Annotated in this window: 54 protein-coding genes, 1 other RNA gene and 1 pseudogene (1 of these 56 only partly in view); 49 read left to right on the forward strand and 7 right to left on the reverse strand. The window is 38.1% G+C overall.

Features of this window, described 5'->3' with window-relative positions; all coding sequences use genetic code 11:
- Positions 1-859: 859 nt before the first annotated feature.
- Positions 860-1,348: pseudogene (locus BLV53_RS17785) on the forward strand (methyl-accepting chemotaxis protein); the annotation flags it as partial.
- A gap of 464 nt (positions 1,349-1,812) precedes the next feature.
- The gene (locus tag BLV53_RS00270; protein ID WP_090295464.1) at positions 1,813-2,787 is read left to right on the forward strand and encodes an aldolase catalytic domain-containing protein; all 975 of its coding nucleotides are present in this window, start codon (positions 1,813-1,815) and stop codon (positions 2,785-2,787) included.
- On the opposite strand, the gene BLV53_RS00275 is transcribed toward BLV53_RS00270, so the two are convergent.
- Positions 2,784-3,944: a glycosyltransferase gene (locus tag BLV53_RS00275; RefSeq protein ID WP_090295466.1), complete on the reverse strand. Its 1,161-nt coding sequence runs from the start codon at positions 3,942-3,944 to the stop codon at positions 2,784-2,786. The two genes, BLV53_RS00270 and BLV53_RS00275, sit on opposite strands and share 4 nt — an antisense overlap.
- Positions 3,945-4,038: 94 nt before the next feature.
- Here BLV53_RS00275 and BLV53_RS00280 point away from each other — a divergent pair, with 94 nt between their 5' ends.
- The 3 genes from BLV53_RS00280 to ilvC all read left to right on the forward strand — a co-directional run bounded on the left by BLV53_RS00280 (position 4,039) and on the right by ilvC (position 6,462).
- The gene (locus BLV53_RS00280; protein WP_090295469.1) at positions 4,039-4,695 is read left to right on the forward strand and encodes a 4'-phosphopantetheinyl transferase family protein; all 657 of its coding nucleotides are present in this window, start codon (positions 4,039-4,041) and stop codon (positions 4,693-4,695) included.
- Between the two features lie 159 nt (positions 4,696-4,854).
- A complete protein-coding gene (gene ilvN / locus BLV53_RS00285; RefSeq protein ID WP_090295471.1) occupies positions 4,855-5,355 on the forward strand; it encodes an acetolactate synthase small subunit in 501 nt (166 codons plus the stop codon).
- Between the two features lie 78 nt (positions 5,356-5,433).
- Positions 5,434-6,462 (forward strand): ketol-acid reductoisomerase, encoded by a 1,029-nt coding sequence (ilvC, locus tag BLV53_RS00290; RefSeq protein ID WP_090295474.1) that lies wholly within the window; start codon positions 5,434-5,436, stop codon positions 6,460-6,462.
- Positions 6,463-6,493: 31 nt separating this feature from the next.
- Here ilvC and BLV53_RS00295 read toward each other — a convergent pair whose 3' ends face one another.
- Complete coding sequence (locus BLV53_RS00295) at positions 6,494-7,303, reverse strand: hypothetical protein (protein ID WP_090295476.1); 810 nt, start codon at positions 7,301-7,303, stop codon at positions 6,494-6,496.
- A 104-nt stretch (positions 7,304-7,407) separates the two neighbouring features.
- Between BLV53_RS00295 and BLV53_RS00300 the strand changes: the two genes are divergently transcribed.
- The 17 genes from BLV53_RS00300 (at position 7,408) to thiI (ending at position 25,815) form a co-directional block, all read left to right on the forward strand.
- Complete coding sequence (locus BLV53_RS00300) at positions 7,408-8,136, forward strand: AzlC family ABC transporter permease (RefSeq protein ID WP_090295479.1); 729 nt, start codon at positions 7,408-7,410, stop codon at positions 8,134-8,136.
- Positions 8,129-8,431 carry an AzlD domain-containing protein gene (locus BLV53_RS00305; RefSeq protein WP_090295481.1) on the forward strand — a complete coding sequence of 101 codons (303 nt, stop codon included), beginning with the start codon at positions 8,129-8,131 and terminating at the stop codon, positions 8,429-8,431. Before BLV53_RS00300 ends, BLV53_RS00305 begins: the two co-directional genes overlap by 8 nt.
- A 134-nt stretch (positions 8,432-8,565) precedes the next feature.
- Complete coding sequence (locus tag BLV53_RS00310; protein ID WP_090295483.1) at positions 8,566-9,252, forward strand: DUF975 family protein; 687 nt, start codon at positions 8,566-8,568, stop codon at positions 9,250-9,252.
- A 208-nt stretch (positions 9,253-9,460) separates the two neighbouring features.
- On the forward strand, positions 9,461-10,606 hold the full coding sequence (gene chvE, locus BLV53_RS00315) for a multiple monosaccharide ABC transporter substrate-binding protein (RefSeq protein WP_090295486.1): 1,146 nt from the start codon (positions 9,461-9,463) through the stop codon (positions 10,604-10,606).
- A gap of 65 nt (positions 10,607-10,671) precedes the next feature.
- The gene (gene mmsA / locus BLV53_RS00320; RefSeq protein ID WP_090295489.1) at positions 10,672-12,234 is read left to right on the forward strand and encodes a multiple monosaccharide ABC transporter ATP-binding protein; all 1,563 of its coding nucleotides are present in this window, start codon (positions 10,672-10,674) and stop codon (positions 12,232-12,234) included.
- Positions 12,224-13,390 carry a multiple monosaccharide ABC transporter permease gene (gene mmsB, locus BLV53_RS00325; protein WP_090295492.1) on the forward strand — a complete coding sequence of 389 codons (1,167 nt, stop codon included), beginning with the start codon at positions 12,224-12,226 and terminating at the stop codon, positions 13,388-13,390. Before mmsA ends, mmsB begins: the two co-directional genes overlap by 11 nt.
- Before the next feature lie 157 nt (positions 13,391-13,547).
- Entirely contained in the window at positions 13,548-14,339 is a 792-nt protein-coding gene (locus BLV53_RS00330; protein WP_090295495.1) for a response regulator transcription factor, read from the forward strand.
- Entirely contained in the window at positions 14,339-16,156 is a 1,818-nt protein-coding gene (locus tag BLV53_RS00335) for a sensor histidine kinase (RefSeq protein WP_090295497.1), read from the forward strand. Before BLV53_RS00330 ends, BLV53_RS00335 begins: the two co-directional genes overlap by 1 nt.
- The gene (locus BLV53_RS00340) at positions 16,146-16,985 is read left to right on the forward strand and encodes a type 1 periplasmic-binding domain-containing protein (protein ID WP_090295499.1); all 840 of its coding nucleotides are present in this window, start codon (positions 16,146-16,148) and stop codon (positions 16,983-16,985) included. Before BLV53_RS00335 ends, BLV53_RS00340 begins: the two co-directional genes overlap by 11 nt.
- Positions 16,986-16,992: 7 nt before the next feature.
- The gene (locus tag BLV53_RS00345; RefSeq protein WP_090295502.1) at positions 16,993-18,003 is read left to right on the forward strand and encodes a galactose ABC transporter substrate-binding protein; all 1,011 of its coding nucleotides are present in this window, start codon (positions 16,993-16,995) and stop codon (positions 18,001-18,003) included.
- Positions 18,004-18,191: 188 nt separating this feature from the next.
- Positions 18,192-19,052 carry a hypothetical protein gene (locus tag BLV53_RS00350; RefSeq protein WP_090296713.1) on the forward strand — a complete coding sequence of 287 codons (861 nt, stop codon included), beginning with the start codon at positions 18,192-18,194 and terminating at the stop codon, positions 19,050-19,052.
- A 99-nt stretch (positions 19,053-19,151) separates the two neighbouring features.
- Positions 19,152-20,825 carry a glutamine--tRNA ligase/YqeY domain fusion protein gene (locus BLV53_RS00355; RefSeq protein WP_090295504.1) on the forward strand — a complete coding sequence of 558 codons (1,674 nt, stop codon included), beginning with the start codon at positions 19,152-19,154 and terminating at the stop codon, positions 20,823-20,825.
- 18 nt (positions 20,826-20,843) lie between these two features.
- Positions 20,844-21,707 carry a DUF2225 domain-containing protein gene (locus BLV53_RS00360; RefSeq protein ID WP_090295507.1) on the forward strand — a complete coding sequence of 288 codons (864 nt, stop codon included), beginning with the start codon at positions 20,844-20,846 and terminating at the stop codon, positions 21,705-21,707.
- Between the two features lie 63 nt (positions 21,708-21,770).
- Complete coding sequence (gene prmA, locus BLV53_RS00365) at positions 21,771-22,730, forward strand: 50S ribosomal protein L11 methyltransferase (RefSeq protein ID WP_090295509.1); 960 nt, start codon at positions 21,771-21,773, stop codon at positions 22,728-22,730.
- Between the two features lies 1 nt (position 22,731).
- A complete protein-coding gene (locus BLV53_RS00370; protein ID WP_090295511.1) occupies positions 22,732-23,463 on the forward strand; it encodes an RsmE family RNA methyltransferase in 732 nt (243 codons plus the stop codon).
- Between the two features lies 1 nt (position 23,464).
- A complete protein-coding gene (locus BLV53_RS00375) occupies positions 23,465-24,619 on the forward strand; it encodes a cysteine desulfurase family protein (RefSeq protein ID WP_090295513.1) in 1,155 nt (384 codons plus the stop codon).
- Positions 24,620-24,633: 14 nt separating this feature from the next.
- The gene (thiI, locus tag BLV53_RS00380) at positions 24,634-25,815 is read left to right on the forward strand and encodes a tRNA uracil 4-sulfurtransferase ThiI (RefSeq protein WP_090295515.1); all 1,182 of its coding nucleotides are present in this window, start codon (positions 24,634-24,636) and stop codon (positions 25,813-25,815) included.
- A gap of 63 nt (positions 25,816-25,878) precedes the next feature.
- Here the strand turns inward: thiI and BLV53_RS00385 are convergent, their stop codons facing one another.
- Complete coding sequence (locus BLV53_RS00385) at positions 25,879-26,109, reverse strand: HPr family phosphocarrier protein (protein WP_090295519.1); 231 nt, start codon at positions 26,107-26,109, stop codon at positions 25,879-25,881.
- Between the two features lie 120 nt (positions 26,110-26,229).
- Between BLV53_RS00385 and mtaB the strand changes: the two genes are divergently transcribed.
- From mtaB to yajC, 11 genes are all read left to right on the forward strand, one after another.
- Entirely contained in the window at positions 26,230-27,555 is a 1,326-nt protein-coding gene (gene mtaB / locus BLV53_RS00390; protein ID WP_090295521.1) for a tRNA (N(6)-L-threonylcarbamoyladenosine(37)-C(2))-methylthiotransferase MtaB, read from the forward strand.
- An 88-nt stretch (positions 27,556-27,643) separates the two neighbouring features.
- Positions 27,644-27,910 (forward strand): IreB family regulatory phosphoprotein, encoded by a 267-nt coding sequence (locus BLV53_RS00395; protein ID WP_090295525.1) that lies wholly within the window; start codon positions 27,644-27,646, stop codon positions 27,908-27,910.
- Positions 27,910-28,332, forward strand: a complete 423-nt coding sequence (gene ruvX, locus BLV53_RS00400; protein ID WP_090295529.1) for a Holliday junction resolvase RuvX — start codon at positions 27,910-27,912, stop codon at positions 28,330-28,332. Before BLV53_RS00395 ends, ruvX begins: the two co-directional genes overlap by 1 nt.
- A gap of 1 nt (position 28,333) precedes the next feature.
- A complete protein-coding gene (locus BLV53_RS00405) occupies positions 28,334-28,594 on the forward strand; it encodes a DUF1292 domain-containing protein (RefSeq protein ID WP_090295532.1) in 261 nt (86 codons plus the stop codon).
- 32 nt (positions 28,595-28,626) lie between these two features.
- Complete coding sequence (locus BLV53_RS00410) at positions 28,627-30,303, forward strand: ribonuclease J (RefSeq protein WP_090295535.1); 1,677 nt, start codon at positions 28,627-28,629, stop codon at positions 30,301-30,303.
- A gap of 1 nt (position 30,304) precedes the next feature.
- Positions 30,305-30,952, forward strand: coding sequence for an O-methyltransferase (locus tag BLV53_RS00415; RefSeq protein WP_090295539.1), 648 nt, complete (start codon positions 30,305-30,307; stop codon positions 30,950-30,952).
- Positions 30,949-32,175, forward strand: coding sequence for a peptidase U32 family protein (locus tag BLV53_RS00420; protein ID WP_090295542.1), 1,227 nt, complete (start codon positions 30,949-30,951; stop codon positions 32,173-32,175). Before BLV53_RS00415 ends, BLV53_RS00420 begins: the two co-directional genes overlap by 4 nt.
- A gap of 21 nt (positions 32,176-32,196) precedes the next feature.
- On the forward strand, positions 32,197-33,249 hold the full coding sequence (locus BLV53_RS00425; RefSeq protein WP_090295545.1) for a lactonase family protein: 1,053 nt from the start codon (positions 32,197-32,199) through the stop codon (positions 33,247-33,249).
- Positions 33,250-33,325: 76 nt separating this feature from the next.
- The gene (aroC, locus tag BLV53_RS00430) at positions 33,326-34,423 is read left to right on the forward strand and encodes a chorismate synthase (protein ID WP_090295549.1); all 1,098 of its coding nucleotides are present in this window, start codon (positions 33,326-33,328) and stop codon (positions 34,421-34,423) included.
- Positions 34,420-35,553: a tRNA guanosine(34) transglycosylase Tgt gene (gene tgt, locus BLV53_RS00435; protein ID WP_090295553.1), complete on the forward strand. Its 1,134-nt coding sequence runs from the start codon at positions 34,420-34,422 to the stop codon at positions 35,551-35,553. Before aroC ends, tgt begins: the two co-directional genes overlap by 4 nt.
- Before the next feature lie 110 nt (positions 35,554-35,663).
- Positions 35,664-35,966: a preprotein translocase subunit YajC gene (gene yajC, locus BLV53_RS00440; RefSeq protein ID WP_090295556.1), complete on the forward strand. Its 303-nt coding sequence runs from the start codon at positions 35,664-35,666 to the stop codon at positions 35,964-35,966.
- 87 nt (positions 35,967-36,053) lie between these two features.
- Here the strand turns inward: yajC and BLV53_RS00445 are convergent, their stop codons facing one another.
- The gene (locus BLV53_RS00445) at positions 36,054-36,908 is read right to left on the reverse strand and encodes a putative ABC transporter permease (protein WP_090295559.1); all 855 of its coding nucleotides are present in this window, start codon (positions 36,906-36,908) and stop codon (positions 36,054-36,056) included.
- Positions 36,909-37,230: 322 nt separating this feature from the next.
- Between BLV53_RS00445 and secG the strand changes: the two genes are divergently transcribed.
- The 6 genes from secG to BLV53_RS00475 all read left to right on the forward strand — a co-directional run bounded on the left by secG (position 37,231) and on the right by BLV53_RS00475 (position 42,674).
- Positions 37,231-37,473 (forward strand): preprotein translocase subunit SecG, encoded by a 243-nt coding sequence (secG, locus tag BLV53_RS00450; protein WP_090295561.1) that lies wholly within the window; start codon positions 37,231-37,233, stop codon positions 37,471-37,473.
- 68 nt (positions 37,474-37,541) lie between these two features.
- Entirely contained in the window at positions 37,542-39,800 is a 2,259-nt protein-coding gene (rnr, locus tag BLV53_RS00455; protein WP_090295564.1) for a ribonuclease R, read from the forward strand.
- A gap of 194 nt (positions 39,801-39,994) precedes the next feature.
- Complete coding sequence (smpB, locus tag BLV53_RS00460; RefSeq protein ID WP_090295569.1) at positions 39,995-40,462, forward strand: SsrA-binding protein SmpB; 468 nt, start codon at positions 39,995-39,997, stop codon at positions 40,460-40,462.
- Positions 40,462-41,013, forward strand: coding sequence for a Maf family protein (locus BLV53_RS00465; RefSeq protein WP_330388250.1), 552 nt, complete (start codon positions 40,462-40,464; stop codon positions 41,011-41,013). The genes smpB and BLV53_RS00465 overlap by 1 nt, the downstream gene beginning before the upstream one ends.
- A gap of 7 nt (positions 41,014-41,020) precedes the next feature.
- Positions 41,021-41,362, forward strand: a transfer-messenger RNA (tmRNA) gene (gene ssrA / locus BLV53_RS00470).
- Between the two features lie 163 nt (positions 41,363-41,525).
- Positions 41,526-42,674, forward strand: coding sequence for a D-alanyl-D-alanine carboxypeptidase family protein (locus BLV53_RS00475; protein WP_170830715.1), 1,149 nt, complete (start codon positions 41,526-41,528; stop codon positions 42,672-42,674).
- Here the strand turns inward: BLV53_RS00475 and BLV53_RS00480 are convergent.
- Positions 42,667-43,314 (reverse strand): HAD family hydrolase, encoded by a 648-nt coding sequence (locus tag BLV53_RS00480; RefSeq protein ID WP_170830716.1) that lies wholly within the window; start codon positions 43,312-43,314, stop codon positions 42,667-42,669. The two genes, BLV53_RS00475 and BLV53_RS00480, sit on opposite strands and share 8 nt — an antisense overlap.
- A gap of 82 nt (positions 43,315-43,396) precedes the next feature.
- On the opposite strand from BLV53_RS00480, the gene BLV53_RS00485 reads away from it, so the two are divergent.
- Together BLV53_RS00485 and BLV53_RS00490 are read left to right on the forward strand one after the other, a co-directional pair.
- Positions 43,397-43,924, forward strand: coding sequence for a GNAT family N-acetyltransferase (locus BLV53_RS00485; RefSeq protein ID WP_090295583.1), 528 nt, complete (start codon positions 43,397-43,399; stop codon positions 43,922-43,924).
- Between the two features lie 2 nt (positions 43,925-43,926).
- Positions 43,927-44,934: a glycoside hydrolase family 25 protein gene (locus BLV53_RS00490; RefSeq protein ID WP_090295586.1), complete on the forward strand. Its 1,008-nt coding sequence runs from the start codon at positions 43,927-43,929 to the stop codon at positions 44,932-44,934.
- Between the two features lie 178 nt (positions 44,935-45,112).
- On the opposite strand, the gene BLV53_RS00495 is transcribed toward BLV53_RS00490, so the two are convergent.
- Positions 45,113-46,201 carry a pyridoxal phosphate-dependent aminotransferase gene (locus BLV53_RS00495; protein WP_090295589.1) on the reverse strand — a complete coding sequence of 363 codons (1,089 nt, stop codon included), beginning with the start codon at positions 46,199-46,201 and terminating at the stop codon, positions 45,113-45,115.
- A gap of 211 nt (positions 46,202-46,412) precedes the next feature.
- On the opposite strand from BLV53_RS00495, the gene BLV53_RS00500 reads away from it, so the two are divergent.
- Genes BLV53_RS00500 through BLV53_RS00515 form a run of 4 tightly spaced genes read left to right on the forward strand, consistent with a single transcriptional unit; the run spans position 46,413 to position 53,341 of the window.
- Positions 46,413-49,946, forward strand: coding sequence for a DUF5717 family protein (locus BLV53_RS00500; RefSeq protein ID WP_090295592.1), 3,534 nt, complete (start codon positions 46,413-46,415; stop codon positions 49,944-49,946).
- A gap of 47 nt (positions 49,947-49,993) precedes the next feature.
- The gene (locus BLV53_RS00505) at positions 49,994-51,223 is read left to right on the forward strand and encodes a DUF5716 family protein (RefSeq protein WP_090295595.1); all 1,230 of its coding nucleotides are present in this window, start codon (positions 49,994-49,996) and stop codon (positions 51,221-51,223) included.
- A gap of 14 nt (positions 51,224-51,237) precedes the next feature.
- A complete protein-coding gene (locus BLV53_RS00510) occupies positions 51,238-52,071 on the forward strand; it encodes a hypothetical protein (RefSeq protein ID WP_139298910.1) in 834 nt (277 codons plus the stop codon).
- Between the two features lie 49 nt (positions 52,072-52,120).
- Positions 52,121-53,341, forward strand: a complete 1,221-nt coding sequence (locus BLV53_RS00515; protein ID WP_090295601.1) for an AAA family ATPase — start codon at positions 52,121-52,123, stop codon at positions 53,339-53,341.
- 18 nt (positions 53,342-53,359) lie between these two features.
- Here BLV53_RS00515 and BLV53_RS00520 read toward each other — a convergent pair whose 3' ends face one another.
- A complete protein-coding gene (locus BLV53_RS00520) occupies positions 53,360-54,442 on the reverse strand; it encodes an endonuclease/exonuclease/phosphatase family protein (protein WP_090295604.1) in 1,083 nt (360 codons plus the stop codon).
- Between the two features lie 126 nt (positions 54,443-54,568).
- Here BLV53_RS00520 and BLV53_RS00525 point away from each other — a divergent pair, with 126 nt between their 5' ends.
- The 4 genes from BLV53_RS00525 to BLV53_RS00540 all read left to right on the forward strand — a co-directional run.
- Entirely contained in the window at positions 54,569-55,801 is a 1,233-nt protein-coding gene (locus BLV53_RS00525; RefSeq protein WP_090295607.1) for an MFS transporter, read from the forward strand.
- Positions 55,802-55,865: 64 nt separating this feature from the next.
- Positions 55,866-56,531, forward strand: coding sequence for a hypothetical protein (locus BLV53_RS00530; RefSeq protein WP_090295610.1), 666 nt, complete (start codon positions 55,866-55,868; stop codon positions 56,529-56,531).
- 40 nt (positions 56,532-56,571) lie between these two features.
- On the forward strand, positions 56,572-57,261 hold the full coding sequence (locus BLV53_RS00535) for a response regulator transcription factor (protein ID WP_090295613.1): 690 nt from the start codon (positions 56,572-56,574) through the stop codon (positions 57,259-57,261).
- A protein-coding gene (locus BLV53_RS00540; protein WP_170830717.1) for a sensor histidine kinase crosses the window boundary here: on the forward strand, positions 57,239-57,671 show its start. It continues 1,079 nt past the right edge of the window; 433 of the gene's 1,512 nt are visible here — the first part of the coding sequence; its start codon is at positions 57,239-57,241; the stop codon falls past the right edge of the window. The genes BLV53_RS00535 and BLV53_RS00540 overlap by 23 nt, the downstream gene beginning before the upstream one ends.

Below are 57,671 nucleotides of genomic sequence, written 5' to 3' on the forward strand. Positions count from 1 at the left end.
TACAAATCAGGCTTTGACTAGTGTAAGAACTCAGGCTTTGCTTGCCAGTGAAAACGAATTAATATGCGCAACAGAAGCAGCTGGCATTAAAGAGGATGTTATACATATTTCTGCTGAAATTAATAGAACTCTTGGACAGATGGAAGCTGGGAAAGTTCTCGATGCAAGTGAATTTGCGGATATGGATGGTTATATAGCAGATGTGGCAGCACATTTGGACTACATGGACTCTAGTTTGCTTATTGGAAACCTACCTGATGGCCAGGAGCGAGTTGATAATTTGCGTTCAAATGTAGAAGCTTACTGTGAAACAGCAAAAAATGTGAAGGTTGCAATTCTCGCTGGTGATGTTCAAAAGGCTGTAGAATATGTAACAACCGACTATGGTGCTCAACTTGTTGCTTCTTATGATGCAATTGCTGCAGTAGATGAAGGAATTATGACCCTAAGCAATGGTTTTGCTTCCTATCTGGAACGATTTACAAGTAGAACTTCAAGAAGTGGATATATTGTAATGGGTATTGTAGTTGTTCTTATAATAGTAAGTTTTCTGCTTATTTTTATTAGGATTAATAAAACTATATTTGGTATAACATATGAGCTGCAGTCAATTATTAATAATGTTAATAAGGGTAAAGGTGATTTGACAGTTCGTATTAATACGAAAACAAAAACTGAGCTTGCACTTATTTCAGATTGCATTAATCAGTTTCTTGACACATTACAGGGTGTTATCAAGGACGTTAAAGATGGCGCAGGTGTTCTTTCATCATCTTCAGATAGCATGGTTATGAAAATTCAAAGTGCCAGTGATAATGTAACCAACACATCAGCCGCCATGGAACAGCTAGCTGCATCTATGGAAAATGTTTCGACTACAGCAAGTGACTTAAACGAAAGCGTTTTACAGGTTAGGGAAGCTACAATTGCCATTGATGATGAGGCAAAGGCTGGAGCTGGAAAGGCCAACGAAATCAAAGAAGCAGCTGATGCTATCAAAAAAGAAGCAAACAGCAAAAAGGAAAGCACTGGAGCTAAGATGGAAGAGCTTTCCAAGGTGCTTGAGATTTCAGTTAAGGAATCAGAACAGGTTAACCAAATCAGCGATTTGACAAATGAAATTCTTGATATTGCAAGCCAGACCAATTTGCTTGCTCTTAATGCATCAATAGAAGCTGCACGTGCAGGTGAGGCTGGTAAGGGCTTTGCAGTTGTAGCAGACGAAATCAGTAAGCTTGCTGCAAATTCACGTGATACTGCAGGCAATATTCAGGAGATATCTTCAAAGGTAACTTCAGCAGTTAAAGCATTGTCAGATAATGCTATTCAGGTTATTGATTTTATTAATAATAATGTTCTGGCTGACTATGATGCCTTTGTAGACACAGGAATAAAATATGAAAACACAGCCACAATGATTGAGGAAATGCTTGATACCTTCTCAGATAAGGCCGATAATCTCAATTCAGTTATGAATGATATGGCAGAAAGAATCGAAAGTATTTCAAGCTCTGTTCAGGAAAGTTCAAGCGCTATTGGAATGTCGGCGGCAGCTGCTACAGATATAGTTGGTGAGATTCAAGGTATTTCTGAGGCTGTAGATCAAAATAACGATGTAACAAAACAGCTGAATGAAAGCACCCAGAAATTTGAGATAGTTTAAGCTTTTGATTTTCATAAGAAAATCTGTAGGGTTCATAAATTTGTCAACCAGTAGCGCTAAAAGCCTACTGGTTGACTTTTTGACTTATTACCACTATAATTACTTTAACGCTTTTAATCGCTAAAGCATAAATTAGGAGGACATAAAAGATGAAAGAGGTTTCTAAGCTTCTCGCAGTGCGAGAGAGTGTACGTGTGGTTGATGCAACACTTCGTGATGGAGGTCTAGTTAATGATTTCTATTTTACAGATGAGTTTGCAAAGGCACTTTATTTAACTAATGTAAAGGCTGGGGTTGACTACATGGAAATGGGTTATCGCGCTGATAAGGAGCAGTTCGATGAATCAAAATTCGGACCATGGAAGTTTTCATCTGATGATTATATTAGAAAAATTATTGGCGAGAATAATACTGACTTAAAGATTGCTATCATGGCAGACGTTGGAAGATGTAATTACAAGGAGGATATTCATCCAAAGGCTGAAAGTCCTGTAGATTTAGTGCGTGTGGCTACATATCTTCACCAGCTCCCTGGAGCAATCGAAATGATTGAGGATGCAGACAAAAAAGGTTATGAGACTACTTGTAATATCATGGCTATTTCATCTGCTTCAATGGACGATGTCAAGGCAGCTCTTGATATTGTTTGTCAGACTCCAATTTCCTGTGTCTATATTGTAGATAGCTACGGCTCTTTATACCCAGAACAGATAGAGCGCATCGCAGATGTTTACTGCAATGCTGCAGCAAAATATGGAAAAAAGGTGGGAATGCATGCCCACGACAATCAGAAACTTGCATTCGCAAATACGATAGAAGCAGTGGGGGACAATGTAGACTATCTTGATGGAACCTACTGTGCAATGGGCCGTGGTGCAGGTAACTGTGCTATGGAGCTTTTACTTGGATTTCTTAAAAATCCAAAATACAAGGAGCGTTACGCTATAAAATTCGTAGAGGACTACATGGTACCACTTAAGGAACAGGGCGTAGTTTGGGGTTATGACATGCAGTACCTTACTACAGGTCTTTTAAATCAGCATCCACGTACAGCTATCGAATTCACAAAGCAGGGACGTAAGGATTACTTTAATTTCTATCAGGAGATGTTAAATATCGACTAATTGGAAAGCTCCTGTAATATAACCTTCGCAATATTGGTCCAGGTATGGTTCTTTGAGGCAATCTCATAGCCAGCTTGGGCTATTTTTTTCAAGCCCGTTTCATCTGATAGTGCGGCATCTACCTTTTCTGTAACAGCATCTATATTATTCAAATCGTAAAATAATATATTTTCTAAATCCTTGTACTCACTACGTAAAAGCGTAGTGGAGTCCGTAAGAGAAACAGCACCATTAAGCTGTCCTGAAAAAACTCTGTCATGACTGCCAGCTTTGAAATTTGGCATAATATTTACAGAGATTTTTGATTTCGCAAATACGGTAAAGGTCAGATTAAAAGGAATTTCACGATGGAGTGTGGCATTCTTCAAATCAAGTTCCTCCCACAATGCACCAAATATATGGAAATTATGGGAGGTTTTGTCTAGTGCCTGTACCAGCTTTTTTCTATTTATACAACGTATATACGTATCAGCCAGATAAAAGGATTGGGTGTGTAATGGCTTATCAGAATTAATATAATCATAAAATTCATTTTGAGATAAAATATCTACAGCATCCTCTATAGACAGCTTAGAGTCAGCCGTCATCATATCAATTAGCTGATATACGTTTTCAACGATGATTTCAGGCATTTTATTAATGGCGGTTTCAATTCTGACAGGATCGGTATAGGTTCCGGAAAAAATAATATCGTAAGGACGGTTTTCAAAACTATCCCAGTCTATCGAATCATGACCAAAGGCCAATTCCCCTGTCATTGGTGTCACAGAGACTGATTTTATATGAGGATAATATTTTAGGATATAGTCTTTATGCCTGCTATCAAGACAAACCACATTAAAGTTTTTTATTTTTTGTTTGAGTGAGTCGTGATGGTAGAGTGGATGATCTAGAATAACATCAAAAAAAGGAGCCTCAATATGGTCTAAAAAATAAGTGTCATCATCCATGAAAAGCTTTGATAAATCAGAATTGAAATCTATTAAGGCATCATATTTTTGCCCAACAAAGTTTTCAAGGTCTTCAAGTCTGTCCTCATCAACCTTAAAATATTCCACTTCATGGCCGAATTTTGCTAGAGCATATCCAATAGAATCACCAAAATAAAGATAAGAATTATAACAAACTGTTTTCATTTCAAAAATAAGAAACTTCATATAAAACTCCCCCAAGCCTTAAGATTTAACCAAATTTTAACATACTTTTTACTCACTATGATATACTTTGTATTATAAAGAACAGGGGGAGCCTATGATTAAAGCAGCAGCTTACAATTGTGAACCACTACAAAATCCGTTCATATTTGACGAAGTCTACGACATGATTAGTCCACAACGCCGTGAGCATGTAGATGAGGCAAAGACTCTCAAGGGAAAGTGCGAGCGTTTAGGGGCTGCGCATCTTTTAGAAAAATTATTGTGGGAAAACCACATACAAAGACCCTACGTTTATTCCACCACTTCTCAGGGAAAGCCTATTTTTATTCAGCCAAAGAATGTTGATTTCAGTATTAGTCATGCGGATTATTTCGCTGTGGCTGCCATTTCTGACAAACCTGTTGGGATAGATGTGGAGCGAATCCGTCCATACGATAAGGATTTGGTGAAGCGTTTTTTTACGCGATATGATTTGGAATATTTAGAATCCGTAAAAAAGAACGAGGTAAACAAAAAGTTTACAGAAGTTTGGACTTTCAAAGAGGCCACCTGCAAAATGATGGATAGACCTTTGATGCAGGTCCTTCAATGGGTGGATTTTAGTGAATACTGTGACTGCGAAAAGGGCAATACTGAATGGACAAAGCAGGGCTTCGAATTTAGAGATTTTTATATTACCCTTTGCTATGAAGACAAGCGACAGCCTATACAGATGGGGCTTTATAACCCTTACGATGGAAAATATTATTGAGAAAAGCAACTGCCAATTATTTGTAATAATTTATTTGGCAGTTGTTCTTTATTTTACTTATTAAACTAAGATAAAATTTATATTGACATATAAATGTAGTGTGCTATTATTTTAAATAGTTTCATACTTCACAGTAGTGAAGTGGAAAAGGAGTAATATATGGAATCTACAAAAGTTCTTTCAATATTAGTTGAAAACACACCAGGTCTTGCAAGTCGAATTTCAGGCTTATTCTCACGTCGAGGTTACAATATTGACAGCTTTTCATCAGGCGTTACAGCTGATCCAAGATACACCAGAGTTACAATCGTTACCCATGGTGATGAGCAGGTACTTGAGCAGATTGAAAAACAGGTTTCAAAGCTTACAGATGTTGTTGATCTCAAGGTTTTGGAACACGGTATGTCTGTAAAAAGAGAACTTATGCTTGTAAAGATTTCTGCTAGAAGCGTTGAAAGACAGGATGTACTTACAATCGTTGAGATTTTCCATGGCAAGGTTGTTGATGTCACACATGATTCAATGATACTTGAGGTTACAGGAAATCAGGACAAGCTTGCAGCATTTTTAGATATGCTTGCAGATTATGATATTTTGGAGCTTGCCAGAACAGGAGTTACAGGCTTAACTCGTGGCAGCGACGATGTAGTTATTTTATAAATGGTTCATCAGGAATTACTTTTTGTAAACACTTTACAATAGTTTTTTATTAATTTTAAAAAGTAGGAGGATAAAAGAATGTCACAGGAAGCAAAGATCTATTATCAGGAAGATTGCAATCTTTCATTATTGAAAGGTAAGACAATAGCTATTATCGGTTATGGTAGCCAGGGTCATGCACACGCACTCAACCTTAAGGAGAGTGGTTGTGATGTCATTATTGGTCTTTACGAAGGCTCAAAGTCATGGGCAAAGGCTGAGAAGCAGGGACTTACAGTTTACACAGCAGCAGAGGCTGCAAAGAAGGCTGATATCATCATGATTCTTATCAACGATGAGAAGCAGGCTGATATGTACAAGGCTGATATCGAGCCAAACCTTGAGGCTGGCAACATGCTTATGTTTGCTCACGGTTTCAACATTCATTTCGGATGCATCAAGCCACCAGCAGATGTTGACGTTACTATGATTGCGCCAAAGGCACCAGGTCATACAGTACGTTCTGAGTACCAGGCAGGAAAGGGAACACCTTGCCTTGTTGCTGTATATCAGGATGCTACAGGAAAGGCTCTTGACCTCGCACTTGCATATGGTGCTGGTATCGGTGGAGCTCGTGCTGGTATTCTTGAGACAACATTCCGTACAGAGACAGAGACAGACCTCTTTGGTGAGCAGGCAGTTCTTTGTGGTGGTGTTTGCGCTCTTATGCAGGCTGGTTTTGAGACACTTGTTGAGGCTGGATATGATCCAAGAAATGCATACTTCGAGTGTGTTCACGAGATGAAGCTTATCGTTGATCTTATCTACCAGTCAGGCTTTGCTGGAATGAGATATTCTATTTCAAATACAGCTGAGTACGGTGATTACATCACAGGACCAAAGATTGTTACTGAAGACACAAAGAAAGCTATGAAGCAGATTCTTTCAGATATTCAGGATGGAACTTTTGCTAAGGAATTCCTTCTTGACATGTCACCAGCTGGACGTCAGGTTCACTTCCAGGCTATGAGAAAGCTTGCTTCTGAGCATCCAGCAGAAAAGGTTGGAGAGCAGATTCGTAGCCTTTACTCATGGAACAATGAGGAAGATAAATTCATCAATAACTAATTTTGTCGGCGAGATACTTCTTTCCGCGAGGTTAAGCCTCGCGGAAATTTTTATTATGGAAGAATTTATACAGATGAGAAGAAATTTTTATTTCTGTATAAATATCTGCATATTCTCTAGGACTATATTCGGTAACAAAGTTTGTAGGAAACTTTTTCGTCATGCCACGGGATTTGCACAAATCAACTGCCTTGTTATAGGCAATGGCAGCCTTGGCCTCGGTGGAATATCGTCCTACAATAAAGTCACCATTTAGGTGTATCTTGGCTACAAACTTAACCTTGCCTTTTTTTTCTTCTTTAGATACACCGTGATATTTATTCACAAGAATAATATTTGAATATCGTAAATCCGTTTCATCACCGTTTGCAAATTTATAATCTTTACCCTTTACACTATAAGGTTTTATTCCATATCTGTTTAAAATGTTGTATTGCATTCCATAATCACTGACAAACATATGGCCACCACGATTTTGAATCTTGTGAGTGGAATAATAGAATAAATCATCCTTATCAAATTTCAAAACTAAAGAAGGGGCAAGATAATACAGGAAATAATTTTTTTGCAGGTAAATAGGATTTTTAATATACATTTTGTTATCCCTAAAATTTATCAGGGTAACACATTTTTCGAATGACAGGTATTTTATAGAATTTTGATATGAAAGAATGTTGATGGAATTATCCTTTAGGATGTTCCAGGCTTCTTTATAGGCGCTATTACAGCGAGCTTCAGAATCAAAGCTCCCAATGCTAATATGTTTATTTAGATAAGTAATATTTCCACGGTAATAAATACTGCCGTCCTTTCGTGTCGCTTGGTAAACACCAGGTTTCATAAGTATCTGCCTCCGTATGTATTTACTTTAAGGTTATTTTACACTAGTGCGAAACAAAAAGTTTTAAATAACTGTGAAGATTGCGTTAAAAAAGGGTTTTGTAAATGAGTAATATTTTTAAAATTTCAAGAAAACAAGCCGCATTAGAAGGCGTAAAAGATGGCGTGCCAATAGCCCTTGGATATTTTGCAGTATCCTTTTCTCTTGGTATTTTTGCAAAGAAGGTCGGGGTGGATGTGATACAGGGCATCATAAATTCTTTTCTCAATCATGCCAGCGCAGGAGAGTATGCTGTTTATTCAATGATTGGGGCAGGAGCTACTTATGTTGAAATGGCGATTATGACCTTGGTTGTAAATGCCAGATACTTGCTTATGTCTACAGCTCTTAGCCAAAGGGTACATCCAGATACGCCTATGATTCACAGAATAGGAATAGGCTTTCATGTTACGGATGAACTGTTTGCCATTTCATTAAATAAACCTGGCTACGTAAATCCGTATTATTGTTATGGTGCATTTATGATATCGGTATTTGGCTGGTGTGCCGGAACCGCAATTGGAATAGTTGCCGGTGGAATCCTTCCACTTCGCATTGTAAGTGCATTTTCCGTTGCCTTATATGGAATGTTTTTAGCCTGCATTATGCCGGCTGCAAGAAATAATCGAGTTGTTGCTATCACCATTATTTGCTGTTTTATTTTAAGCTACCTTGCTACGGTTTTGCCTGGCATTTCTCAGATTTCAGGTGGCACCAGAACCATTATTTTGACTATCGTAATATCTACTGTTGTAGCAATATTATTCCCTTATCCGGAGGAAAGCGATGAGTAATTATTTTTATATATTAGTTGCAGCTCTAGTATCAACTGTGATTCGAGCACTTCCACTTACTGTGTTTAGAAAGCCTATAAAAAATCAATTCGTTAGATCCTTTTTATTTTATGTGCCATATGTGACTCTTGCAGTTATGACATTTCCAGCCATGGTAAATGCAACTCAAAGCAAAATTTCAGGCGTATTAGCTCTTGTGTGCGGAACAGTTGCAGCATGGTTTAATATGAGTTTATTTAAGGTTGCTTGTATTTGCTGCGCTGTTGTATTTATCAGTGAACTTATAATTCTTTGATTTTTTTAAATATAGTTTGCTTGTATAATTATTCTTTGAAAATTGTGTGAAATGAGTATTATTCACCGAAAAGTCAAGTATTATAGATGTATGAGATATAACTCTAATATTTGATACTGAAAGGAGAATAAACTATGTGGACTATTAGTGAAGTAAAGGCTAAAGGGCGTGAAGCTTTTAAAGCAAATTATTGGAAGAGTGTTCTTGTAACATTTATTCTTTCAATGGTAACTGGGGTTGCTTATTCTGCATCTTCCGCAGGAAATACTTCGGGAACAGAGACTAGTACACTTGATCTTACTACCTCAGAACAGCTTGCAGTTTTAGGTATTTTAGGTGGAATCATTGGAATAGGACTTATCATTGGACTTCTTATTAGAATTTTTATTAAGAATCCATTAGAGGTTGGATGCTACAATTTCTTCAAGAAAAATGTACTTAATCCACCAGCTGATTTAGGTGCTGTAAAAGAAGGTTTTTCTGATTTCGGTCACATCTTCTGTACATTATTTTTAAGAGATTTATTTAATCTTTTATGGACCTGCCTGTTTATTATTCCAGGTATCGTAAAAGCGTATTCATATCGCATGGTTCCATATATTATCAAGGATAATCCAGAACTTTCAGCTACAGAAGTAATTACTCGTTCAAGAGAGATGATGAACGGAAATAAGTGGAAGGCATTCCTGCTTGATTTATCATTTATTGGATGGATACTTCTTAGTATCATTACCCTTGGTATTGCAGCATTTTTCTGGGTAGGACCATATATGAATTCTACAGATGCAGCTCTTTACCTTGAACTTAAAGATAAGCAGTAAAATTTAATTTTGAAATACGTAAATACGGTTGTCTTATGATTAGGCAGCCGTATTTTTTTATGCAAAAAATCTGTGAAGAAACTGTGTAGAAATTCTAAGATTAAAAATAGAATTTTATATTCTTTTTGCATCTGTCAAAGTCTAGAATTTAATTAGTTTAAAGAACGGCAAATGAGTTGCCACAAATCATTTTTAGGAGGAGAAGGAAATGAAAAAAAGAGTTCTAAGTTTAATGCTCACAGCAATCATGGCCATGGGGTTGGCTGTTGGTTGCGGACCTGCAGACACAGGTGCACCTGCTGATACAGCGGCAGATACTTCAGCAGAAACATCTGATGATGGGGGAGCAGACAAGGCTGCTTCAACTGGCAAAAAGGTTGCAGTTGCAATGCCTACACAGTCTTCAGAAAGATGGATTAATGATGGTAGTAACATGAAGCAGAAGCTTGAAGCTTTAGGCTACGAGGTTGATCTTCAGTATGCAGAGGATGATGTACAGGCTCAGGTATCTCAGATTGAGAACATGATTGCAGCTGGCGCAGATTGCCTCGTTATCGCAGCTGTTGATTCATCAGCTCTTGTAAATGTAGAAGCACAGGCAAAGGAAGCTGGTATTCCAATCATTGCTTACGACCGTCTTCTTATGGATACAGATGCTGTAAGCTACTACGCAACATTTGATAACAAGGGTGTTGGTACAGCAATCGGTAAATACATCGAAGAAAGCAAGGATCTTGCAAATACTTCTGAAACCTATACAATCGAGTTTTTCATGGGCTCTCCAGACGACAATAACGCTGTAATGCTTTACAACGGTCTTATGGAAGTACTTCAGCCATATCTTGATGATGGCACACTTGTATGTAAATCAGGCAGAACATCCTTTGAAGATACATGTATCTTAAGATGGTCTCAGGAAACAGCACAGCAGAACTGTGAGAATTACCTTACAGGCTTCTATGCAAATGACAAGCTAGACATCTGTGCAACAGCTTTTGATGGTTTTGCATATGGATGTAAAGCAGCTCTTGAAGGCGCTGGCTACAAGGTTGGCGAGGATTGGCCACTTATCACAGGTCAGGATGCTGAGCTTATGGCTACAAAGAACATCATCGCAGGTTCTCAGACAATGTCTATCTACAAGGATACACGTCTACTTGCAGACAAGTGCGTAACAATGGTTCAGGCAGTTCTTGAGGGTTCAGAGCCTGAAATTAATGATAAGGAGCAGTATGACAACGGAAAACTTGTTGTTCCTTCATACCTTTGCACTCCAGTTGCAGTAGACAAGGATAACTACAAGAAGATTATTGTTGATGGTGGCTACTACACAGAGGAGCAGTTAGCTGAATAAGATTTTGTACACCTCATCCGTCGACAAAATCGGAGGATGAGGTGTTTTATAAAGGAGAAGATAATATGTCAGATTACATCTTGGAAATGAAACATATCATAAAAGAGTTCTCAGGTGTCAGGGCACTCGATGATGTAAATCTGCAGGTAAAAAAGGGAGAAATCCATGCTCTTTGTGGAGAGAATGGAGCTGGTAAGTCTACACTGATGAATGTCCTTTCAGGAGTTTATCCATACGGAACCTATGAAGGAGATGTTGTATACCATGGGGAGGTATGCAAATTCCATAACCTTAGAGATTCCGAGGCCAAGGGCATAGTTATTATTCATCAGGAGCTTGCATTAAGTCCCCTTCTTTCAATTGCAGAAAATGTATTTTTGGGAAATGAACAGCTTTCCATGAAGGGCGTTATTGACTGGACAAAGACCAGACAGCGTGCACAGGAAATGCTTTCCAGAGTTGGTCTTGAAAATGAAAATGTAAATGCTCCAGTAAACTCATTAGGTGTTGGAAAACAGCAGCTTATTGAAATTGCAAAGGCAATGGCAAAAAAGGTAGAATTACTTATTTTGGACGAGCCTACCGCCGCCTTAAATGATGAGGAGTCTAAAAAGCTTCTTGATATTATGCTGGAGCTCAAAAAGCAGGGAATTACCTGTATCATTATTTCTCATAAGTTAAATGAGATTAGCTACGTTGCAGATGCAGTTACTGTTATCCGTGATGGTCAAACAATAGAGACTCTTGTAAAGGGAGTTGATGATTTCTCTGAGGATAGGGTTATTAAGGCTATGGTGGGGCGTGAGCTTACTAATCGATATCCTGTGAGAGAGGGTGTTACAATAGGCGACACTATTTTTGAAGTTAAAAATTGGAATGTATATCATCCAGATGATCCTGAACGTCAGGTTCTTAAAAATATTAACATCGAAGTTAAAGCAGGAGAGGTAGTTGGTCTGGCAGGACTTATGGGCGCTGGTCGTACAGAATTTGCCATGAGTGTGTTTGGACACAGCTACGGACAGAAAATCTCTGGTACAGTAAAGATTAACGGAAAAGAGGTTAACCTTCACACAGTAAAGGATGCTATTAATAATAAGCTTGCTTATGTAACCGAGGATAGAAAGACAAATGGACTTATTTTAATTGGTGATATCAAAGAAAATATGGCTCTTGCAGCTCGTCCAAAGTTTTTCTCAAAGCGAGGTGTCATAAATGGCAACGAGGAGATTTTAGCTGCTGAAGAATATAAAAAGAAAATTAACGTAAAAGCGAATTCCATCAATCAGGTGGTAGGCTCTCTTTCAGGCGGTAATCAGCAAAAGGTAGTGTTGGCAAAATGGATGCTTACTCAACCTGATGTTTTGATACTTGACGAGCCTACACGCGGCATTGATGTAGGTGCCAAATACGAAATATATTGCGTCATTAATGATTTGGCAAGAGCGGGGAAGGCGGTAATTGTAATTTCATCTGAAATGCCTGAAATTATTGGTACCTGCGACAGAATTTATGTCATTAATGAGGGAGAGATTGCGGGTGAGCTTTCCAAAGAAGAGGTTTCTCAGGAAAGAATTATGCAGTGCGTAATGGCTCACAACAGAAAGGATGATGGAAATGGAAAATAAGAGAGCTAATTTAGACATGAAGCAATATGGCATGTTCATTGCCCTTATTGTTATATATTTGATTTTTGCCCTCCTTACCGGAGGAAAGAACCTTACACCAATGAACATTAACAACCTGGTTATGCAAAATGGCTATGTTGTAATTCTCGCAATCGGTATGCTGCTTTGCGTACTTACAGGAAACGTTGACCTTGGTGTTGGATCTGTAGTTGCTCTTTGTGGTGCCACAGCCGGTATCATGATGATGGACTATAAAATGAATATGTGGGTTGCAATCCTTTGCGCGCTTGCGATTGGTCTATTAGTAGGTATGTTTGCGGGCTTCTTTATAGCTTACCTGAGCATCCCACCATTTGTTGTTACACTCGCTACAATGCTTATGGGCCGCGGTCTTACCTATACACTGCTTCAGGCTCAGACCAAAGGCCCACTTCCTACTAATTACAACTTTATCGGTGCAGGCTTCCTTCCAACCTACAAGATTTTCTTTGGTGATGGAATCCTCGATTTAGTATCAATAGCTATTGCCCTTATTGCATCAGTAGCACTTGTATGGACAGAGATTAAGGGCATTAATACAAAAAAGAAATATAATTTTGTTTTAGCACCAACCTGGCAGACAGTAGTAAAGCTTGTAATTGAGCTTTTCATCATTTGGTTCTTCTTCTACAAGCTTGCTCGTTACAATGGTCTTCCTTTTGTACTTTTAATCATGGTAGTACTCATTGGAATATATGCTTTTGTTACTACAAAAACAGTAGCTGGTCGTCAGATATATGCACTTGGTGGCAACAGAAAAGCAGCCAACCTTTCAGGTATTGATACAAACAAAGTATTCTTCTGGGTATACACAAACATGGGTGTACTTGCAGCCATAGCAGGTATAGTTCTTTCAGCAAGAAACGGTTCTTCAACACCTAAGGCTGGTGATGGTTTCGAAATGGATGCCATTGCGTCTTGCTACATCGGTGGTGCAGCCGTAGCCGGTGGTTCAGGAACAATCCTTGGAGCAGTAGTAGGCGCCTTTGTAATGGGTGTCCTCAACAATGGTATGTCACTCTTTGGATGGTCTACAGATATCCAAAAAATAGTAAAAGGTGCTGTACTTCTTGGTGCTGTAACAGTAGATGTGCTCTCGAAACGCAAGAAGAATTGAGGTCCCATGCCTTCCCCTTGAGGGGAAGGTGCCCGAAGGGCGGATGAGGTGTGTATCTAAAGTATTTATATATACTTCGCATTATATTTAGGATGCCGAAAGGCATCCTTATTTGTTATAATAATCCTACGAGGGGTCGTATTAGGGAGAGGTTTATATGTATAATGTTATGTTAGTAGATGACGAGGAGGAAGTCCGCATCGCCATCGAAAAGAAAATCAATTGGTCGGAGCTTGATTTTAATGTAGTGGGGTCTGCAGGAAATGGCTTTGATGCTTTAGAGATGGCTTTGAAGAGCCATCCAGATGTGGTGCTTACAGACATCAATATGCCATTTATGAATGGTCTGCAGTTCTCAAAGCAACTAAAAGCCGAGCTTCCAGACACAAAATTTGTTATTCTATCAGGCTATGACGAGTTCGAATATGCAAAAGAAGCAATCGAACTGTCTGTGGAGGAGTACATCCTTAAGCCTGTCAATTCTGATGAGCTATATCAGCTTTTTTCACGTTTAAAAGTGCGCCTTGATGATGAATCAGAAAAGAGACGCAACCTTGAAAATTTACAACGCTATTATCAGGAGAGTATTAAGTTTTTTAATGATCAGACTTCTGATTCAAATGCCTATGACCTTGTTGAAAAGGCAAGGGATTATATTTTAGAGCATTTCAATGAGGGCGATTTGTCCGTGGATAGGATTTGTTCTATTTTAAATGTCACTCCCAATTATTTTTCTACCCTGTTCAGGAAAAAAACAGGAGATACCTTTATTGCTTATCTTACAAATCTTCGTATGGAAAAGGCAAAGTGGCTTCTTGAAAACACCGATGAAAAGGCCTACATGATAGCAGGAATGGTAGGCTATGATGAGCCTAATTATTTTAGCTATGTTTTTAAAAAGGCCTACGGGATTTCTCCGTCTAAATATAGGCAACAGAGGGGTAATTGATGATAACTTTTGATTTAAAAAATCAATTTAAAAAAGTTCGTCATGCCTCTAAAAGAAGAAGTATTCAGCTGATTATTTCTCTGTCCTTTACCATTGTTGCTGTCATAAGTATGGTTTTTGTTACTCTTGCGATTTATACCAGCTATATTAACACTGCCAGACAAACTACAATCGAAAACAATAAGCAGGTTATAGACCAAATGAGCTGGACCGTCAATTCGTATTTACGTAATATGATGGGCATCTCAAACAGTATGTATTACAGTGTCATCAAAAATCTTGATTTGACAAGTGACACCATGAACAAGGAGATGGACCTTTTATACGAGGCCAATAAAGACGACTTAATAAGCATCGCCTGTATTTCACAGGACGGGGCTCTTATTTCTGCAGCTCCTATTGCCACGAGAAAAACAGGAGTGGATTTTACAGAACAGGACTGGTTTTTAAGTACAGAGGAAAAAATCGAAAATTTTCATTTCTCAAAACCACATGTTCAAAACATGTTTGAAAGCAGTAATTACAGATACTATTGGGTTGTTTCTTTGACCAGAAGTGTTGACCTTAATTACATGGGCTACACAAGGCGAGGAATTCTTTTGGTAGATATGAATTATTCAGCAATCGAGCAAATGTTTTCCCGCGTCAATGAAAGAGGAGCAGGCTATGTGTATCTTATAGATTCCGATGGAGATATTATTTACCACCCAAAGCAAAAGGCTATTTCAGGAGGCTTGCTTCAGGAAAATAACATGGAGGCTGTTTCCTATGATGATGGAAGTCATATGGAAAAATTCCTGGGAGAAAAGAGAGCTGTTGTTGTAAAAACTATCGGTTATACTGGTTGGAAAATAGTATCTGTTATGCCTGTGTCAGAGCTTTCAGCACCATTTAATCAGTTTAGAGCTTTTATGATTATTATTGTTACAGTCAGTATTTTCCTTATTGTATTTGGAAATATAATTATCTCTAAGATTGTTACTGAACCAATTAGACGTCTTGAAAATTCTCTGAAAAGCATCGAGGATGGAAGCCTTGAAGCAGATGAGGTGTACATTGGTGGCTCCCATGAAATCAGACACTTGGGCCGTACCATCAGATCATTAGTACTTCAGATGCGTGATTTGATGGATGAGAGAGTTAGAGAGCAAAAGGAAAAACGTAAATCCGAATTGAATGCTCTGCAGGCGCAGATCAATCCTCATTTTTTGTACAATACCTTGGATTCTGTAATATGGATGATAGAAGCTGAAAAATATCAGGATGCCATTTCCATGATAACAAGCCTCGCTTCACTTTTTAGAATCAGTCTTAGCAAGGGAAATAATATAATCACAATAAAGGATGAGATTACTCATGCCAGAAATTATCTTGCCATACAGAAGGTCAGGTACAAAAACAAATTCGAGGCAAATATAGATATTGACCCTGCAATCGAGGATTGTGTCACTATCAAGCTGATTATTCAGCCTCTTATAGAAAATGCTATCTATCATGCTGTTGGTGATTTGGATGATGAGGGAATCATCGATATAAAAGGCTACGAGAAAGATGAAGATATCTATATAGAGGTTAGAGATAACGGCATGGGAATTCCTCCAGAGACTCTTGCAAATCTTCTTGTGGAAAAGACTAAATCAGGGGGCAAGGGAAGCGGCATTGGACTTTGGAATATCAATCAGCGCATAAATCTATATTTCAAAAATGACTACGGCCTGACCCTTGAAAGTGAGCTTGATGAAGGCACAGTGGCTACCATTCATTTGCCTAAAATGACCATGGACGAATACATGGGAGGTGATGGCAATGAAAAATAAAAAATTAATTAGACTTTTTGTAATATCAGTATTGTTGCTACTTCTTTTTGATTCAATCATCAATTTTAGATATGGCGTCAAAAGAAAAGACCTGGTAAAAATAGTTTTTCTTGTAGATGGGGACAATCCCAATGACTACGAGAATATGAAAGCGGGAGCAATAAGCGCAGGAGAGGATAAGAACTGCCTTATTGATTTTGTAAATATTTCAAAAGAGGAAGCGACAGAGGCTGATGTTTATTTTGTGGTAGCCAATCATAATTTAAGATATTACGATGGGACCGATATGGTTGATGATTTTTCATTGGCTGAGGATTTTAGTAATTATGTATTGGCAAATAGTGATTGTGACAGTATTTTGCTGGTTTCATCAGGAGATAATAAGGAATACGTAAATGCGATAGAAGGCTTTAAAACATCAATCATAGAATCAGGAAGAAAAGTTGAATATCGTCCTCTTTCAAAGGATGTAAAAAAGCTAAAGCAAAGTATGTACAATTTAGAGCAGTCCGGTCTTTTTGATACCGTAATAGCTCTTGACCGTCCTTCGCTTTCTGCGGCAGTTGAGGCAAATACCAGAATCAACCCATTTGTTAAAATATACGGAGTAGACAATAGCAGCGAAGCTGTATACTACCTGGATAATGGTTCTGTGGAGGCTTTAGCCTATAAAGATGAATACTCTATGGGATACACTGCTGTAAGACATGCCCTTAAAGATTACAGCTTAGATAAAATAGCAAAGGAAAAATCATTTTATTATATTGCTGACAGAGATGTGTTGTATTCTGATGATATGGAAATGGTTCTTTTTCCATTTGTAAAATAGGAGAAGTATGAAAAGGTGTATAATTTTGGCCTGCATAGTTTTTATAGCATTGAGCGTGCTAGCTGGATGCAGTGTTCAAAAAGGTGATGAGGAACAAAAAAAGACAGTTCGCATAGGCGTTACTATGTACAGTGAGTTTGATCCTTTCACAGAGGACATAAGGAAAAACATAGAAGAATATTTGCAGGCTTATGGAAAAGTTTTAAGCTGTGATGTGGATTGCACAGTGGTTTATTCCAATTCAAATCAGCTGGTACAAAACGACCAGGTGGAGGATTTTATAGATAAAGATTATGACGTGGTATGTGTGAATCTTGTGGATAGGACGGACCCATCCGTAATCATAGAAAAAGCAAAATCTGCAGATGTTCCAATTATATTTTTCAACAGAGAGCTGGTAGAGGATGATTTAAAACGCTTTGGTAAGCTTTATTATGTAGGAGCTAAACCAGAGGAAAGCGGTAGGCTTCAGGGAGAAATCGTGCTTGATGCTTTAAATGAAAGATTTGAGGAAATAGATGTAAGCGGTGATGGTGTCATTCAATATGTTTTGTTGGAAGGTGAGGCTGGTCATCAGGATGCCATACTAAGGAGTCGAGTTTCCGTAGATACAATTCAGGCTGGAGATATTCGCCTGGAGAGACTTGGAGATGAAATTGCAAACTGGGACAGAAGACAGGCTCAAACAAAAATCACTTCCCTTTTGCAGGGGTACCCCCGTCAAATTGAACTTGTATTAGCAAATGATGACAATATGGCACTTGGTGCCCTAGACGCTCTTATTGATTTTGGCGTGCAAAAGCTGCCCCTTATAGTAGGAGTCAATGGTCAGGAAGAAGTAATAGAGGATATTTCAGAAGGTCTCATAGAAGGCACAGTACTTAATAATTCAAAAGAAAAAGGAAAAATAATAGCTCACATGGCTGTAAGTCTTGCCTTAGAAGACAAAATCCCCGACAATATCCAGTTAGAAGAAGGAAAATACTACTACGTCCCATATAAAAAAATAGAAAAGTAAACTAAGCCTTCCCCTTGAGGGGAAGGTGGCCGCAGGCCGGATGAGGTGTCGTAGGTAGTGGTACTCCAACAACCTTAATCCTACAATATCATTTTAATATTGCCACCACCGCCCCCAAAGGTTTATAATCTTTAAAGTCTATTATTCTGTCTAGATTTATTTTGGAGGATAACACATTGCTAGATAAAATGGAAAAAAAGTTTGGCAAACATGCCATTAGCAATCTAATAGTTTATCTGTTAGCTGGCTACGTTTTAGGCTATTTGCTTCAATTTGGAGAAAGATACACAGGTGTACCTTATCTTAGTTATTTGACCCTTGAGCCTTTTCATATTTTACATGGTCAAATCTGGAGACTTGTTACATGGGTGATTATTCCACCACAAACCAGTTTTTTCTGGGCTTTGATAATGTTCTTTTTATATTATCAGCTTGGTTCATCACTGGAAAATACCTGGGGTACCTTCAGATTTAACGTATACATATTTGGAGGTCTGTTATTTACAATTATAGGTGCATTTATTACCTATGGTCTTTACTTTTTAATTAATAAAACGGCGCCAATAGGAATAGGAAGCTTTATTAGTACCTACTACATAAATCTGTCTATTTTCCTTGCGTTTTCTACCTGTTTCCCTGATATGCAGGTGCTTTTATATTTCATTATCCCTATCAAGATGAAATGGATGTCCATTTTCTATCTTGTCATCATTGGTTTTGAAATCATTCAGCACTTTATTTCAGGACAATGGTATATTGCTGTGCCTATCATGGCGTCCTTGCTCAATTTTTTGATTTTCTTTTTGATGACTAGAAACCTAAACCGTTACAATCCAAAGGAAATCCACAGAAGAAATGAGTTCAGACGACAGGCTGCGCCACCACGTACACAGTATCGTGATGGTACACCTATCGCCAGACATAAATGTGCAGTCTGCGGACGCACCGAGATTTCTAATCCAGAATTAGAATTCAGATTCTGTAGTAAATGTAATGGCAACTACGAATACTGTAGCGAGCATTTATTTACACATACACATGTACATTAACCTATACTTGTAAGGTTAGCTTTGTCTCTACAGTGGCTGTCACAAGCTAACCTAAGAGGATAATGGTTTTATATAAAATTGAGAGGAAATAAGTTTTAAATGAGTGAAGAAGTAGTAAGCAAAAATTTTATCGAATTAGAAATCGATAAGGACTTAAAGGAAGGCGTTTATGACCATGTTTGTACACGTTTTCCACCTGAGCCTAACGGATATTTACATATTGGACATGCTAAGTCAATCATCCTTAATTATGGCCTCGCTAAAAAATACAATGGTGAGTTCCATATGAGATTTGATGATACAAATCCTACAAAGGAAAGAGTAGAATTTGTTGACTCAATCAAGGCTGACATTCAATGGCTTGGTGCTGACTGGGGCGAGCATCTTTATTTTGCATCAAACTATTTTGATAAAATGTACGATGTAGCTGTTGACCTTATCAAAAAGGGCTTGGCGTATGTATCAGACCTTTCAGCAGAGGAAATGAGAGAGTATCGAGGCGATTTTGAGCATCCAGGAAAGGATGATCCAAACAGAAACAGAAGCGTTGAAGAAAACCTTCAGATGTTCGAGGACATGAAGAATGGCAAATACGAGGATGGTTCACACACACTTCGTGCTAAAATCGATATGGCTTCACCTAACATCAACATGCGTGATCCAATCCTTTATCGTGTAGCACACATGACTCACCACAACACAGGAGATAAGTGGTGCATTTATCCAATGTACGATTTTGCTCATCCGCTTGAGGATGCATTTGAGAATGTAACACATTCTATCTGTACACTTGAGTTTGAAGATCACAGACCTCTTTATGACTGGGTAGTTAAGTCGGCAGGGTTTGCTAACCCACCTCGTCAGATTGAGTTCGCTAAGATGTATCTTACAAATGTTGTTACAGGTAAGAGATATATTAAAAAGCTTGTTGAAGATGGAATAGTAGACGGATGGGATGATCCACGTCTTGTGTCTATTGCAGCTCTTCGTCGTCGTGGTTTTACACCAGAGTCTTTATGGAAGTTTGTTGAGCTTTCTGGTATTTCAAAGGCTAATTCCTCATCGGATTATGCTATGCTTGAGTATTGCATACGTGAGGATTTAAAGACAAAGCGTAGCCGTGTAATGGCTGTCCTTGATCCAGTAAAGCTTGTTATCGACAATTACGAAGGTGATGATGTAGAATGGCTTGATGCTCCAAATAACCTTGAGAATCCTGAGCTTGGAAGCCGTCAGGTACCATTTGGTAAGGAGCTTTATATCGATAGAGAGGATTTCATGATTGAGCCTCCTAAGAAATACTTCAGATTATATCCAGGAAATGAAGTGCGCTTAATGAATGCATACTTTGTAACATGTACTTCATATGAAACAGATGAAAATGGAAATGTTACCTGTATCCACTGTACATATGACCCTGCTACAAAGGGTGGTGATGCTCCAGATGGACGTAAAGTAAAGGGTACAATCCATTGGGTTGCTGCAAAGACTGCTCTTCCTGCAGAGGTACGTCTCTATGAAAATATTGTAGACGAAGAAAAAGGAGTGTATAATGAAGATGGTAGTTTGAATGTAAATCCAAACTCGCTGACTGTTCTTAAAAATTGTCTCGTGGAGCCATCTTTAAAAGAGGCCAAGGCCTATGATAGCTTCCAGTTTGTGAGACAGGGATTTTTCTGTGTTGATGCTAAGGATTCTAGGGAGGATGCTTTAGTATTTAATAGAATTGTATCTTTAAAGAGTTCGTTTAAGTTACCTAGCACTACTAACTAGCACAAAAAAGGATGGGTTATGAATTTACTTTCTGGAATGGAGAAATTTGGTTTCTCAATGGATGGGGAACTGAATATTTTGGCTGAAGAAAAGCCAAAGAAAAATGAGGAAGCTGATAAAAAGACTGTAGCGCCTGTAGTGAAGCAAGAAAAGGATTTCGTTTTAGATAAAAAGGTTCGTTGTCCTATTTGCGACAAGGATTTTCCTATCAAAGCGGTTCTTGCTACAAAACTTAAAAGACTTGAACCTGATTTTGATTTAAGACCGAATTATGAGCATGTAGACAAAATTAAATATGATTTTAATTCTTGTCCTAGATGTGGCTACTCTGCGCTTGATACTACATTTTCAAAGATAGATACAGCTCGTGCGAAACTTATTCGTACAGAGTTTTGTCCTAGCTTTAAGCCGCAGCCTAATGAGGTCCTTCCAGAGACTTATTCATATGAGTATTCTATAGAAAAATTTAAGTTGGCCCTCATTTGTACCATGAAAAAGAGAGCAAAGATGTCAGAAAAGGCGTATGTTTGCTTAAAAATAGCCTGGCTACGTCGTGCTCAGCTCAAAGAGCTTGAGGGGAATAAAGATGCTGATCCTCAAGTTATTGATATGGTAAAAAAGGAAGCCGAAGGTTTTTATGCACAGGCCTATGAAGGTTTTATGAAAGCTATATCTCAGGAGACACCACCTTATTGTGGCATGGCCTCAGAGGCAGTAGAGTATATGCTGGCTAATATGTCTGTGTATTTCAAGAAATACGATGCAGCCATGAAGCTTATAGCACGCTTGATTCAATCTCCAAGTACATCTAGAAAGCTTAAAGATAAATGTGTCGACCTAAAGGATGATATAATTGCAAAGGCTGCCGCAGAAAAACAGTAATAACAAAAATAAACCACATATCAAGGGAAACCTTGATATGTGATTTTTCATGTGAGGAAACATATGAATTGGATAAAATACACTATCAATACTAATACACTTTCAGAAGACATAGTTAGTGCAACTCTTATGGAACTTGGTATTGATTCAATTGAAATAGAAAACAATGTTCCTGTATCAGGAGACAAACAGGGCGGTGAATTCGAGGAGCTTCAGCCGGATCTTCCGGAAGATACAGGCGCATCAAAGGTCTCTTTTTATTTATCAGAGGACGATGACCACGAAACTCTTTTGATGCAGGTAAAGGATGCCTTAAATGAACTAAAGGACTTCTCAGACATAGGTGAAGGGACCATCGATACCTCTGTAACAGAGCAGGAGGATTGGATTAACAATTGGAAGCAGTTCTTTAAATCCTTCTATATAGATGACATCCTTATTAAACCTACATGGGAAGAAATATCACCAGAGGATAAGGGCAACATTTTTGTTGAAATCGACCCAGGTGTATCCTTTGGAACAGGCAAACACGAGACTACACAGCTATGCATTCGACAGCTTAAAAAATATCTTAAGGCTGATGATGAAATCCTTGATGTAGGATGTGGATCTGGTATTTTATCTATCATCGCCCACAAGCTTTTAGATGGAAAATGCCATCTTGTTGGCACAGATATTGATGAAGATTGTATTGCTTCTACTTATGAAAATTTTGAAGTAAATCACATTGATAAATCAGCAGGAGATTTTTACGTAGGAAATCTTATAGATGATAAAACTCTTCAAGATAAGGTCGGTTACGAGCGCTATGATGTGGTTGTGGCAAATATCCTAGCTGACATTATAATAGCGATGATGCCAGCTATTCCACCAACCATGAAACCAGGAGCCTATTTTATTTCTTCAGGAATCATTGATTTCAAGGAACAGGAAGTAAAACAGGCTATTGAGTCAGCAGGACTTGAGGTAATAGAAATCAATCACCAGGGCGAGTGGGTAAATATTACTGCCAGAAAGAATTAAGATGCAGCAAGTATTTGTAAATGAAGCACCTATAAATTCACAATTTCATATAACAGGCCAGGATGCACATCATCTGTCAAAGGTAGTTAGACTAAAGGTAGGAGAGAAAATAAGAGTTTCTGTTTCAGATGGAACAAACTACATCTGCGAAGTAAGTGATTTTCAAGACAAAGACTTGATTGCATCTGTAGTTGAACAGGTGCCATCCACCGAACTACCTAACAAAATCTATTTGTTTCAAGCTATCCCAAAGGGCGATAGAATGGAAACTATTATAGAAAAATGTGTGGAGCTTGGAGCCTTTGAAATCATTCCGGTTGAAATGAAAAACTGTATCGTAAAACTGGATGAAAAGAAAAAGAAATCTAAAGTAGAGCGTTATCAGGCCATTGCAAAATCTGCAGCCGAACAATCAAAGCGTTCTATTATCCCACAGATTCATTCTGTTATGACCTTTAAGGAAGCCTTTGAATATGCAAAGTCCTTAGACGTTTTGCTTCTTCCTTATGAGAGTAAAAATGGAATGCAGGATACCTTTGATGCTTTAGCTGGGCTTAAGTCAGGACAAAGCATAGGCGTATTTATCGGGCCAGAGGGAGGCTTTGCCCCTTCAGAAATAGAGATGACAGAGAATGTTATGAAATTCATATCTCTAGGTCACAGAATACTCAGAACTGATACGGCAGCAATATGCTCTCTTAGCATGTTAATGCTTAAATGCGAGGAATTTTAAAATGATATATTTTGACAACTCGGCTACAACTCGTTGTGCCGATGAAGCAGTTGACATAATGAAAAAATGCCTTCAGGAGGATTTTGGTAATCCATCCTCCTTACATAGCATGGGGGCTAAAGGAAAGGATTACCTTAAGGAAAGTAGAGAAACTATTGCAGGGATTTTAAAAGTACAACCTAAAGAAATCTATTTCACATCAGGTGGTACAGAAGGAAACAACCTTGCAATTAAAGGTGGCGCTGCTGCAAAAAAACGCAGAGGTAATCACATAATTACTACTAAAATCGAGCACGCCTCTGTTTTAAATCCGGTAAAAGCACTTGAAAAAGAAGGCTTTGAAGTTACATATCTAGGAACAGATGAATATGGAGTTATAAGTCTTGATGAACTAAAAGCAGCCCTCAGAGAAGATACTATTCTTGTATCCATCATGATGGTAAACAACGAAATAGGTGCCATTCAGCCTATCGAGGAAGCTTCGAAAATTATCAAAGGATTCAATAAAGATATTCTTTTTCATGTTGATTCCATCCAGTCATTTGGAAAAATGAAAATTCTCCCAAAGAAAATGGGAATTGATATGCTTACAGTAAGCGGACACAAAATCCATGGTCCAAAGGGTTCTGGATTTATATATATAAACGAATCCATTTATAATATTATGGTTCCACAGATACTTGGTGGTGGTCATGAGCGTGGTATGCGTTCGGGGACAGAAAATGTTCCTGCAATTGCAGCACTTGGCGTAGCTAGCAAAAAAGCCTACGATACACTTGACGAAAATCGAAACCATATGTATGCTATGAGACATCGTTTAATTGAAGGTGTATCTGCAATCGATGGAGTCAGTGTAAATGGACACTTGGATGAGCAGAATGCACCTCACATAGTCAGTGTTTCCATAAAGGGCAATCGTACTAGAGCACAGGTTATCCTTAATGCTCTTCAGGACAATTATGATATTTTTGTTTCAGCAGGCTCAGCTTGCTCTTCAAATAAGCCTGCCATCAGTGAAACACTTAAATCAATTGGTCTCGAAAAAGATTTACTGGAGCGCACCATCAGATTTAGCTTTTGCCCGGAGAATACTCTCGAGGAAGTAGATACAGCTGTGAAAGCTCTTCAGGAATTAGTTCCTATGATGACACTATAAGGAAAGTAGGTATTATGACATATCAAGCATTTTTAATTAAGTATTCAGAGATTGGTGTAAAGGGAAAAAACAGATTTATGTTCGAAGACGCCCTTGTGCGCCAGATTAAAAGAGCACTTTATTCTGTAGATGGCAATTTTATTGTGAAGAAGCAGAGTGGTCGTGTTTTTATTTCTGTAGAAGGTGACTACGACTATGATGAGGCGGTTGATGCATTACAGCATGTATTTGGTATTAGTGCCATCTGTCCTACAGTAGTAGTTCCAGATGAAGGCTTCGATGCCATGGCTGAAGCTGTCATTAAATATGTGGACGAGGAATTCGCAGATAAAAACTTTAGCTTTAAGGTGATGGGACGACGCGCAAATAAGCAGTATCCAATGACTTCAATGGAAGTAGCTGCAGAAATAGGCGCAAGACTTCTCGATGCATTCCCTGAACTTCATGTAGATATTCACAATCCAGACCGTATCATCACTGTTGAGGTTCGTGAGAATATTGCTATATATTCTACAGAAATCCCAGGCCCACATGGTATGCCTGTAGGCACTGCAGGTAAGGCTATGCTTTTACTTTCAGGTGGTATCGATTCACCAGTTGCTGGTTACATGATTTCAAAGCGTGGCGTAAATCTTTCAGCAACATATTTCCATGCACCACCTTACACTTCAGAGCAGGCAAAGCAAAAGGTTGTAGATTTAGCAAAGCTTGTTGCTAAATATTCTGGTCCTATTGATTTACATATTGTCAATTTTACAGATATTCAGTTATATATTTATCAGCAGTGCGCTCATGAGGAGCTTACTATTATCATGCGTCGTTACATGATGAGAATAGCAGAACACTTTGCAAAGGAAAATGATTGTCTTGCGTTAGTTACTGGAGAGTCTATCGGACAGGTTGCATCACAGACTATGCAGTCCCTTAACTGCACTAATGCTGTTTGTTCACTTCCTGTATATCGTCCGCTTATCGCTTTTGACAAGCAGGATATTGTAGATATCTCTGAGAAAATCGACACTTATGAGACTTCGATTCTTCCTTACGAGGATTGCTGTACCATTTTTGTGGCTAAGCATCCTGTTACAAAGCCAAAGCTTGAAGCCATCGAAAAGCACGAGCATCTGTTAGATGAAAAGATTGATGAGCTTATGAAACAGGCTATTGAGTCAGTAGAGGTTATTAAAGTTAAATAAGTAAAATAAAAGAGCTTTGCTATTATTAGCAAAGCTCCTAATATTTACTACTTAAAGAAAGGATTAAACGATGTAATCCTTTAATGTAGACATCACGTCGTCTGCATCGCCTTCAGCATGTACAGTAAGATCGATAGGCTTAGATAAATCAAGAGAGAAAATACCCATGATAGACTTAGCATCGATTACATAACGTCCACTTACAAGATCAAAATCATAGTCAAACTGGCTAATAGTGTTAACGAAAGATTTAACCTTGTCAATTGAGTTAAGAGAAATTTGAACTGTTTTCATCCTATGTGCCCCTCCTCGTGAATTTATATATATTAAATATATAGAATTATACTAAAACAACGACCCCTAAAAGTCAAACAAAATACCACAGTTTTTAAGAAAAAGAAAGGTTTTATATATATGAAAAAAGCGGCATTACACAACCTTGGTTGTAAGGTAAATGCATACGAAACAGAAGCAATGGAAGAGCTCCTTAAGAAGGATGGTTACACCATTGTTTCCTTTGATGATATTGCAGATGTTTATGTAATAAACACCTGCTCGGTTACGAATATTGCTGACAGAAAATCACGTCAGATGATACATAAATGTAGAAAACTAAATCCTGATGCATGCGTTGTAGCTGCCGGCTGCTATGTACAGAATTTCGGTAAAGATGAGGCAGATGAATTAGGCGCTGATATTATTTTAGGTAATAACAAAAAGAATGAGCTTGTCACCAAAGTTAGGGAGTATTTTGCAAGCCTTGACAAGACGGACGGACCTATTCTTGATTACATAGATATAAACGATGGAAATGTCGCATATGAGAATATGCATATTGAAAAGGATTCAGAGCACACTAGAGCGTTTGTAAAGGTTCAGGATGGCTGTAACCAATTCTGCAGCTACTGCATTATTCCATTTGCAAGAGGTAGAATCAGAAGCCGCGATATAAATGATGTAGTTTCAGAGGTAACAGGTCTCGCAAAAAATGGCTACAAAGAAATGGTTATCACGGGTATTCATTTGAGCTCTTATGGAAGTGGAACAGATTACACATTGGCAGATTTGCTTGAGGCTGTACAAAAAATAGATGGGGTTGAACGAATCAGACTTGGATCCTTAGAACCACAGATTATTACAGAAGATTTTGCGAAAAGAGTTTCTGTACTTGATAAGATGTGTCCACATTTTCATCTTTCCTTACAGTCAGGTTGCGATACTGTATTAAAACGCATGAACAGAAAATACACAATTGAAGAGTATACTAGAGGAGTGGAAATTCTTAGAAAGTATTTTGACAATCCAGCAATCACCACTGACATTATTGTGGGCTTCCCAGGAGAAACAGAAGAGGAATATAAAATCACAGAAGGCTATGTTAGAGAAATAGCCTTCTATGAGCTTCATGTTTTTGCATATTCAAAACGTGCAGGGACCAAGGCGGCAACAATGCCAGGACAAATCACAAATGCAGTTAAAAAGGTGAGAAGTGCAAGCCTTATTGCAACAGGAAATGAAAGTACTATTGCCTACAGAAAAGACCATATCGGCAAAAGTTTAGATGTTCTTTTTGAGGAAAAAGCGCAGATAGATGGCAATGATTACTTCATTGGTTTTTCAAAAGAATATATAAAATGCGCAATTCAATTTAATGATAATCAGGATTTGACAAATTGTATTTGCGAGGTAAAAGCTACAGGTTTAACTGCTGATGGACAGTACTTGATTGTTGAAATTTAGGCATTTGTATATTACAATGTAACTATTCAAAGGCTGTATTATTACAGGTGTTATTGTGATTAGCAATTATTAGAGACGAGAGGTTATTATGGCAGATTTAAGTAATACACAATATTTTAAGGTTCAAAAGGATAATCCTGTAGGTGTAAAGGAAGTCATCGAGCAGGTCTATAGCGCTCTTTCAGAAAAAGGCTATAATCCAGTGAATCAGATTGTGGGATACATTATGTCTGGCGATCCTACTTACATTACCAGTCATCGTAATGCCCGCAGCCTTATTATGAAAGTAGAACGTGATGAGCTCGTAGAGGAGCTTCTTAAGGAGTATATAGCTACTGAGAGCTGGAGTAAATAATGAGCAGGATTCTTGGTCTTGATTATGGTACAAAAACAGTTGGGGTCGCGATAAGTGACCCCTTACTTTTGACTGCACAAGAACTTGAAACTATAGTTCGTAAGCGCCCCAATGCCCTTCGCCACACACTTGTCCGGATTCAAGAAATATGTGACGAATACAAAGTTGAAAAAATAATTCTTGGTTACCCCCGCAACATGGATGACAGCGAGGGCTTTCGTTGTGAGGAAACCTTGGAATTCAAAAAGCTTTTAGAAAAGCGTGTAGATATACCTATAGAGCTATTAGACGAACGTCTTACCACGGTTTATGCTGACGAGATTCTAGAGGAATCTGGCGTAGCAAAAAAGGACCGCAAAAAAGTCATTGACCAGATTGCGGCAGCTATTATTTTACAGGATTATTTAGATAACAGGAGTTAATATGGATAAGATTATTTTTACTGGCGACGACGGTGAAAACATCGAGTTTTTTGTTATTGAAGAGACAGTAGTTTCAGGTAACAAATATCTACTTGTATGTGATAACGAGGATGAGGAAGAGGCTGAGGCTACCATCCTTAAAGAAATTAATGCAGATGGAGAAGAAGCGGTGTACGAGTTCGTTGAGGACGACGTGGAATTTGCTGCTGTAGCAAAATTATTTGACGAATTAGTTGGTGAAGATGCCGACATTGATTATTAAATATGATTTATATATAAATAGGAGGTTTATTTTTGAAAAAGAAAACTGAAAATAAGGCTGAAAGGCTGAAGATTATTCCACTTGGAGGTCTTGAGCAAATCGGCATGAATATTACTGCCTTTGAATATGGAGACAGTATTATTGTTGTGGATTGCGGACTTTCATTTCCTGAGGACGATATGTTGGGCGTGGATCTGGTAATTCCAGATATATCATATCTGAAGGACAATCAGGATAAGCTGAAAGGCTTTTTCATCACCCATGGTCACGAGGACCATATCGGTGCCATTCCTTATGTGTTTAAGGAGCTTAATGTTTGCCCTATTTACTCGACAAAGCTTACAAATGGCCTTATCGAGCATAAGCTTGAGGAACACAAGATGCTTACCAAGGTAAAGCGTAAGGTTGTTAAATATGGCACACACATTAATGCAGGTGAATTCAGAGTGGAGTTTATTCGCACCAATCACAGTATTCAGGATGCGGCTGCTCTTGCTATTTATTCTCCGGCAGGTATCGTTGTTCACACAGGTGACTTTAAGGTTGATTACACACCGGTTTATGGTGATCCAATCGATCTTCAGCGTCTTGGTGAAATCGGAAAGAAGGGCGTACTTGCTCTTATGTGCGACAGTACCAATGCAGAAAGACCGGGCTTTACCGCTTCCGAAAAAACAGTTGGTAAAACCATTGATTCAATTTTTGCAGATAATACAACAAGCCGTATTATCATTGCTACTTTCGCATCAAATGTTGACCGTGTTCAACAGATTATTAATTCTGCAGACAAATACGGACGCAAGGTATGCGTAGAGGGCCGTTCAATGGTAAATACCATCGATACAGCTCAAAAGCTTGGATACTTACACATCCCTGACAATACACTCATTGATATTGAGACGATGAAATCATACCCTGATGAAAAGATTGTACTTGTTACAACAGGTTCGCAGGGTGAGTCAATGGCAGCTCTTTCTAGAATGGCTAGCGGAACTCATAAAAAGGTTCAGATTAAGCCAGGTGATATGATTGTATTTTCATCTCATCCAATTCCAGGAAATGAGAAGGCTGTGTCAAATGTTATCAATGATTTAACAATGCGTGGAGCTCAGATTGTTATGCAGGATGTGCATGTTTCAGGACATGCCTGCGCAGAGGAAATCAAGCTTATCTATTCACTTGTTCGTCCTCAGTTTGCAATACCAGTTCACGGTGAATTCAAGCATCTTACAGCTCAGGCTAAAATCGCTGAATCACTTGGTTGGGATCATGACCACATCAAAATTATTCGTTCAGGTGATGTTTTAGAGCTTGGAGACAATTTCTCCAGAATAGCAGGTCATGTTCACACTGGCGCTATCATGGTTGATGGTATCGGTGTAGGTGATGTTGGTAACATCGTTCTTAGAGATAGACAGAAGCTTGCGGAGGATGGAATCATTATCGTAGTTTTAACACTTGATAGTGCCTCAGGAACAGTTCTTGCAGGACCAGATATTGTATCACGAGGCTTCGTTTACGTTAGAGATTCTGAGGATCTTATGGAAAGTGCAAGAACAGTCCTTAACGATACAATGGATGTTCTTCAGGAAAAGAATATTACTGATTGGAACAAAATCAAGGGCGATATCAGAGATAACCTTTCTGATTTTGTATGGCATGAAACACAGCGCCGACCAATGATTATTCCAATCATCATGGAAGTGTAAAATGATAGTTGATGAGAGATATACCACTTATTTGAATAGTCTTTATCCAGAGCTTAGTCCAGTGCTAAAGGAGATTCAAAAGGAGGCCATAGAGACCTATGTGCCAATAATTCGACCAGAGACCATCAATCTTTTACAGCTTCTTATAAAGATGAACCAGCCTAAAAATATACTTGAGGTTGGCGCTGCTGTTGGATTTTCTGCCAATCTTATGGCGGAGGCAGCGGGTGACGAGGTGAAAATTACTACCATAGAAAATTATCTACCTCGTATTCCTATCGCAAATGCGAATTTTAAAAGAACCGGCAGGGATGGGCAGATTACCCTTTTAGAGGGGGATGCCATGGAAATATTACCTACACTTGAAGGTCCTTTTGATTTTATTTTTATGGATGCAGCCAAAGGCCAATACATTAATTTTTGGCCTGAGGTCAAACGCCTGATAAAGGATGGCGGTGTTATAGTAACTGATAATGTGTTACAGGACGGGGATATTATAGAGTCTAGATTTGCTATAACAAGACGTAATCGAACCATTCACAAAAGAATGCGTGATTACCTATACGAATTGACTCACGATGAAGGTTTTTCTACTACGATTCTTCCATTGGGAGATGGAGTTAGTATCAGCGTGAAAGGAAAGAAATGAGAGAAACAGAATTATTAGTTCCTGCAAGCAGTCTTGAGGTTCTTAAGGTTGCTGTTATCTATGGAGCAGACGCAGTTTATATTGGAGGAGAGGTTTACGGACTTCGTGCGAAGGCAAAGAACTTCTCCAAGGAAGATATGATAGAGGGCATTAAGTTCGCTCACGATCATGGTGTTAAGGTTTATGTTACAGCAAATATTCTTGCCCACAATGGTGATTTAGAGGGCGTCAAAGAATATTTTAAGGAACTTAAGGAAATCAAGCCAGATGCTCTTATTATTGCAGACCCTGCAGTATTTATGCTTGCAAAAGAGATTTGTCCTGAGATAGAGCGTCATGTCAGCACTCAGGCCAACAATACCAACTATGGTACTTACAAGTTCTGGTATGACCTTGGTGCTACCAGAGTTGTTTCAGCAAGAGAACTTTCCCTTGCAGAAATAAAAGAAATCAGAGCGAATATTCCTGATGATTTGGAGATAGAGACTTTCATCCATGGTGCTATGTGTATTTCCTATTCAGGAAGATGCCTGCTTTCAAACTACTTTACAGGCAGAGATGCAAACCATGGCGAATGCACACATCCTTGTCGTTGGAAGTACGCTGTAGTCGAAGAACAGCGTCCAGGCGAATATCTTCCTGTAGAGGAAAACGAGAGAGGAACCTATATCTTCAATTCTAAGGACCTTTGCATGATAGAGCATGTTCCTGATTTACTTGCATCAGGTATCGACAGTTTCAAAATAGAAGGCCGTATGAAGACAGCTTTGTATGTAGCTACTGTAGCACGTACATATCGCAAGGCTATTGATGATTGCATGGAATCAGAGGAAAAGTACCTTGCAAATCTTGACTGGTACAAGGAACAGATTGCGGCATGTACATATCGTCAGTTCACAACAGGCTTCTTCTATGGAAAGCCATCTGAGGAATCTCAGATTTATGATAACAATACCTACAATATCGGATATACGTATTTGGGAATTTGCGGAGCCCCAGATGCAGAAGGCTTTGTAGAAATTGAGCAGAGAAATAAATTTTCAGTAGGGGAAACTATTGAAATTATGAAGCCAAACGGAGATAATGTAGAGGTAGAAGTCTTAGGAATCAAGGATGAAGATGGAAACTCTATGGAGAGCTGTCCACATCCAAAGCAAAAGTTATTTATCAAGCTTGCAGTTACACCAGACGAGTTTGATCTCTTAAGACGTAAAGAGGCATAGGTTTTATACAAGGAGAATACAATGGCAGAAAAATATGTTGCTTATGTTGGTACCTACACACATGAAACTAGCGTGGGTATTTATGTTTATGATGTTAATCCTGATACAGGAGTTCTTACAGAGCAGAGCGTTGCTCCAATCAACAATCCATCAGATATTATCAATTCAAAGGACAACAGATTCCTTTATTCAATTGCTGATGAAGGTGTTGCATCCTTCAAGATTCTTGAAAATGGTGACCTTGAAAAGATGAATCAGGAATGGATAGGTGGCATGCGTGGTTGCAATCTCTGTGTTGATTCAAAGAATAGATATTTATTTGTTGCTGGCTATCATGATGGAAGAGTTTCAATGATGAGACTCAACGAAGATGGAACTATTGGCGGTATTGCTGATGGTATTTTCCATCAGGGTATTGGTAAGTCTGTTGCAGATAGACCTTTATACCCACACTGTACATGTGTTGAACTTACTCCAGATGAGCGTTATCTTTGCGCTGTTGAGAATGGTCTTCACCAGATAAAGATTTATGAGATAGATTATTCGGCAGGTAAGCTTCGCCTTGCTGATATCATCAGATGTCCTATGGGCTCAGCTCCACTTAAGATGAAGTTCTCTCCAGACGGAAAATATGCATACGTTATCACAGAAATGTCTAACGAAATCCTTGTATATGATTATCATATTATTGGTGACCGTCCTGATTTTGAAAACATTCAGTCTGTATCACTTCTTGTAGGTGTTGATGAGGAAATCTCTACAGGAACAAATGTTAAATTTGGCGAGGACATGGAATTCCTGTATGCCAGCGTAGATGGACTTAATGCTGTCTGCATGTACAAGAGAAATGTAAAGACAGGTAAAATCGAGTATTTTTCACACAGCTTTATTAGTGGAGATTATCCAAAGAGCTTTGCTATTTTACCAAAGGATAAATATTTTGTATCTCTTAATCACGACACAAACGAGATCAGAAGCTTTACAATTGATAAAACTGCTGGACACTCACTCATGCAGAATAAACCAATCAAGATTGCAAAGCCAAACAGCATTGTGGTAGTAAAGGTTAAATAGATTTTTAAGGGGGCTGTTTAACACAGTCCCTTTCGTTTTATTAAGGCTAAATGTTTTGTGCTAGAAGGAGGATAAGATGGCAGGTTCAACTTTTGGAAATCATATTTCTGTTACTACATGGGGAGAATCCCATGGTGAGGCTTTAGGTGTTGTGATTGATGGATTCCCGGCAGGGCTTAAGCTTTGCGCTGAGGATATTCAGCTTTATCTTAATAGACGAAAACCAGGACAATCAAAATTTACCACAGCAAGAGCAGAGGGTGATGAAGTTGAAATTCTGTCAGGCGTGTTTGAAGGTCATACTACGGGCACTCCTATTTCTCTTATGGTAAGAAACAAGGACCAGCACTCCAAGGATTATGGAAGTATTGCTACGGCATTTAGACCAGGTCATGCTGACTATGGTTTCTACGAAAAATATGGTCGCAGAGATTATAGAGGCGGTGGTCGTTCTTCTGGACGCGAGACTATAGGAAGGGTCGCTGCCGGTGCAATCTGTGCAAAGCTTTTAAAAGAGCTGGGTATCGAAGTATTCGCATATACGAAGTCAATTGGGGATGTAAAAATATCTGAATTTGAACTTGGTGAAAGAGATTTAAATCCTCTAGCTATGCCTGATGCTGATGCTGCAGGAAAGGCCGCAGAGTATCTTGAAGCTTGTATGCAAAGCAATGACAGTGCAGGTGGTATCATAGAATGCGTTATTACAGGAGTCCCTGCTGGTGTTGGAGATCCAGTATTTGAAAAGCTTGATGCAAAGCTGGCACAGGCTCTTGTTTCTATAGGCTCAGTCAAGGGTGTTGAGATTGGTGATGGTTTTGCTGTTTCAAAAACCTGTGGAAGCATCAATAATGATTCTTTTGAACTTGATGATGAAGGAAATGTTGTTAAGGCTACAAATCATAGCGGCGGTATTTTAGGCGGCATTTCTGATGGTGATGACATTATTGTAAGAGCTGCTATCAAGCCTACACCATCTATTTCAAGACTTCAGCATACCGTTAATGAGGCTGGAGAAGAGCTCGATATTGAAATCCATGGTCGTCATGACCCGGTTATTGTCCCAAGAGCTGTTGTGGTAGTTGAATGCATGTGTGCTATTGCTGTTTGCGATGCGATGCTTGGCCACATGACAGATCAAGTTGATTATATTAAGGAGTTTTATAAAAATTGAAGTACGAGTTATTAAAAACTGAGGGAAAGGCTAAAAGAGGAAGATTTCACACTGTTCATGGCACCATTGAAACACCGGTTTTCATGAATGTTGGTACAGTTGCAGCTATTAAGGGTGCAGTTTCCACTGATGATTTACGTGAAATCAAATGTCAGGTGGAGCTTTCCAATACATATCATCTTCATGTTAGAACAGGAGACAAGCTTATTAAAGAGCTGGGAGGCTTACATAAGTTTATGGCTTGGGATAGACCAATCCTTACTGATTCTGGCGGATTCCAGGTTTTCTCCCTTGCGGGTATTCGCAAAATTAAAGAAGAAGGTGTAACCTTCAATTCTCATATTGATGGACGAAAGATTTTTATGGGACCAGAGGAATCAATGCAGATTCAGTCAAATCTGGGCTCTACTATTGCAATGGCTTTTGATGAGTGCCCACCAGCCCTTGCAGAACGTAAATACGTAGAGGATTCTGTTGCTAGAACCACTCGCTGGCTCTATCGTTGCAAGGAAGAGATGGATAGACTTAATAGCCTTCCAGATACAATCAACAAGGAGCAGCTTTTATTTGGTATCAATCAGGGGGCGGTTTACAACGATATTCGTATAGAACATGCTAAAAGAATTTCGGAGCTTGACTTACCTGGCTATGCCGTAGGTGGCCTTGCTGTAGGTGAAAGTCATGAGCAGATGTATGATGTTCTTGACCATGTAGTTCCATACCTTCCACAGAACAAACCAACATACCTTATGGGCGTTGGTACACCAGCCAATATTTTAGAGGCTGTTGAACGAGGAGTAGATTTCTTTGACTGCGTATATCCTAGCCGTAATGGCCGTCACGGTCATGTTTACACTAATCATGGCAAGCTTAATCTTTTCAATCAAAAGTTTGAAAAGGATATGAGACCTATAGAGGAGGGATGTGGTTGTCCAACCTGCCGTACCTATTCAAGAGCCTATGTGAGACATTTATTAAAGGCAAAGGAAATGCTTGGTATGCGTCTTTGCGTATTACATAATCTATATTTCTACAATACAATGATGGAAGAAATCAGAAATTCATTAGATGCAGGTGAATTTGCTTCATATAAGGCCAGAAAGCTTGCTACAATGGAAGCAGGAGAGTAATAGTCTTAAAATTTTATTAAATAGTGGTTTTTTCTTGCCTAATATTAATTCTTTAGGTAGAATAAAACACAGTGAGTAGGCGGTAGCCTAAATTTAGGAGGAATAAGTTAATGAACAGTTCAATCAGCTTAATTATTTGGGTAGTAGTACTTTTTGTAATGATGTACTTCCTTATGATTCGCCCACAGCAGAAGGAGCAGCGTGAAAAGACAGCTATGATGTCTTCTCTTGCAATTGGTGATACAGTTCTTACTACTAGCGGTTTTTACGGTGTTATTATTGCTATCCAGGAGGATACAGTTATTGTTGAGTTCGGAAGCAACAAGAACTGCCGTATCCCAATGACAAAAAACGCAATCGCACAGGTAGAAAAGCCTGAAGATGCTGTAAAGACAGAAGAAAAAGCAAAGTAAATTATATGTAAAAAGCTCTCCATGATGTGGAGAGCTTTTTTCTAGTGGCTTTAAAAATTTATCATGTTGTGAATGCCAAATTATTCTTTAATCTTTATGTTTCTTTCTTAAAATAGAAGAGCCCTTATCTAACAAGGCCTTAGTAGAAGCCACTGGATGAGTAAATTTGGCGATATGTCTAAACTGTCCTCGCTGAGTTTCAGTGGCATTTAATATCCATTGTTTGACAGCTTCTGTAGATAGCTGTTCTTTCATTTCCGAAATCTTTTCTGCTGTTAATTCTTTTTTTACAAAGGCTGCTTCCTTGCGACCGTTTACCCTTTCGATTCTAGCAACCTTTGCATCTACTCTGTTGGCTTGCCAGATTTCCACTCGCTCAGCCATTTGCTTGTTAATCTGATCATTGATTCGTTCAAATTCCTTGGCAAAGCTGGTGAGAGCTGAGACTGTAAGGGCAATATCCATTCCCAGTAAAAACATGAAAATCAATGCAAATAATTCGATTAGAACACCTGGGATATAGGAAATCCCTTCAATTACTGGTGGGACGATTATCTGAGTAACAATAATCCCAGCAAACCCAAAACATACGGTAAATACCAGACAAACTCTGCCGTTAATATTTAGTGGGAAATCTGAATAATCCCACCATCTGGCATGGAATTTTTTCTCTAGAGCATATGAAGTGCCATATTCAAGGAAAAATGAACCGATTGAGCAACCTAAGAATATAGTAAGATAGGAGTCACCCCATCCGAAGGGCAAATCAACAAAGAGGATTTGGGCCAATGTGGCACCAACACCATAGAGGGGAATGCATGGACCATATAGAAAGCCTCTGTTTTCCCATGCTTTTTCGTGAATTGTGCAATAGCAAGTCTCATATATCCAGCCTAAGAAGCTATAGATTATGAAATAGACAAAATACCTACATAAAATCATACATCATATCCTCCCACAATTAACCTCTAGTATAAAAGAACTGAGTCGAAATTTAAAGGCTTATTAGTTCATAGTTTTTTACGATTATTGTTGTACTATAAGCATATTTACAGGCGGGTTTTTATAGGTGGTGGTTTTTTATGTTCCATTTGATTAAATGATAATGCAAATCAAAAATAGAAAAAATGTGGATGGAACAATGCTTGCCGGAATGAATTTTGACGCTGGAGTATAAAGTGGTGTTAAAGGCTTGAAAACAAGCGTTTCCTATGCTATACTTCGATTGTTGCGAAAAAACGTGACTTACTTTTAGGAGGAAAATATGCAAGCATTAAAATATGTTCTAATAGTATTATTAATTGTCATTTGTGTGGCACTTACAGTTATCATTCTTTTCCAGGAGGGCAAGCAGAACGGACTCGGTTCTCTTTCAGGACAGCAGTTCGATTCATATTGGAGCCGTAATAAGGGTCGCTCACGTGAGGGCTTATTGGTTAAGCTTACTAGCGTATGCGTTATCCTTTTCTTCATACTTTCAGCTGTTCTCAACATTGGAAGCTTCTAAGATAGCTTTTTAGACGCCACCCTTTATGGGTGGCTTTTCGTATTTATTGGATTAACTTTAGGAGGACTATGAAAGATTTCGATAAACAAAGACATTTCTTAATGGATGTTTTTAAAAGTCCAGCTTACATCCCTATGAAGAAAAAGGAATTAGAAATTCTTCTGGATGTAGAAAAGGATAAAAGAACAGAATTCGGCGAGGTTTTACAGGAGCTTGTTGAAGAGGGACAGATAGAAATAACCAAACGAGGCAAATATCAGATAGCTGAGGACAGATCTAAATTCATCAAAACTAAAGACCATCGCTCGAAAAAGCCAACTAAGGCTGAAACGGCTGCTAAAAAGCAATCATTAAATGAAGTAGCCAAAAGGGCTAATAAGCCCGCTAAAAGGGAAGAGGAGCCTGATATTATAGGCAGGTTTATCTCCCACAAGGACGGCTTTGGATTCATAGAAGTAGAAGGCCAGGAAGAGGATTATTTCGTTAGCAGGGATAACACCGGCTTTGCTATGCAGGATGATATAGTTGGGGCAGTTCTCACTTTTGGCGCCCCTGGCAAACGCCAGGAGGCCAGAGTTGTACGCATTATTACCCATGGCTTTTCTGATGTGGTAGGCACCTTTGAAAGTAGTGGTACCTTTGGTTTTGTCGTTGCAGACAGTCAAAAGATGCTACGTGATGTGTTTGTTCCAGCAGGCAAGGATATGGGGGCTGTCACAGGTCACAAGGTTGTATGTCATATAGATGATTACGGTGATGACAGTCATAAACCAGAAGGCCATATCACTGAAATATTAGGTCATAAAAATGACCCGGGTGTAGATATACTATCTATTGTCAGAGCCTTTGGTATACCTACAGAGTTCCCAGATAAAGTGATTAAGCAGGCCTCTACTGTGGCTAAGCCAGTGTCTGAGGCAGACATGGCTGGCAGACAGGATTTAAGAGATTTATGTGTGGTTACAATAGACGGAGAAGACACCAAGGATATCGACGATGGTGTATCTCTTGTCATAGATGGGGACAACTATGTACTTGGAGTTCACATAGCAGATGTTACCAATTACGTTCAGGAATCATCAGCCCTTGATGTAGAGGCTTTAAAGCGTGGCACAAGTGTATATCTTGCAGATAGAGTAATTCCAATGCTACCACACACATTGTCTAATGGAATGTGCTCTTTAAACGAAGGCGAGGATAGACTTGCTCTTTCATGTATCATGACATTTAATAAAAAGGGTGAGCTTATTGATCATGATATATGTGAATCTGTTATTCACTCAAATCACCGTATGACCTACACCAGCGTTTACGCCATTGTGACAGGCGATGAGGAAGAACGAAATAAATATTCTGATGTAGCTTTTATGATAGATAAAATGTATGAACTCTCGAAAATCCTTCGTGCCAGAAGAAAAAGAAGAGGTTCTATAGATTTTGATTTTCCTGAAACGCATATCATCATTAATGAAGAAGATGGAAAAGTTGTAGGACTTGCACCTTATGAGCGCAATGATGCACATAAAATAATAGAGGATTTCATGCTGGCAGCTAATGAGACAGTAGCAGAGCATTTCTGTTTGATGGAGTCTCCATTTGTATATCGTGTACATGGTGCTCCAGACCCTGAAAAAATGCAGGGGCTTGCCAGATTCCTTGGGGCATGTGGCTATTCCTTCAAGGGCAAGACAGATTCAGTAAAGCCCAAAGAAATCCAAAAGATGTTAGATGCACTATCAGGTCATGAGGATGAAGCGGTTATCACTAAGATGACACTACGTAGTATGCAACAGGCCAAATATGACACAGATTGCAAGGGACATTTTGGTCTTGCGGCCCAGTATTATTGTCATTTTACATCACCTATCCGTCGCTACCCTGATTTACAGATTCATAGAATTATAAAGGATCATATACGCGGCCGAATGAATGAACGAAAATATTCTCACTATGAGTCTATTCTTCCACAGGTTGCACTGGAAACCAGCAAATTAGAGCGTAGGGCAGAAGACTGCGAACGTGAAGTGGATAAGCTTAAGATGGTTCAGTTCATGAAGGAATATATAGGCCAGCAGTTTGAAGGACGCATTTCATCGATCACTGGCTGGGGTATGTACGTCGAGCTTGAAAACACTGTAGAAGGCTTAGTGCATGTATCCACCCTCTACGATGACCACTATGATTTTGTAGAAGAAAATCTTACACTGGTAGGAGAACGCACAGGCCGTACATTCAAACTAGGTCAACCCGTCACCGTAATCCTAGATTCCGTAGACGAACAAGCCCGCACCATAGACTTCATCCTAGAAGAATTCCAGCGTTTTTAAACGAAAGCGTGGGTATGCATTAGGGCTACATTGATACAGCTTATTAAATATATTCAACTAGGAATTTAGATGAGCTTGTAGGTAACAAGGCTTGGGTTTCATAAGCGAAGCATTCTAAGCTGAGCGTTGAGACCCAAGACTTGTTGCCGTAACAAGCGGACTATGTTAAGAAATATATACTTGGAGAAGACATAATGAATAAAGAAGGCAGAAAGTTAATTGCAAATAATAAAAAGGCATACCACGAATATTTCATGGAGGAAGAATACGAAGCAGGCATCGAATTACATGGCACTGAAGTAAAGTCCATGCGCTTAGGCCAATGCTCCATAAAGGAAGCGTTTGTAAGAATTGACAATGGCGAAATGTTTATTTATCAAATGCATGTAAATCCATATGAAAAAGGAAACATTTTCAATAGAGATCCACTTCGTCCAAGAAAGCTTTTGCTTCACAAATCGGAGATAAATCGTCTGCTAAGCAAGATAAAGGAAAGTGGTTATACTATGGTGCCGCTGGAGGTTTATCTTAATAATGGGCTAGTGAAAGTAAAAATCGCCTTGGCGAAAGGTAAAAAACTCTATGATAAGCGTGCTGATATTCAAAAGAAGGATATGAAGCGTGAGGCACAGAGAGATTTCAAGATAAGGAATTTAGGATAATGAATATAGTACTTGCATCAGGTTCACCTAGAAGACGTGAACTTTTGACACAGGCTGGAATAGAATATACAGTTGATCCAGCGGACATTGAGGAAGTAACAACAGAAACACTTCCAGCAAAGGTAGTAGAAGATTTAAGTAGACAAAAAGCACTTGCGGTATGGAAAAAGCATCAGGGAAAGAAGGTTTTAGCCGCTGATACAGTTGTTGCATTTGATGATAAAATACTAGGTAAACCAGCAGATGAAGAGGATGCTTTTAGGATGCTCACAGAGTTATCAGGTAGAATCCATCAGGTATATACAGGCGTAACTATAGTAGATGAAGCTGGAAATATTAATACATTTTCAGAATGCACAGAGGTTACAATGTATGATAACTCTGAAGAATCTATAAGAGCCTACATTGCATCAAAAGAGCCAATGGATAAAGCTGGAGCTTATGGCATTCAGGGCTTGGGAGCAGTATTGGTTGAAAAAATCAATGGAGACTACAATAATGTAGTGGGATTGCCTCTTGCCAGAGTTTATCGAGTGCTTTATAATGAATAAGTCTCTTGGGCTAGTCATGGTTTCGACAGGGGTCATGCAGCGGAAGAAGCGAGTCCCACGGCGATGGGTTAAATGGCCAAACTTAAAATTAAACGCTAACGATAATTTAGCATACGCTGCCTAGTTGCGGCAGTCTGACCTAGGGCACCTACACCTTAGGACCCAGACTTCGACTTTGTAGGAAACGACGCTATCAAAGCTTTGAGATAGTGGGCGTATCATGAAGCTACTAAAGCATGCAGCCTGTTTGTGGGCGTCATGTGGAGGGAATGTAAAACTACAAACTACACTCGTAGAAGGGCCGGGAATTGGCTTTTGGACACGGGTTCGACTCCCGTCTAGTCCACTTTCTAAAAATCTTAAGTAAAAATTTACTTGAGATTTTTTTTTGCAATAAATTATGATAATTTAAGGCTTTTTAGGATTATAATACACAGTTGAATGCCTGTTCGGATTGAATGAGTATAGGCTGAATGTTACAATTTATAACATCTATTTGTGGAGAGGATGCTATGGAAAAAAATTCAAAGAAATTTATGACAAGTGAGGAACGTATAGCTTACAGACGTCATAAAAGACGTATGAGAAGAATTCAGGTCTATTGTGAATTGGCATTAATAGCCCTGGTGGTTATTGTAAGTATTACCCTTGCTGTTACACATATCGGTGGCAATAAAAAAAAGGTAAAGGTAGAGGCTGAAGAAAAGCAGGAGCTTTCAGTAGGTGCAGAAAAGGAATCCGAAAAAGAGAAACAATCTGGCTTAAAGGTTTCTAATGATTCTGTTGATAAAAAAGTTGAAGCTACCGAAAACACTGAAATTGAAGAAGAACCAGTGGCCACTGGAGGGATATATTCTGCTAAGGATACTGATAAGACAGTTGAAATCGGTGGAGATATTGTTAGTCAGTATGGCATTTTAATTAACAATAAAACAAAAGAAATTGTTGCTAGGAGAAATGCCACAGAAAAAATAGTACCAGCATCGATGACAAAGGTTATGACGGTACTCGTAGCTGCAAACAATATTAAGCCTGAACAGCTCGATGAAAAAATCACCATGAGTCATGAGGCTATTGATTATTCTTATGCTGGCGGTGGTTCTACCTCTGGTTTTGTTGAAGATGAAGAGGTTACAGTACGAGATTTATTCTATGGAACTATTTTGCCATCTGGTGGTGATGCGGCAGCGCAACTTGCCATGTATGTGGCTGGTGACATCGATAGCTTTGTGAAGCTTATGAATGACCAGGCTGCATCTCTTGGTATCAGCGGCACCACTCACTTTACAAATCCGGTAGGATTCCATAGCAGTGAGCATTACAGCACACCATATGATATAGCGATTATCATGATGGCAGCTTTAGACAATGAAATTTGCAAAGAGGTCGTAACCACGAAGGTATATAATTCTACTGCAACTAATGTAAATCCAGAGGGAATTACTATTTCAAACTGGTTTTTACGTCGAATAGAAGACAAGGAATTTGGCGGCAATATTGAAGGTGCCAAGACAGGATACGTAGATGAATCTGGAAGCTGCGCAGTCAGCTCCATGGTAACAGAAAGCGGCACAGAATATATTTGCTGTACCGCTAAATCATCTTCATCATGGCGTTGTATATACGACCATGTAGATATTTATAAAAATTACGCTAAATAAAATTCAATATTTTCTCAAAGGAGTCTATGTAAGCTATAGGGGAAAAGCTCTTAAGGTCTTCCATATCTCTAAAACCATAGGTGCATAGCACATAATCCAGACCTGCGTTTTCGCCAGTGGCAGCATCCACATCTGAATCGCCTACATAGAGGACTTTGGATTTATCCGTGACTCCAAGCTTTTTTAGAGCAATTTCAATAGGTTCTGGATCAGGCTTGCGCTTATGTTTCCCATCATCACCTACAACGATTGTGATATGGGGAGCAAAAAAATCGTTAATCAAAGAATCACTGGCCGTCTGCCCTTTATTGGTTACGATGGCCATTTTTACGCCCTTTTCAGCAAGTTCTTCTGTTGTTTCGATTACGCCATCATATGGCTTTGTCTTAATCAAATTATGGCAGTTGTAATATTCTATAAATTCTTTTAAAAACTCTTCAAAATGTTCATAAGCAGCGTCCTCAGGAAGCGCACGCTCAACCAATTTTCTAAGACCATTTCCTACAAATCGGCGAACATCATCTATTGTATGTGGTTCAAATCCGTATTTGATAAGCATGTAGTTGATGCTATCGGCCAAGTCTTCAAGGGTATAAAGTAATGTACCATCTAAATCAAAAAGTATTGTATTGTATTTCATTTTTTCTGTCCTTTCAAAATCGGTTCCAATTATACTCGGTTTTGGGTATAATGTCATTATTAGTTTTAAAAGAGGAAGAATAATGAATTATTATATTAGAGAAGCAGAAATTACTGACGCAAAAGCTATACATGATATTTATGGCTATTATGCGTCTAATACATATATTACTTTTACAGAAATCAATCCTTCAGTAGAAGAATATCAGGAAAATATCGTAAATACGAAGAAGCATTATCCATACATTGTTTTATGTGATGAAAATGATACTGTCCTTGGGATGGCCTATGCGGACCAGATTAGACATCATGATGCATATCGATTTTCAGTTGAGAGTACTATTTATCTTTCCCATGATGCACCAAAGCAGGCAGGGCTTGGCACAATGCTTTATAAAGCCTTAGAGGAAAGATTATCTGCAATAGGATACAAATTCATGTATGGTGTTATCACAGATGATAATGAGGCTAGCATCAGGCTTCATCAATCCCTTGGCTTTAGTGAGGTTGGCCATTTTACAGATATAGGGTACAAATTTAACAATTGGAAAGGAATAGTGTGGTATCGCAAGAAGATAGGTAGTCTTGATGATATGACACTTAATATATAATTATGAAAAAGTTTATTAGATATTTTTTGATATCTATAGTTTCTGTCGTTCTCACACTTATAGTAGTGGCGGGAATCTATGTAGTAGTAGACACTAAAAATAAAATAGAAGAAGTTCAGGTTGAAGACGGTCAGACATATTCCAGCGAGGAAGTGGAGAAGCTCGTAGATGAGGCTAAAGAAGAAGGTCGTGTATCGGTTCTTCAATCTATTAGGGAATCACTTGAAAACGGAAATACGATAATTTCTGTTCTGAAATCATTTTATCCTGATTATATAGTGGTTGCTGCAAATGCCAAATACAACTTTGTTCCAATAAACGAATCATTATCAAAAAATGATTTTAACATCGATAATTTAATAGTAGACTCCGAAAATGGAAGATACAGTTATGTGGAAGATGGTTCCACTGTGTCTAAATTCGGAATAGACGTATCTTCGCACCAGGGGGATATAGATTGGGAAGCTGTAAAGGCTGATGGCGTTGAATTTGCTTTTATAAGAGCTGTATATCGAGGCTATGGCACTGGAAAGCTTGTAGTAGATGAAAAATGCATTGAAAATATAGAGGGCGCTCAGGCTGCTGGAATAGATGTGGGCGTATATGTATTCTCTCAGGCTATCAATCAGGCCGAGGTACTTGAAGAGGCAGGCACTGTTCTTGATATGCTTGATGGATATGAGCTGCAGTTGCCTATCGTTTTTGATGTGGAAAAAGTCTCAGACAGCGAAGCAAGAACTCATGCGTTGACTGTAGAAGAACGTACAAATCTTACCATTGCATTTTTAAATGCAGTTGAAAGTGCCGGCTTCGAACCGATGGTGTACCACAATACAGAAATGGGAGCAATGCTCCTGGATCTTACAAAACTTACTGAGTACAAAAAATGGTTCGCGGGCTACAACAAAGAATTCTACTGGCCATACGAATATAACATTTGGCAATATTCCGAATCCGGACGCGTTAATGGAATTAAGGGCAATGTAGACCTTGATCTGTGGTTACAGTAAAAATATTAAAATGGAATAAAGCATAATAAACCTAAATAAAAACACTTGCGTAGATCTTAGCTTTTTCAATGAGTATAGGCTTGACCGATATTGAAAAAGGTTAGATATACGCAAGTGTTTTTTCATAGCCTTGGTTGCTTTATTCCAAAAGTCTGTGTTGCTTTATTCTGCCATGGTTCTAATCGAGTAACGTTTCAACGAGACGATTGTTGTCCTCTGGATTCATGAAACAAAAGCGAATGTAGTTTTCTCCTAAATATGGGAAGGTAGAGCAGTCGCGAATCATGAGTCCTTTTTTTATGCATCGATCAAAGAGCATCTGGCTTGTGATACCATCTTCAAGGATTTGGAGTAGCATGAAGTTACCCTGTGGTCTATAAGGCTTGAAACGGGATGATTCTTCAAAAATCTTGAAAAGTCGATCACGCTCAGACTTAATTAAATCCTTAGTTTTTTGAATGTACTCGGTATCCTTAAACATGAGATTGCCCGCTACAACTGCGATGGAATTAATGGTCCAAGGGTCTTTTCTTTGATTTACCTTTTGCATTAAATCGCTGTTTGAACAGATGGCATATCCAAGGCGAAGTCCAGGGGCTGCGAAAAATTTTGATGTACCACGTAAAATCGCTATATTTCCATAGGTTCTTGTAAGATTAACTGATGAAATCTTATCGATGCTTTCTGCAAATTCAACGTAGGTCTCATCCACCATTACGAAAATGTCACATTCTTTGCAGGCGTCTAAAATAAGGCGCATGTCTTTATTTTCGATGGCTGTTCCGGTAGGATTATTTGGATTACAGATTACAAGCATATCTATATCTTCTGATAATTTACTGATAAAATGCTTTGGATCAAGGACAAATTCATTTTCTTCCTTGAGAGGATAATAGATAGTTTTGCCACCGCCTAAAGCGATTTCTCGCTCGTATTCAGAATATGTAGGTCCCAAAATCATAGCTTTTTTAGGCTGCAATATCTGGATGAATAGAGAAATAAGTTCAGTTGAGCCATTTCCGACTATAATATTTTCAAGCTCGGTATTACAGTACTTAGCAATGCTATTTCTGAGCTCTACGTAATCTCTGTCAGGATAAGTTGTGATACAATCTATGTGTTTTGCAATTCCATCCCTGAGAAGAGGAGAGATGCCAAGCGGATTAACATTGGCAGAAAAGCTTGTGATGTCTTCCTTTTTGATGCCGTATATTTTCTCTATTTTTTCAAGGTCACTGCCGTGAAAATGGTCTTTATGTTTAATCATTTCAGGTCTCCTTAGATATATTCTTTTTTGCTTTAACATATCATAGCACTAGGGCCTTCATATTTCCATATTTTCATTACCAATAAGTTTGAAAACACTATATGTTGTGCTATACTATAATCAAATATGCTTGGGATAGTATAGGTTTTGGAACGCATAACAGGAAAATGTATTCTATAACATTTTGGCCAAGCGAATGAGGAGAATTGTTTTGAGAAAAAGAATCTATCGCATTTCCGAAGATAAATTCGACGACTTAAAACCAAATATTGAGTTTGAAGCAGAGCAGATTGAAGAAACCTGCTTTATTAATAATACATTTTCTGGAAGTATTTTTTTTAAAAGTACAAACGGCGTTAAAATTCGTGGTGTAGTTTATTGTGACAATCCTTATGTCAAAATAGCTGATCCTTTGTTTGATAGTATAAATGTCCGTATAGATTATTTCGTTGATGACTACAACTTTAAGCCATCTGAGTCTCTAAAAGGGCATTTTATTATCGTTGCAGTGGGTATTGAAAAATACATTCCATTTTCTATTACATATCAAAAGCCTCCACTTACATGTTCTGCAGGAGAAATTCATTCGCTTCAGGAATATGCAGATTTTGCTCAAAGCAGATTTTCAGAGGCAGTTTCTTTATTTTACACAGACAGATTCGCAGATTTTATTTCAGAGCAGGATAGACGTACAAGGCTTCTCTACAGAGGCTTTAAGGCAGCGCCTATAGCTGCGGTAAATGTTGATGAATTTCTTGTTGCCTGTGGTCTGAAAACTAAAATGACTTTTGATTTGCATGAACGTGAAGACAGGTATTTTGAGGTGGCCGAAAACGTTCGTGGAGAAATCGAAATTTGCCGTTCGACCTGGGGATTTATAGATATTTCAGTTTCCTGTGATGCAGATTTCATTACTGTGGAAAAGGAGCATATTACGGGTGATTTTTTCCTTGGCTCCATTTTCAATATGAATTATTACATCCATAAGGATAAGATGCATGCAGGAATCAATCTTGCACGTATTTCATTTGATTATCGTGATATCCATAAGGAAATTACAATCATAGCCAGTGCTGACAAGGAAGGCGTATCTATTGATTCAGATGAATTTTTCCAAAATAGGAAAATTCTAGCAGCCTTCAGATTATATGAGGATTTTAGACTTCGAAGAGTTAGTACAGGCCAATGGTGCACCCAGACGTTGGAAATAATTGATTCGCTTGAAGAAAATCAAAAAAATGAAAATTTCATTCTTTTGTTAAAGGCATTTCTATATGTCACAAACAACCAAAAGCAGGAAGCTCTTTGGATTATTCAGGATTTAAAGCGTACTATAGAGGATAAGCGCAGCAGAGAGTGGGCTTTTCTTTTGTATGTATGCACTCTTATTGAGCGTGAAGAAGACTATGTTGATAGATTAACAGAAAATATCGAGGGGATTTTCAGAGAACACAGAAACGATCCTAATATTTTCTGGTTCCTGCTGTTTTTACGCAAGGAATATATCAAAAATCCTACAGCGAAACTTAGAGATATAGCTCAGTGGGTAGATGAGGGGTTTGATTCTCCACTTTTATACATTGAGGCTTACTATATTTTTCTTCAGGATCCATATCTTATTGCAGGCTTTGATGAAATCACTTTAAAGGTCTTAAATTGGGCAAAGAAAAAGGATGCCATTACAAAGGATTTCGCAATTCAGATGATTCATGTCCTTGAGACTGAAAAAGGCTTTAATCCAAAAGCATTGCCTATACTTGATAAATGCTATGAGATATATCCTGATGAACAGTTTTTGCTTGCGATTGTATCGTATTTGTTGAAGGCTCCTTACGTAGATGAAAGCTTTCTTAAATGGTACAAAATGGCTATCGAGGCAAATCTACATGTTCCTGGGATTTTTGAAGCCTATATGGAGGCTATGCCATCATATTCAGTTGATAAGCTTCCTCAGCTTCTTACCATGTTTTTCAAGTACAACAGCAATCTTTCATATGACAAAAAAGCCTTACTTTATGCAAATATTATTCTGCACAAAGATGAAGATTATGATACCTACGAGCATTATGAGAGTGCAATAGAAACATTTGCTCTTGAGCAGCTTAGACTCGGACGTTTAGATGACAACCTTGCTGTTTGCTATCAGAGGTTAATGAAACTTGGTATCTTTGATAAGGAAGTTGCTAGATTAATATCGGAGCTTTCCTTTAAACGCAAATTCGCTGTAATCAATTCTGATATAAGAAGGATATTCATTTACCAGGATGAGTTTAAAGTTCCAACCATAGCCAACATTTCAGATCATAAAGCATATGTTAACTATGTAGGTTCTGAGGGTGTGGTCTTTCTTGAAGACAACAATGGTTACCTGTTTGTAGATGATGAAGCATATCTTACAGAAGAAATCATTCATGCAGATGAATATGCTGAAAAACTTAAAGAATTAGCTCCGTTGAATCTTACCTATGCACTGATGGATTTTTCTACAGATAAGACTGTAGATGAATATACATCAAAGGATGCAGATGCTGCGGAAATGTTACTTGGATCCAAGTTGATTTCTTCTGATTTTTTGGGAAATCTGTATCCTAAAATTATTGAGATTTTACGAATCCAAAATCGTGAGTATGTAATCGAAAAGTATTTCATGAATGAGGCTGACCTAAAATCGCTTAATGCAGATGTTATTGCTACAATTATTGAGGTCTTTATTGCCAGAAGCAAATACGAAGAAGCCTATTATATGCTTAGGCACACAAATGCTACATTATTAAAACCAGCCGTAGCTACAAAGCTTTGTCAATTTTTGATAAATCAAAATCCAGAAAAGCCAGATGATTTCCTGATAATTTTTACAGCTGAGCTTATAAAGCTTGGAATAAGTCATAATGACATGATTCGATATCTTATCAGGTTCTATATCGGTCCTACAGAATTGATGCTAGCTATTTATAATCTGGCATTTGAAAAAGGGGAGGATCTTGTAGAGTATTCAGAAAGAATCATAACTCAGGCCTTATACAGAGATATTATGTTGCCTCAGATTGTTGATATTTTTGATACATATATTACTCGCCGAAATAATAAAATGATAGTAGAGGCTTTTCTTACTTATGAAGCCCATGATTACCTGGCTAATCAAACTAAAATTCCTGAAAATATCTTTGCATACATATACAATCGATTTAAAAAGGGGCAAAATGTAAATGAGAGCATGCGCATTGCACTTTTAAAATATCTATGTACGCAACCAGATTTGGATGAAGACGATATGAGCATGCTGGACATGCTTCTCGCAGATGCTATTCTTAGAAATCAATATTTTGGATTTTTTGCACTCTGCAATGAACGTTTAAAGATAAAGTATCATCTTTACGACAAAAAGTTTATCGAATTTAATACAGATAAACGTAAATCGGTGGTTATCGTTTACTCTATTAATGGTGCAGAACCAGTGGAAGAGGATATGATAGAAATGTACGATGGACTTTATGTTAAGCAGTTCATTTTATTCTTTGGTGATGAGCTCAGATATGAGATATATTGTGATGAGCTGTCAGAAGAACCACTAAAGGCAGATACTTTTGTGTTGAGCGATGAGCTTGAGGAAAAACAAGGTCGTTACGCATTAATGAACAGTATTTCCCGTCACAAAATGTATGGAGAAGTTTACGAACTAGCCGATGAAGTAAAACGTTATCAAGGTCTTGCCAGTGTAACAAACGATTTATTTTCTATCGTATAGTCAGGGCCAGTCAGACTTGAAATTTGAGATATTAGGATAAAATAGAAATGAATGAAGGCATATACCTGGGTATAGATATCAGTTCAAGATATACTGTACTAAGCATTTACAATTTAAATATGGCAGAGCCTACTACTATAAGCACAGTAGTAGGGGAAGAAAACTATTCGATTCCTACAGTGCTCGCTAAGCGACTTGGCATGACACAATGGTTCTTTGGAGATGAAGCACTTAGAATGGGGCGTCTGAAAGAAGCAATCATAGTGGATGAGCTTTTTAACCTGGCTCTTAGAGATGGTAATGTTGTAATCGATTCTGAAAATTTTGTTGCTCGTGACTTGCTTGTAATTTATTTCAAAAAGCTGTTTTCATTATCGGGAACTCTTTCGGTAATAGATAATATCGAAAAGCTTATACTTTGCGTTCCACAGGTCACCCTGGAAGTTATGGAGACTAGCAATTACATTGCTTCAAAGCTTGGAATCGATCAGAACAAAGTGATGCTGATAGATAGAAATGAGTGCTTTTACTACTATGCATTATCACAAAAGCCAGAGTTGTTTCTTTATAATGTGGCACTTTTTGATTACAGTGGGTCAAACATGGTGTCATGCACGCTAAACCGAAATCAAACAACACGTCCACAGCTTGTGACTTTAGATGTGATAAACCATGGTGAAATTACAGAAAATAAAGATGAAGAGTTTGATCAGGTTATCACTACAGCAATGGGCAACAATCTTTTTTCATCAGTATATTTGGTTGGTGATGGTTTTGATGGAGAATGGATGAAGGTTAGTCTTTCTCATCTTTGTAAGGGGCGAAAGGTTTTCCTTGGCAAAAATCTCTATTCAAAGGGAGCCTGCTATGCAGGTGTTATAAAAGAAGGAAAAAAGGATTGGCCTTTTATCTATATTGGTGACAACGATTTAAAGCTAAACCTTTCTATAAAAATATTAGAAAACAATACTATGAAGTTTTTCACCCTAATCGATGCCGGACAGAGCTGGTACGATGTAAAGGGAGAGTGTGAAGTAATACTTGATGGTGAACCCGAAATTGAATTCTATATTCAAAGACCAGAATCCAGAGAAGCTCACACTGAATTACTAGAATTAACTGATTTACCAAAGAGGGAAAACCGCACGACCAGACTTCGCATTGAAGCACGACCGGTTTCCGATGTGGCAGTTTCCATTACCATTTTTGATTTAGGCTTTGGGGAAATTTCTCCTTCCTCGGGTAAGAGCTGGGAACACATAATTTCAACAAAATAATAAAGCAGGTTTCTATGAGTACTTTAATTTATTGTCAAAATGCGTTATCCGCTACGCCATATTACATAGAAGAAGCAGCGCTAAATGTTTATTCGTTGGAGGAACTTAGTTACTACATACTCAACAACGTCTATTTGCTTTCCACAAAGCTTATGAGTTCAGAACTTTGCAATTGGATTGGAAGAGAGCTAAAACAGCAAAAGCTTGCAAATGAACTTTTGGGTCTGGTTCAAAACAATGCACCTCTGCATATATTTGTTGGTCATATTTTAAGCGCCAATGGTTATGCCAGTGCAAAGGAGATTAAAGATACTCTAGCTATTATTTCAACCTTTGAAAATAAATCAGAAGCAGAGCGAAAAAAACTTCGTGCTGATAGGCTTATGGCAAATGATAAGCTTGTTGATGCTATTTATGAGTATGAAACAATTCTTTCTGATAACGTAGCGAAAACTATGCCTAAGGCGGTAGAAGGTGATGTTTATCATAATTTAGGCTGTGCTTTTGCTAAATTATTTTTCTTTAATGAAGCGATGCTATGTTTTGATGAAGCGTATAAAAAAAATCAAAAGAAACAGAGTTTGTATTGTCTGTTGTACGCAGCCAGATGTGATAGAAATAAAGCAAAGTTTGAAGAATATATTAATAAATATCTTATTTCAAAAGAGGATGTGGACGAGGTATTAAAGGCTGTTACCATCGTTACAACGAAAGATTCAATTACAGAATTTGATAATGCGGTTAATGAGCTTATAAGTGACGATGAAAAAAGGCAGGGGGCTATCGCGACGCTTGATAATGTTATTAGCGAGTGGAAAGACGAATATATCAGGCTATGTAAGATTTAGAATAAGTGCATTATAGGTTTAACAAACAATTGGGGTGGGAGATTTTACTATGGCATTTTTTTCTAGAAGAAAAAATAAAAGAGAGCAAAGAGCGGCCAAAATAGACGATGCTTTTAATCGCGTTTACTCTCAAATCGAAAATATTGACAGTTGGGAGGATCCAAAAAAGCTAGAACATTATATTCTTGATTCATGTGAGCAGATTATTGCCTCTACCAAGGCTATGGAACGCCAAAAGACAGAATACCGAATAGTTACTCAATATCTTAATGATATTAAAGCTTTAGAAAATCTGCCAAAAGAGACTTCTAGAGATTTGAGAAGTGCTGCAACTCATATATGTGAATTGCAACAGAGTATGGATGAAGTCAGAAATACTCAGAGAAACATATCTGACGTGCAGTACCAAATTATTTCAGACGAAGAAAATGATATGCCTGAGATAATTAATCGTTTTGCGGCAGATGAAATATATCAGGCAAAGCTCAAGAAAAATCTTGCATATATTGAAGGTGAAAAGAGTAGATGGGAAATAGAGCGTGAAGAACTTATGGGGCAAACCAAGCTATTTAAACATATGGCTATGGCTGTGTTGGTTTGTTTTATGACGCTTATTATTCTTCTTTATGTTATGTATGCTGCTACTCAAGCAGATATAACAATTTGGCTTCTTATGGTTTTGTTTATATGTGCCACTAGTGGGTTTATTATTTTTATCAGGCAAAATAGTATTTCGCGAGAAGGCCGAAATGCATTGATTCGATTGAATCAGGCTATAAGCGTGCTGAATGTGGAACGCATGAAATATGTAAATGTAACAAATAGTATCGAATTCTTAAAAGACAAATACTTCGTTAACTCGGCTGCTGAACTACAATATGTTTGGGAGCAATATCAGGACAAGCTTCGTGATAGAAAACGATATATTCAAAATAACGATGATTTGGAATTTTATAACGATAAACTTGAAAGAGTATTGGGGGAGATAGGTCTTTCAGATGATAAGATTTGGCTGAATCAGGTTAATGCTTTGGTTAATAAGCAGGATATGGCTGATTGCAGGCACAGGCTGGTAATGCGTCGACAAAAGATTAGAGACAGATTAGATGACCATAGAAGGATAGTTCAGGAAGAACGAGATGAAATAGATAGACTGATGTCAAGGCATGAACATTATCTTCCTGAGATTCAAGAAATTATAAAATCTGTTGATAGACTTTGCGGAACCCATTCAAGCGTAAATGAAAAAGATAAAAATGTAGGCTCCTAAAAATAGGAGCCCTTGAAATTATTTTAGTATGAAATCCATATAAACAGGATTGTGATCTGAATATTTAAATCCTGAATCAATTACTGACGCTTCTTCGACCTCTACATTGGATGATACGATAAAACCATCGATTGTGATTACAAATGAATCTTTAGTATAAGGTGAGTCTGCATTTCGGGCGCTTGGAACAGGATTGTTGTTATCAATTGGTCCAACGAGCGTGAAACCATCATCTAGATAGTCTGTGTTGAATGGTTTAGCCCAGCCAGCTTCGCTTTTGCTACCAAAATATATAGATGAATCACCCAGCATATCCTTATTCATGTCACCGCAGGCTATTATATAATTACCTTCTGCCAGTTCCTCTGACATGTCTGCATTTAACACTTTTATCTGGTTGTCGGCGGTGTCAGGATTTGTTGAATAAGCTGAAAGGTGCACATTGTATAGCACAAGCTTCTTTCCGTTTTCTACTTCCATTACATTTTTGGAATAGCAGCGATCCAAATCAATAAGTTTTGATAAGTTTTCATCTATTGGAAGAGAGCGTCGCACACTATTTATGATTTGAATTGGGCTGATAGTAAGTATTCCTGCTTGGGATTTGCCGTGTGGTTGTGTAAATGGATACATCAAAAAAGGACTATCATAGTTAATTGCAAATGTTGAGCTGGTATTGGTGTAATTGTTTTTGTCAAGAATATTAAGGATTAAATCCTGCTCGTTTGTGTGATAGCTTCGAGTTGAATTAATATCTACTTCCTGGCAGGCAATTATGTCTGGGTTAACACTTAAAATAGTATTTATGGAGCCTGTGATATTTTTATTTACAGCTTCCTTTGAATAGGCCCAGGATTCAGTGCCACCGTCCATAAAGAAAGAATAATCATCAGAATATGCGCCAAAACCAAGATTTGCGGACACTAAACGATAGGATTTGTTTACCTCTGCTACATCCTCGGCTGCGTCGCCTTCAATCGCGAGTGAGAGGTTGTCTTCGATTCTGTTATAAGATAATAAAACATACGCGGTATATGTTGCTGCTAAGATTACAAAAACTGATAAAATTATTAATAATGGTTTTATTATTTTTTTAGTCATTTATGAAGAACCCTTTCTATTGTAAAGTAACATTAGAATATTAATAGAAAAAGCCAAGGATATGCTTCATATATTAAAAAGAATCCATATATTATTTTTGGTAATTTTTCACTAAAGGAGAGCAATATGTTAGAACAATTTAAGACATCTTTGAATTACCGGGTAAATTTACTCTATATTGGACTACAGGGAATGTATTGGATGATGGTATGTTGCTGCGTCAGTCTGGGAAGCGCATATCTTTCTAATCGTGGGTATTCGACATTTTCCATTGGGGTGTTGTTCGCAATGGCATACCTGCTTGCGACTTTAGTTCAACAGATTGTGTCAGTGGTTACAGACAGTTCTGCGGAGTTTGATGTTTTGGATGTGTTGGCTGTGTTTGGAGTGGTACTGGTTATTACTTTATTCATCTCGCTATTTACTCATGGCAATAGTTTTCTTACAGGCTTCACGTTTTTAATGGCAGCTCTTGTAGTGACGGTTATTCAACCATTTTTAAATGCGCTTAATTTCTATATTGAACGTATGGGAATTGAAATGAACTATGGTGTTGCAAGAGCAAGTGGTTCATTTTGTTTCTTTATTATGAGTTTGGTGGCTGGTTTTTTTATGAAAATTATTTCAGAGAAGACAGCACCATTTTTAGGATTTTTTACTGCAATAGGATTTACCCTTTTTATCGTATGGATTTTTAGAGAGTTAAAGGAAGCCGGACTTAGAAATAATAGCTATGATCCATTCGAACGGGACTCTTCAGATAGTTTTCAATCCCTCTATTTTGGAAATTTTATAGAAGAGCATAAAATGTTTTTTCTTTATCTTATAGGCTTGGTTTGTTTTTATTTTGGACATGTTATAGTAAATAATTTCATGTATCAAATAAGCGTCAATGTTGGGGGCGATGAGGGAACTAATGGTGGTTTGCTTGCATTACAGGCTATAGTAGAGCTCCCAGCCATGATTTTCTTTAATAGACTTAAAGAACGATTTAACACTAAATTATTGCTTGGAGTATCTAGTGTATTTTATTTTGTTAAGATCTATTTTACAGCTATAGCTACCAGCGTTGCCATGTTGTATTTTAGTATGATTTTCCAGGCTTTTGCATTTGCAATATTTATTCCAGCCTCAGTACATCTTGTGGATGAGATTATGTCAAAACAAGATGCTGTAAAAGGGCAGGCTTTTGTTACCATGGCCATGACTCTATCTAGTCTGATAGCAAGCATTTTCGGAGGATTAATTATTAATATTTTTGGTGTTACTGCTACCTTGTGGTTATCTACTTTTATAACTGTTGTAGGAGTTGCAATATCTATTTATGCACTATTCAGAATAAATACACAAAAAGTTTGATAAAAGATAGATTTTTTGATTAACAATTGCTAAAATAACTATATAGTAAATGTGAGAGAACGATATGGCTAAATATAATATTGGTGGATATATCTTTAACGATGAAACAAGTGCCAAACAGGCCGCCAAGGAACTTAAGCTTGTCGAGTATATTTTAGGACAGATTAAGACCGCAGACGAAGAAGGTGTCCTTAAGGTCTATAAGAAGTTACTCAGTCAAAGACTCTTTTCCACAGATGTTGGTATGAGTTTTTTAAAACAGCTCAGACAAAATCTTGTGGCATCAGAGGCCTTTAATGAATCAGATATTCCTCCGATATATTCTCTAGATGAATTTAAGCCAGATACTTCTGAAATATCTCCACAGGTTGAAAAGAGCGAAAGAAGCGAAAAGCCTGTCACTAAGGAGAATAAGGGTTCACAAAAAAAACAAACCAAGCTGAAAAAACAAAAAGCTGAAAAGTCTAAGCCTGAGTCGAAAGATTCAGACAGCGTAGAAGTGAAGCGACTGCGTTTAATCAATAAGTTTTTATTGCTTGCAGTTGTTACTTTGCTATTGATAGTGGGTGGGATGTTTTATATCAGTACCACTATAAATAGTCCTACGATTCTAAATTACAAAGAAACTATTACTGACGAATACGCTTCGTGGAAGGAACAGTTAGATACCAGGGAGAAGGAACTGGATAAGAGGGAGGCTGAGCTTTTAAAAAGAGAAGCTGGTCAGTGATACATAGTAACTAATAATTTTCAAGGATGGGGTTGGTGTTATGTCGAAAAACAAAATTCTTGTGGCTGATGATGAAGGCCGAATGAGAAAGCTTATCAGAGACTATTTGATAAGGGAAGACTATGAAGTTGTAGAAGCTGAGAATGGTGAGCAGGCTTTGGATATGTTCTACATGGATAGTGAAATTTCACTTATCATTTTAGACGTAATGATGCCTAAGGTTGACGGATTTGCTGTATTAAAAGAGATTCGAGAGACATCATCCATTCCAGTATTAATGCTTACAGCAAAAGGTGAAGAAAATGATGTTCTTAACGGATTCGAGCTTGGTGCAGACGAATACATTAACAAACCGTTTTCTCCAAAGATTCTTATGGCAAGAGTAAATGCGGTTCTTCGTAGAAGTACTGATGATTCTCTTGGCAAAAAGGTGGTTGAGGCTGGTGGTATCCAACTCGATGTGGATGCTCATGTCGCCACCAACGACGGAAATCCAGTTGAACTTTCAGTAAAAGAGTTCGAACTTCTCTATTATTTCATCAACAATGAAGGAATTGCACTTTCTCGTGAGAAGATTCTTAATCATGTGTGGGATTATGATTATTTTGGAGATGCAAGAACTATTGATACCCATGTTAAGAAGCTTCGCAGCAAGTTAGATGATAAGGGCAATTACATCAAGACTATTTGGGGCATGGGGTATAAATTTGAAGTCGACACAAAAATCTAATAAAATTAATCGCCAAATAGTAGGAGTGTTAGGATTTATAGTACTATCTTCATTGATAGTGGTATGCATCCTAACCTCTATCTTTTTAGGGGATTATTACAATTACGAAAAAAGAAAAGATTTAGAAGAAGTATTCAAAATTATCTCTGAACGATGTGAAGAGGGCACCTTGTACGGTGAAGAATATGGTGTCGATAATTTAGCTCTATTCGATCGGCATGCTGTTTCAGTAATGGTTACAGAAGCAGATGGCGATCCTCTTGTTGCGTCTAATGTTAATACAAACATTCTAAATGAGCAGCTTAATCATACATTGCTTTCTGATGATGGTACCACAAAATTGCTCAAATCCACCCATAATTATAGAATTGTATCTCAGGTGATTCCATCAGTAGATGACTCGTTTCTTT

Source organism: Pseudobutyrivibrio sp. ACV-2 (assembly GCF_900107545.1).
Lineage (GTDB): Bacteria > Bacillota > Clostridia > Lachnospirales > Lachnospiraceae > Pseudobutyrivibrio.

Excerpts from the sequence above, each read along its gene's own strand:
- BLV53_RS00270 (WP_090295464.1), top strand. The coding sequence starts at position 1,813 with ATGAAAGAGGTTTCTAAGCTTCTCGCAGTGCGAGAGAGTGTACGTGTG.
- BLV53_RS00275 (WP_090295466.1), bottom strand. The coding sequence starts at position 3,944 with ATGAAGTTTCTTATTTTTGAAATGAAAACAGTTTGTTATAATTCTTAT.
- BLV53_RS00280 (WP_090295469.1), top strand. The coding sequence starts at position 4,039 with ATGATTAAAGCAGCAGCTTACAATTGTGAACCACTACAAAATCCGTTC.
- ilvN (WP_090295471.1), top strand. The coding sequence starts at position 4,855 with ATGGAATCTACAAAAGTTCTTTCAATATTAGTTGAAAACACACCAGGT.
- ilvC (WP_090295474.1), top strand. The coding sequence starts at position 5,434 with ATGTCACAGGAAGCAAAGATCTATTATCAGGAAGATTGCAATCTTTCA.
- BLV53_RS00295 (WP_090295476.1), bottom strand. The coding sequence starts at position 7,303 with ATGAAACCTGGTGTTTACCAAGCGACACGAAAGGACGGCAGTATTTAT.
- BLV53_RS00300 (WP_090295479.1), top strand. The coding sequence starts at position 7,408 with ATGAGTAATATTTTTAAAATTTCAAGAAAACAAGCCGCATTAGAAGGC.
- BLV53_RS00305 (WP_090295481.1), top strand. The coding sequence starts at position 8,129 with ATGAGTAATTATTTTTATATATTAGTTGCAGCTCTAGTATCAACTGTG.
- BLV53_RS00310 (WP_090295483.1), top strand. The coding sequence starts at position 8,566 with ATGTGGACTATTAGTGAAGTAAAGGCTAAAGGGCGTGAAGCTTTTAAA.
- chvE (WP_090295486.1), top strand. The coding sequence starts at position 9,461 with ATGAAAAAAAGAGTTCTAAGTTTAATGCTCACAGCAATCATGGCCATG.
- mmsA (WP_090295489.1), top strand. The coding sequence starts at position 10,672 with ATGTCAGATTACATCTTGGAAATGAAACATATCATAAAAGAGTTCTCA.
- mmsB (WP_090295492.1), top strand. The coding sequence starts at position 12,224 with ATGGAAAATAAGAGAGCTAATTTAGACATGAAGCAATATGGCATGTTC.
- BLV53_RS00330 (WP_090295495.1), top strand. The coding sequence starts at position 13,548 with ATGTATAATGTTATGTTAGTAGATGACGAGGAGGAAGTCCGCATCGCC.
- BLV53_RS00335 (WP_090295497.1), top strand. The coding sequence starts at position 14,339 with ATGATAACTTTTGATTTAAAAAATCAATTTAAAAAAGTTCGTCATGCC.
- BLV53_RS00340 (WP_090295499.1), top strand. The coding sequence starts at position 16,146 with ATGAAAAATAAAAAATTAATTAGACTTTTTGTAATATCAGTATTGTTG.
- BLV53_RS00345 (WP_090295502.1), top strand. The coding sequence starts at position 16,993 with ATGAAAAGGTGTATAATTTTGGCCTGCATAGTTTTTATAGCATTGAGC.
- BLV53_RS00350 (WP_090296713.1), top strand. The coding sequence starts at position 18,192 with ATGGAAAAAAAGTTTGGCAAACATGCCATTAGCAATCTAATAGTTTAT.
- BLV53_RS00355 (WP_090295504.1), top strand. The coding sequence starts at position 19,152 with ATGAGTGAAGAAGTAGTAAGCAAAAATTTTATCGAATTAGAAATCGAT.
- BLV53_RS00360 (WP_090295507.1), top strand. The coding sequence starts at position 20,844 with ATGAATTTACTTTCTGGAATGGAGAAATTTGGTTTCTCAATGGATGGG.
- prmA (WP_090295509.1), top strand. The coding sequence starts at position 21,771 with ATGAATTGGATAAAATACACTATCAATACTAATACACTTTCAGAAGAC.
- BLV53_RS00370 (WP_090295511.1), top strand. The coding sequence starts at position 22,732 with ATGCAGCAAGTATTTGTAAATGAAGCACCTATAAATTCACAATTTCAT.
- BLV53_RS00375 (WP_090295513.1), top strand. The coding sequence starts at position 23,465 with ATGATATATTTTGACAACTCGGCTACAACTCGTTGTGCCGATGAAGCA.
- thiI (WP_090295515.1), top strand. The coding sequence starts at position 24,634 with ATGACATATCAAGCATTTTTAATTAAGTATTCAGAGATTGGTGTAAAG.
- BLV53_RS00385 (WP_090295519.1), bottom strand. The coding sequence starts at position 26,109 with ATGAAAACAGTTCAAATTTCTCTTAACTCAATTGACAAGGTTAAATCT.
- mtaB (WP_090295521.1), top strand. The coding sequence starts at position 26,230 with ATGAAAAAAGCGGCATTACACAACCTTGGTTGTAAGGTAAATGCATAC.
- BLV53_RS00395 (WP_090295525.1), top strand. The coding sequence starts at position 27,644 with ATGGCAGATTTAAGTAATACACAATATTTTAAGGTTCAAAAGGATAAT.
- ruvX (WP_090295529.1), top strand. The coding sequence starts at position 27,910 with ATGAGCAGGATTCTTGGTCTTGATTATGGTACAAAAACAGTTGGGGTC.
- BLV53_RS00405 (WP_090295532.1), top strand. The coding sequence starts at position 28,334 with ATGGATAAGATTATTTTTACTGGCGACGACGGTGAAAACATCGAGTTT.
- BLV53_RS00415 (WP_090295539.1), top strand. The coding sequence starts at position 30,305 with ATGATAGTTGATGAGAGATATACCACTTATTTGAATAGTCTTTATCCA.
- BLV53_RS00420 (WP_090295542.1), top strand. The coding sequence starts at position 30,949 with ATGAGAGAAACAGAATTATTAGTTCCTGCAAGCAGTCTTGAGGTTCTT.
- BLV53_RS00425 (WP_090295545.1), top strand. The coding sequence starts at position 32,197 with ATGGCAGAAAAATATGTTGCTTATGTTGGTACCTACACACATGAAACT.
- aroC (WP_090295549.1), top strand. The coding sequence starts at position 33,326 with ATGGCAGGTTCAACTTTTGGAAATCATATTTCTGTTACTACATGGGGA.
- yajC (WP_090295556.1), top strand. The coding sequence starts at position 35,664 with ATGAACAGTTCAATCAGCTTAATTATTTGGGTAGTAGTACTTTTTGTA.
- BLV53_RS00445 (WP_090295559.1), bottom strand. The coding sequence starts at position 36,908 with ATGATTTTATGTAGGTATTTTGTCTATTTCATAATCTATAGCTTCTTA.
- secG (WP_090295561.1), top strand. The coding sequence starts at position 37,231 with ATGCAAGCATTAAAATATGTTCTAATAGTATTATTAATTGTCATTTGT.
- rnr (WP_090295564.1), top strand. The coding sequence starts at position 37,542 with ATGAAAGATTTCGATAAACAAAGACATTTCTTAATGGATGTTTTTAAA.
- smpB (WP_090295569.1), top strand. The coding sequence starts at position 39,995 with ATGAATAAAGAAGGCAGAAAGTTAATTGCAAATAATAAAAAGGCATAC.
- BLV53_RS00465 (WP_330388250.1), top strand. The coding sequence starts at position 40,462 with ATGAATATAGTACTTGCATCAGGTTCACCTAGAAGACGTGAACTTTTG.
- BLV53_RS00475 (WP_170830715.1), top strand. The coding sequence starts at position 41,526 with ATGGAAAAAAATTCAAAGAAATTTATGACAAGTGAGGAACGTATAGCT.
- BLV53_RS00480 (WP_170830716.1), bottom strand. The coding sequence starts at position 43,314 with ATGAAATACAATACAATACTTTTTGATTTAGATGGTACATTACTTTAT.
- BLV53_RS00485 (WP_090295583.1), top strand. The coding sequence starts at position 43,397 with ATGAATTATTATATTAGAGAAGCAGAAATTACTGACGCAAAAGCTATA.
- BLV53_RS00490 (WP_090295586.1), top strand. The coding sequence starts at position 43,927 with ATGAAAAAGTTTATTAGATATTTTTTGATATCTATAGTTTCTGTCGTT.
- BLV53_RS00495 (WP_090295589.1), bottom strand. The coding sequence starts at position 46,201 with ATGATTAAACATAAAGACCATTTTCACGGCAGTGACCTTGAAAAAATA.
- BLV53_RS00505 (WP_090295595.1), top strand. The coding sequence starts at position 49,994 with ATGAATGAAGGCATATACCTGGGTATAGATATCAGTTCAAGATATACT.
- BLV53_RS00510 (WP_139298910.1), top strand. The coding sequence starts at position 51,238 with ATGAGTACTTTAATTTATTGTCAAAATGCGTTATCCGCTACGCCATAT.
- BLV53_RS00515 (WP_090295601.1), top strand. The coding sequence starts at position 52,121 with ATGGCATTTTTTTCTAGAAGAAAAAATAAAAGAGAGCAAAGAGCGGCC.
- BLV53_RS00520 (WP_090295604.1), bottom strand. The coding sequence starts at position 54,442 with ATGACTAAAAAAATAATAAAACCATTATTAATAATTTTATCAGTTTTT.
- BLV53_RS00525 (WP_090295607.1), top strand. The coding sequence starts at position 54,569 with ATGTTAGAACAATTTAAGACATCTTTGAATTACCGGGTAAATTTACTC.
- BLV53_RS00530 (WP_090295610.1), top strand. The coding sequence starts at position 55,866 with ATGGCTAAATATAATATTGGTGGATATATCTTTAACGATGAAACAAGT.
- BLV53_RS00535 (WP_090295613.1), top strand. The coding sequence starts at position 56,572 with ATGTCGAAAAACAAAATTCTTGTGGCTGATGATGAAGGCCGAATGAGA.